Below are 56,304 nucleotides of genomic sequence, written 5' to 3' on the forward strand. Positions count from 1 at the left end.
CGAGCGGCCGCATCCCGCGCGGCGAAGTCGTGCCGTTCCAGGCCGAGATCGTGTTCGATCACGTCGGCTTCCGCTATCCGGGCCGCGGCGCGACTTTGCACGACGTCAGCCTCGTCATCCGCAAGGGCGCGCGCATCGGCATCGTCGGCCGAACCGGCAGCGGCAAGAGCAGCTTCCTCGATTTGCTGATGGGGCTGCTCGAGCCGAGCGACGGCGAGATCAGGGTGGACGGACGGAGGCTGGAGGGCGCCGCGCGCGACCATTGGCAGGCGCAGATCGCACACGTCCCGCAGATCATCCATCTCGCTGACAGCTCGATCGCGGCCAATATCGCATTCGGCGAGGCGGCCGGAGATATCGACCTCGATCGCGTGCGCGACGCCGCGCGCCGGGCCGAGCTGGACGATTTCATCTCAGAGCTACCCGAGGGCTACGACACATTGGTCGGCGAGCGGGGCGTGCGCCTGTCGGGCGGGCAGCGCCAGCGCGTCGCGCTCGCGCGCGCGCTCTATAAGGCGGCCACGGTGCTGATCCTGGACGAGGCTACGACCGCGCTCGACCCGCAGACCGAGAAGGCCGTGATCGACGGCATCAGCGGGCTCGGGCTGGAAATGACCCTGCTGATCGTGGCGCATCGCCTGTCGGCGCTGACGGTGTGCGACGTCATCGTCCGCTTCGAGGACGGCAGGATCGCCGAGGTGACGAGCTACGACGAGGCTGCGCGCGCCGCGTCCGCGGCCTGATCCCGTCCGCTCGGCGAATTCTCGCTCAGGCGACCGGCGCGGGCTCGGGCCGGCCGCGACGGCCGCGGACGGCCATGCTGTTCAAGGTCCGCTCCCAGGCGGCGATCTCTTCCGGCGTCAGGCCGTAGCGTTCCTGCGCTTCCCCGGCCGTGATCCGGCCCTCGCGCAATGCCCGCACCGCCTCCGCTTTCTCGGCCCCGTTCCACACCGGAACGGAGACCTGGTCCCGGTCGGTCCATGCAGGTCCGCCGGAGATGGGAGCCGAAGCACCCTTGGTCGTCATCGTCATGTCTTTCACTCGCCTCGTCGGGTCCCAGTTTTGCCCCCCGCATTGGCTGTCCAAGGCTTCGGCCGGCTCTGGTTAACAAAAGGTAAAGAAGCCCCGCCAAAGCGACGAGGCGAGGGCGGGCAGCGCCAGTTGCGTTTCCGTAATGAGATGCGGAGCCCTGCGCCCGGGAGGGCGCAGGGGGGAAGCTAGCTAGAGCGGAGGTTCAGGCGGGTTCCATCATCCCGGGAGTGGGCGCGCCGGCATTCTGGCGCGTGCCGCGATCGGCAGGAGGCTGCCGGTCGGGCTGGTAGAAGACGATGATCTCGCGCAGATATTCGCCGCTGAACTCGGGCTCGTCGCTGGCCTTGAAGCGCGGCGCCGCCTCGAGCTCCTCGCGGGTCAGCGCCAGCACGTAGCCGCCGAGCGTTTCCTCATAGGTGAGGACGTCCCACGGCAGCGGGAACAGGCTGCGGCCGAAGCCCATATGGCCGCCGAACGAGAGCACGGCATAAGCGACGCGGCCGCTATATTTGTCGACCATGAAGCTCTCGATCCGGCCGAGCCGCTCGCCGGCGGGGTTCACGACCGGCGTGCCTTCGACCTTCTTCGACGAAATGAGCCGCACGGTCTCGTCGGTGTGGAGCGCGAGCGGCGCCCTGTCCCTGCCGCCGCTGCGGGCGCGGACCGCTCCCACGATCGCGGCTCCGGCGGCGACTGCGCCGAGAGCGGCGCCGGCACCGAGGGCGACCAGACGCCAATCCGGAGTCTCCTGGTCGAGGTGCCTTATCTTGGCCTGTTCATATTCTTCGCCCAGTGTTTGGGCGCGGGCCTCGTCGATCGTCGCGCGCGACAGATTCTCGAGCCCGTCATGCTGCTTGCACGTTTCCTCGAAGCGCAAGGCGAGCGCGTTGAAATCCTCGATCCAGTCGGCGGTCTTGTCGGTGCGGTCGAGCGCGCGCAGCTCCTGCCGCAGCGCCTTATGCTCGGCGGCGAGGCCGGCGACGGTCGCCGCCGTCGCGGGGTCGCGGCGAAACAGCGGGAAGATCACTTCCTCGACGACGGCGAGGTGACGCCGCACTTCATGGTCGTAATTGGCGAACTGGTTGTGGCGCCGCGGCTGGTCGCCGTGGCTCTGCATGATGTCGGCCGCGGCGGCGTGGATGACGATATGGTCTCGATCGAGACGCTCCCAGATATTCATGTGTCGCTCCTGATGCGGCCTTGATGCGGCTTCGCCTCACCAACGGTGCGCATCCCCGCGCGTTCCCGATAAGCGGCTGGGCTGCGGCGGGTTGCCGGCCGGGCAAGCTCTAACGTGGATCAGGACCAGAGTTCGGCCCGGTAGCGCTCGAAGCAGCGCTGGCCGCAGCGCAGCCGGATCAGCGCGCCCTCGGCGATCGCGGAGGCGCGGCGCGGATCCTCGGTGACGAGCGGGCGCAGCGCCTCGCGATTCCAGTCCTCGCTATGCTTGACGTCGAGCACCGCGTGCAGGTCGAAATAGCGCCGCTCGCGGTCCGAGAAGCCCAAACGGCGCAGGCCCTTGGCGGTGGCGGCCGAGCGGCCCGGGGCGGTCAGCTCGATGACGCCGAGCGCGCCGACCGAATGCCAGGCATAGCGCCGGGTGGTCGCCATCGCCGTCATGGCGTTGGCGAGCGCGAGACTTTCCCAGACCGTGTCGTCGATCTGCGGATCGAGCGCGAGCGTCTCGACGAGAACGTCAAGCATCGGGCCGTGCATGCCCTTGGGATTGCCGCGGCCCATCTCGTCCCAGTAATTGCGCGCCAGTTCGAGCTTGGCCGTCGCCGGCAGCTTGACCTGGGTGAAAGCGACGAGGTCGTCGAACCCGGCCTCCCCGGCCGCTTCCTGGCGCAGGAACCAGCGCAGCTCGTCGAGCGAGGCCTCCTCGGCCAGCCACGGGAAGAGCGGATCGCCCTGGCCCGGGCCGTTCTCCTGCAGCGCCTCGAACCAGGCGATGAAGCCTTCGACGTCGGTGGGCGCCGCCGCGGCCTCCTCGGCGATCTCGGCGCGCAGGCTTTCCATGAAGCCGCCCTCGAGGCGCAGCATGCGCGTGTCGCGGTCGAGAATCTTCTGCCAGTCGTCGCCGGGGAATTGCGGCGCCAGCCGCTCGTGGTTCCAGTGGGAGAGGCCGCGCTGGAAGCTGTCGGTGAGGAATTGCCCGGCCGGCGCATCCGCCGGTCGCCATAAAGCCTTGGTTGCCATAGAAAATTTCTCGCGATTGGTTGCCTGTTAAACAAGCGGCGGCGCGTGCGGTTCCGACGACAGCCCGAGTCAAGCTGTATTGTCGCGCTAAATCACCTATGGTAAAGGGGGCGCGGGGGAGGAGTCCGTGCCCCTTCAAGCCGAGATCTGCCGATGAACGCTGCCGGACGCGCGGTTGCCACGACATCGCCGGCATATTATGGGCCACGTCCGCCGCTCTTGGAGTCGTTGATGCTGACAGCCAATTTGCGAATGCCCGGCTTGCCCCTGCCCATATTGGGCCGGAAGCATTGGGCCCCGGCTTGCCTGTTGGCGGTGATGCTTGGCCTTTACTTGGTCGCCGGCTTGAGCGTCCTCGGCGTGCGGGCACCGGACGGCCGCGCCGTTGCGCGCGTGGCGCCGAACCTTCCCGCCGCGGTGCGCGCCGCGCCGCCGAAGCCCGAGCCGCTCGCCTTTCGCGACATCGCGCCGCAGGACGCAGTCGCGCTCAACGCCGCGGTCCCGCTCTCGACCGCGCCCAATCCCGCAGCGCGCCCGTTCAAGCTGGTCGGGATTGCCGAAGCCGACCGTGCGCGCGCGATCGAATGCCTGACCGCCGCCGTCTATTACGAAGCGGCGATCGAGCCGCTCGACGGCCAGCGCGCGGTCGCGCAGGTGGTGCTGAACCGCGTGCGCCACCCGGCCTATCCCAACAGCGTCTGCGGCGTCGTGTATGAAGGCGCGCAGCGGACCACCGGCTGCCAGTTCACCTTCACCTGCGACGGCTCGCTGGCGCGCACGCCGGTGCCCTCTTTGTGGCAGCGCGCCCGCGCGATCGCCGAGGCGGCGCTGGCCGGCCGGGTCTATGCGCCGGTCGGATGGGCGACTCACTACCACACCAATTGGGTCGTTCCCTATTGGAGCTCGAGCCTGGTCAAGGCCGCCAATGTCGGCACCCACATCTTCTACCGCTGGACCGGCGGCTGGGGCACCGGCCCGGCCTTCCGCACCCGCCACGCCGGCATCGAACCCGACGTCAGGCGCCTCGGCCGCCTGGATGCGCAGGCGGCGACGCTGGCCGCCGGGACGGTGACCGAGGAGGACCTCGCCGCCGCGACCGCGAACGGCGCTTCGGCCGCGAGCATCGACAGCTTCCAGCGCGCCGTTCTGCGCCGCTATGAGCCGGCGAACAGGGAAGGCGTCGCCAAGGTGCTGGCGGCCCAGACCCGAACCGGCGACGCGGTCCCGGCCGTGCACCGCTGGGCGCTGACCGGCGACGGCACCGACGATAAGCAGAAGCCGCTCGGCAAGGCGGCCGAGGCGGCGCCCGCGCCGCCGGCCTGCCTCCAGGGCGTGACCCGCAAGACCGAGAGCGGCGCGGCGACGGTGACCTGCTGACCTGCTGACCTGCTGACTCCGGGGCCACTCGGCCGGCGCCGGTGGGGCTTTTACGGGATCGACGGGGCGCGGCGCGGAAAATAGGGATTCCGCTACCCCCCATTATCTCCGAGAACGCCCGTGTCCGCTCCGTTGGTTCATATTGTCGATGACGACGCCCAGGTGCGGGCCTCGACCAGCTTCCTGCTGCGGGGCCGCGGCTATGCGACCGAAATCTATGCGAGCGGCGAGGAGTTTCTCGACCAGGCGGATCTCAATCGCGGCTGCGTCCTGCTCGACCTGCGCATGCCGGGGATGAACGGCTTCGAGGTCCAGCGCGCGCTCGTCCAGCGCGGGGCCGAGCTTCCCGTGATCATGCTGAGCGGCCATGGCGACATCAAGATCGCGGTCGAGGCGATGAAGCTCGGCGCCAGCGATTTCCTGGAAAAGCCCTATGGCGAGAACGAATTGATCGACGCGCTGGCGCGGGGCTGGGAAACGTCCGCCTACAAGGCGGACCACCGGGCCGGCCGCGCCGCCGCAATCGCGCGGATCGAGACCTTGTCGGCACGCGAGCGCGAAGTGCTGCAGGGACTCGTCGCCGGCCATCCCAACAAGGGCATCGCTCGCCTGCTCGGGCTGAGCGTCCGCACGGTCGAGATGCACCGCGCGCGGATGCTTGCCTCGCTCGGCGCCGGCAGCCTTGCCGAGGCGGTGCGCATCGCGATTGCCGCCGATCTCCCGCCGCTCGAATAGCGAGCGGGAGCGACCCCTCTGGGTCAGGCGGCGGGCGTGCTGCTTTCCAGCGCGCCGCCGCCGAGCGCGACGTACAGCGCCACCAGATTCTGGAGCTCGTTGCGGCGCAGCTGGATCAACGCCTGCTCGGCGGTGAACAGGTTGCGCTCGGCGTCCAGCACTTCGAGATAATTGGCGACGCCCTCGCGGTAACGGATGCGGGCAAGGCGCGCGATCTGGCGCTGCGCTTCGGTCGCGCGCATCTGCGCAGCAACTTGGTCGGCCAGCCAGCGCCGCCCGGCGAGCGCGTCGGCAACCTCGCGGAAAGCCTGCTGCACGGTCGATTCATAGGACGCGACGGCGATATCCTCGCGCGCCACGGCCACGCTCAGATTGCCCTTGCGGCGGCCCCAATCGAAGATCGGCAGGCTGATGCTCGGGCCGAAGCTCCAGCTGAAGCCGTCGCTGCCGACCAGATTGCCGAGGTCGGTCGAGGCGAAGCCGAGATTCCCGGTGAGCGAGATCGACGGGAAGAAGGCGGCGCGCGCGGCGCCGATATTGGCGCGGGCGGCGCGCAGCCTCTCCTCGGCGGCGAGGATGTCGGGGCGGACCACCAGCAAATCGGACGGGAGGCCGGCCGCGATCGTGATGCCGCTCTTCTGCTCGGCGAGCGGCAGCGGGGCGGGGAGGTCGGTCGGAACCGGGCCGCCGGTCAGCACGGCGAGGAAATTGTCGCTCTGCGCCCTGGCGAGGCGGAGCCCGGCCAGTTCGGTCTCGGCCTGGGTCAGCAACGACTCGGCCTGGCGGGAATCGAGCGCGGACGTGACGCCGGCGTCGAGCCGCAACCGGGCGATGCGCAGGCCCTCGAGGCGGCTGCGCACGGTCGCCTCGGCAAGCGCGATCCGCTCGTCGGCCTCGCGTGAGGCGAAATAGGCCGAGGCGACGTCGCGGATCAGGGCGAGGCGAAAGGCGCGCTGCGCCTCGACTGTCGCCAGATATTGCGAGCGCGCGGCCTCGGAGAGGTTGCGCACGCGACCCCAGAAATCGAGCTCGAAGCCGGTGACTCCGACGCCGACCGAATAGCGATCGTCGGTCGACGAGGAGGCGCCGGGAATGCCGGTGACGGCGCCGGGGGTGCGCGCGACGCTGGCGTCGCCGCTCGCGCCGAGCGTCGGCAGGCGGTCGGCGGCCTGGATGCGGTAGAGGCCGCGCGCTTCCTCGATCTGCGCGACGGCGATGGCGAGGTCGCGGTTGCGGACCAGGGCCGTCGCCACGAGCTGCTCGAGCCGCCGGTCGGCGAAGAAATCGCGCCAGCCGATCTCGACTGCGCGCTGGCCGAGGGCGACGTCGCCGGCATAGCCGGGGAAGTCGCTCGCGGTCGGCAGGTCCGGCCGCTGGTGCGGCGGCGCGAGCTGGCAGCCGCCGAGCAGAGCGGCGAGGGTGAGGGCGAAGACCTTACGCATGGGTGGGCTCCGGGCCGTCGGGGGTCCGCGCCTCACCGGGGGCGGGCGGGCGCCTCCGGGTCAGCCAGCGGCGCACCGACAGGTAGAAAACGGGGATGAAGAAGATGCCGAGCAGGGTCGCGGCGAGCATGCCGCCGACGACGCCGGTGCCGACCGCGATGCGGCTGGCGGCGCCGGCCCCGTTGGCGGTGAACAAGGGAATCATGCCGCCGATGAAGGCCAGCGACGTCATGATGATCGGACGAAGCCTGAGCTTCACCGCCTCCAGCGTCGCCGCCAGCGGAGTCTTGCCCTCGGCTTCCTGCTCGATCGCGAACTCGACGATCAGGATCGCGTTCTTGGCGGCGAGGCCGATGATCGTGATCAGGCCGACGTTGAAATAGACGTCCGCCGAAAGGCCGCGCATCATCGTGAACAGGATCGATCCGAGCACGCCGAGCGGCACCACGAGCAGCACCGCGACCGGGATCGCCCAGCTCTCGTACAGAGCGGCGAGCAGCAGGAAGACGACCAGGAAGGACAGGCCGAGCAGGAGGCCGATCTGGCCGCCCGACTGCTTCTCCTCGAAGGAGATGCCGGTCCATTCATAGGCGAAGCCCTCGGGCAGCTGGGTCGCGAGCCGTTCCATCTCCGCCATCGCCTCGCCGGTCGAATGGCCGGGCGCGGCCATGCCGGAGATGGTGGTGGCGGGATAGCCGTTGTAGCGCTGGAGCTGCTGCGGGCCCGACGTCCACTCGACCTGCGTGAAGGAGCCGAACGGCACCATCTCGCCCGCCGCATTGCGGACCTTGAGCGCGAGCACGTCCTCCGGCGTCATGCGATAAGGGGCATCGGCCTGGAGCAGGACGCGCAGGACGCGGCCGTCGCGGGTGAAGTCGTTGGCGTAGGCGCTGCCGAAGGTGATCGCGAGCGTGCCGTTGACGTCGCCGATCGACAGGCCGAGCGCACGCGCCTTGATCCGGTCGATCACCACCTTGAGCTGCGGCGCATCCTCCTGCGCCTCGGGGCGGACCCCGACGAGCAGGGGACTCTGGCTGGCCGCGCCGAGCATCTGGTTGCGGGCGGCGAGCAAGGCCGCCGTGCCGTTGCCGCCGACATCCTCCAGCTTGAAGGTGAAGCCGCTGGCGGTGCCGAGCTCCTGAATGGCGGGCGGATTGAGCGCGAAGACCATGGCGCTCTTGATCTGGCTGAAGGCGCCCATCGCCTTGCCGACCAAAGTCATCGAGCTGTTCTCCTCGCCCGGGCGCTCGTCCCAGGGCTTCAGCGTGCTGAAGGCAATGGCGTTGGCCTGGCCCTGGCCGAAGAAGCTGAATCCGCGCACGACGACGAGATTCTCGACGATGTCCTGCTCGCGGTAGAAGGCCTTGACCGCGGTGATGGCTTCTTCGGTGCGCTCGCGGGTCGCGCCCGGCGGGGCCTGGATCGCGGTGATGACCGTGCCCTGGTCCTCGGCCGGCAGGAAGCCGCCCGGGAGACGCGAGAAGAGGAACAACGTCACCACCAGCATCGCGGCGAAAACGCCGAGCCAGCGCAAAGGCGCGCCGAGCATCCGGCCGACGCCGCTCTGGTAGCGCAGGGTCGTGCGCTCGAACCAGCTGTTGAAGCCGGCGAAGAAGCGGCCGGTGCGGCGCGTGAACCAATTTTCCTTGCGCTGGTCCGCGGGGACGTGCGGCTTCAGGAAGGTGGCGCACAGGGCCGGCGTCAGCGTCAGCGCGAGCAGAGCAGAGAAGCCGATCGAGACGATCAGCGTCACCGAGAATTGCTGGTAGATGGCGCCGGTCGAACCCGGGAAGAAGGCCATCGGCACGAACACCGCCATCAGCACCAGGGTGATGCCGACGATCGCCGAAGTGATCTGGCCCATCGCCTTCACGGTCGCCTGATAGGGAGGCAAACCCTCCTCGGCCATGATGCGCTCGACATTCTCGATGACGACGATGGCGTCGTCGACGAGGATGCCGATCGCCAGCACCATCGCGAACAGCGACAGCACGTTGATCGAGAAACCGAACAGCCACAGGCCGAGGCAGGCACCGGCGAGCGCGATCGGCACGACGATGGTGGGAATGAGGGTGGCGCGCCAGTTCTGCAGGAACAGGAACATGACGAGGAAGACGAGCGCCATCGCCTCGAGCAGGGTCTTCACGACCTCGGTGATCGAAGCTTCGATGAACGGCGTGGTGTCGTAGGGGACGGTCCAGGCGATGTCTTCGGGGAAGGACTGGGCGAGCTCGGCCATCCGCGTGCGGACGCCTTCGGCAGTGGCGAGCGCGTTGGCGCCGGTCACCATCTGGATGGCGACGCCGGCCACCGGCTTCCCGTTCAATTCGGAATCGAACAGATAGGTCTGCGCGCCGAGCTCGACGCGCGCGACGTCGCCCAGCGTGACGGCCGAACCGTCGGGATTGGCGCGCAGGATGATGTCAGCGAACTGCTCGGGCGTGGTGAAGCGGCTCTGCGTCAACACCGTGGCGTTGAGCTCGGTGCCGCCGGCCATCGGCAGGTCGCCGATCTGGCCGCCGGGGCTCTGGCTGTTCTGTTCGCGCACGGCGGCCAAGGCTTCGGCCGCGGACAGGCGGTAATTGGCGAGCTTTTGCGGATCGAGCCAGATGCGCATCGCATAAGGCGAGGCGAAGACCTGGACGTTGCCGACGCCCTCGACGCGCCGCAGCTCATCGACGATGCGGGCATTGGCGAAGTTGCCGAGTTCGAGCGCGCCGGTCTGGCCGGACTTGGAGCCCATCGCGACCAGCATCAGGAAGCCCGCATTGGCCTCCCGCACCGGGATGCCCTGGCGCCGCACTTCCTCTGGCAGGCGCTGCTCGACCAGCGTCAGCCGGTTCTGCACGTCCATCTGCGCCTTGTCGATGTCGGTTCCGGTCTTGAAGGTGACCGTGATGCTCGCCGAGCCGTTCGAGTTGCTCGTCGAGGACATGTAGAGCAGGCCCTCGACGCCGTTCAGCTCCTGCTCGATCACCTGGGTGACGTTCTGCTCGAGCGTCGCCGCGTCGGCGCCGGGATAGGTGGCGTTGATGGTGAGCGAGGGCGGCGCGACCGACGGATATTGCTCGATCGGCAGCGCGCGCAAAGTCAGCACGCCCGCGAGGGTGATGCACAAGGCGACCACCCAGGCGAAGATCGGCCGGTCGATGAAGAAACGGGGGCTCATGGACTGTCCTTAGCGCTTGGCGGCGGGCTGCGGCTTGGCCGCGGCGGCCCCGGCGATGCGCACCGGCTGGCCCGGCTGGACCTTCTGCAGGCCGCTGACGATCACCTTGTCGCCGGGCTTGAGCCCGCCGAGCACGACCCAGTTGCTGCCCTCGAGCGAACCGAGGCGGACGGGACGGGCCTCGACGATATTCTTGGCGCCGACGACCATGACGGTGCCGCCCTGCGGCGCGACCTGGACTGCGCGCTGCGGGACCATGATGCCTTCCTTGACGCCGGCGAGGACGCGGGCGCGGACGAACTGGCCGGGCAGGAGCAGACGGCCGGGATTGGGGAATTCGGCGCGCAGGGCGGCGGTGCCGGTGGCCTCGTCGATCGAGAGGTCGAGGAAGTCGATATGGCCGGCGATGCCGTAGCTGCTGCCGTCTTCGAGCTGGAGCTGGACCGCGATCCGCTCGAGCGACGGCGCGTTGAGGCGGCCGGCGGTGAGGTCGCGGCGCAACGCGAGCAGGTCGGAGCTCGACTGCGAGAAATTGACATAGATCGGATTGATCTGCTCGATCGTCGTCAGCAGCGTGCCGGCGGCGGCGCTGACGAGCGCGCCCTCGGTCACCTGGGCGCGGCCGGCGCGGCCCGAAATGGGGGCGCGGACCGTGGTGTAGCCGAGGCTGAGCTGCGCGCTTTCGACCTGGGCCTGGGCCTGGGCGACATCGGCCTGGGCCGAGCGCAGCCGCGCCACGGCGGCGTCATATTCCTGCTTGCTGATCGCCTGGTCGGCGAGCAGCGGGCGATAGCGGTTGACGTCCTGCTGGGCGTTTGCGGCGTTGGCGCGGGCACGGGCGAGGCTCGCCTGGACCGCGCCGAGGCTGGCGCGCAACTCGCGCGGGTCGATCGCGAACAGGCCCTGGCCGGCGCCGACATCGGTGCCTTCCTCGTAGAGCCGGCGCTGGACGATGCCGTCGACGCGGGCGCGGACCTCGGCGGTGCGGACCGCCTGGACGCGGCCGGGCAGCTCGACGACGTTGGGCACCTGCTGCGAGCGTACCGTGATCACCTCGACCTCGGGCGGGGGCGGCGCGGGCGGCGCCTCCTGGGAACAACCGGCGAGGGCGAGCACCATGGCGGCGGCAAGCGAGGCGGCGCGGGAGAAACCCGGCTTGGACATAGATCGATCCTGCATATGATTCGCGACGGTGGGATACATCCCCAGCTTGCCGTGGCCGGTAGTGTAAGCTAGATTACACGTCAACCGGGGATTGGCTGTGAAAGTGAGTGAATGAGTAAAATTCCTGCGTGCCCCCGTCCCTCGCGCGCCGTGCTTGGTCGAGAAGATCGCTGCCAGGCCATGCTCGATGCGGCCGAGGAGCTTTTCCTCGAGCAAGGGTTCGAACGTACCACTTTGAGCGCGGTGGTGGCGCGGTCCGGCGGTTCGCTGGCGACGCTCTACGCGGAGTTCGGGAACAAGCAGCAATTGCTGCGGGCGGTCGTCGCGCGCGGGCGAGAGGAAGGAATCGGCGACCTGCTCGACTTCGGCGATGGCGGCGAGTCGCCGCGCGAGCAACTCCGGATCGCCGCCCAGCGATTCCACGCCTTCCTGATGACGCCCAAGACCCTGGCGTTCGCCCGGATGGTGATCGCGCACAGCCTCGCGCATCCCGGCTTCGGCCTCGCCTTCCATAACGACGTCCGCGTCCGGCTGGTCGAACGTCTCGCCGCCGTCTTCACGCGCTGGACCGAGGAGGGGCGCGCGCGCATCCCCGATCCGGTTCCTGCCGCCGAACTCTATTTCTCCAGCGTGCTGTGCGACGCGCCCGTGAAGGCGATGATGGGCGTGCCGCCCGAACCCACCGACCCCGCCGTGCTCAACCGCCGCCTGCAGCCCTTTTTCGAGCATTTCCAGATCCAGGATTAACGCGCCGCGCCGGAATTTCCGGTCCGATCTTGGGCGGTTAGAACGCTGACCAGTTCTTTAGTCCAATTGGGTCGGACTGGTTGACAAGCCCGGCGCGCCTGCTAGCTGATAGGCCAGCTCAGCGGGCCGCAGAAGTCCGTAAGCGGATTTCAGGAGAGGCGTGTGCGCACCAGCGTAATCTTATTATCATTTCTCGCGGTGACGCAGGCAGCGCCCGCGATCAGCGCCGAATATCTCGTGCGCGACCAGGCCGCCTATCGCGCCGCCGCCAAGGCCGCGAAGCCCGGCGACGAGATCGTCCTTGCCGATGGCGAGTGGCGCGATTTCCAGATCCTGTTCGAGGGAATCGGCGAGCCGCTGAAGCCGATCGTGCTGCGCGCCCAGACCAAGGGCGGCGTCGTCCTCTCGGGCAATTCGAACTTGCGCCTGTCCGGCCGGCACCTGCTGGTCAGCGGGCTCGTTTTCCGCGACGGCCACGCCCTCTCGGACGAAGTGATCACCTTCCGCCGCGACAGCCGCCGCGTCGCGAGCAACTCGCGCATCACCGAAGTGGTGGTCGACCGCTTCAACAAGCCGGATCGGCGCGCCGAGGATATCTGGGTCGCCATCTACGGCGAGGACAATAGGGTCGATCACTCGCATTTCGAGGGCAAGACCAATGCCGGCGTGACGCTGGCGGTGATCCGCCCCAAGGGGCAGCCGCAGGCCAACCGCCACCGCATCGACCACAATTATTTCGGCCCGCGCCCCAATCTCGGCTCGAACGGCGGCGAGACGATCCGCATCGGCACCAGCGAGGAATCGCTGACCGATTCCAGTACGATCGTCGAGAACAACTATTTCGAGCATACCGACGGCGAGGTGGAGATCGTCTCCAGCAAGTCCGGCGGCAACATCTTCCGCGGCAACGTCTTCTACGAGTCGCAGGGCGCCTTGGTCCTGCGCCACGGCAGCGGCAATCTGGTCGAGGGCAATTTCTTCTTCGGCAATTCCAAGCCGCACACCGGCGGCGTCCGCGTCGTCAACCCGCGCCAGACGGTGCGCGACAATTATCTGGAACGCCTGTCCGGCACCGGCTTCACCAGCGCGATCACCGTCATGAACGGCGTGCCCAATTCGGTGATCAACCGCTACCATCAGGTGGTCGGCGCGGTCATCGAGAACAACACGATCATCGAGCCGGCGCGGATCACGCTGGCGGCGGGCGCGGACGCCGAGCGGTCGGCGCCGCCGAAGGATACGGTGTTCCGGCGCAACCTCATCGTCGCCTCGTCGGGCTCCGATCCCTTCCGTGCCGAAGGCGACATTGCCGGCATCAGCTTCTCGGGCAACGTGCAGACGCCGGTGGCCAAGCCGCTCCTCGCCAACGGCTTCCAGCGGCGTGCCGTCACTTTGTCGCGCAACGCCGACGGCCTGCTCGTTCCCGAGGGCGGCGTCGCTGCCGGCATGACCGGCCGGCGCGTCCCGGTGAAGCGCGAAGCGACGGGCGCGGCCTGGTATCCCAAGCGGGCGCAGACCGTCACCGCATTCGGCAGCGGTTCGATCGAGACCATCGGGCCGGACGCCGCTCTTGCCGCAGCGGTCGCGCGTGCGCCCGACGGCGGCGTGGTGCGGCTCGCGGGCGGCACCTATCGCGTCGATGCCCCGATCATCGTGGAGCGCACGCTGACGATCGCCGGGGCCTCGGCCGCCGACAAGCCGGTCATCACCTTCTCGGCACCGACGCTCTTCCAGATCGAGGATGGCGGCCGGATCGAGCTCGCCAATCTCATCCTCTCCGGCGCCGCCGCCCCGGCCGCGCCGGGCAATGCCGTGCTCCGCACCAGCGCGCGATCGATGCCCACCAATTATGCGGTGCTGATCGACGGCACCGAGGTGCGCGATCTTTCCGCCCCTGCCTTCGACGTGATCGCAACGACCCCCGACACGCTCGCCGACCGGATTGCGATCTTCGCGAGCACGTTCGATGGCGTCTCGGGAAGCGTGGTTGCGGCGCGCTCCGAAACGAAGGGGAAGGGCCACTACAACGCGGAATATCTGGATATCTCCAACTCCGAATTCCGCAACGTGGGCAAAGTGGCCGAGGTGTTGCGCGGCGGGACCGACGAGAGCACGTTCGGGCCCCACGTCACGCTCGCCAATTCGCTGGTCGAGAATTCGGGCCGCGGGACGCAGGCGTCGCTGCACCTTTCGGGGGTGCAGCATGCCGCGATCGTCGGCAACCGCTTCGTCGGCAGCGGCCCCGTCCGCGTCGTGCACAGCGTCGGCGCGCCCGAGACCGCGATCGTCGACAACCGCTTCGACGGCACGGCAATGCCGGTCGTCGAGGAGCTTCATTACAAAGGCCCTGAGCGCGCGATGCTGAGCGGCAACATCGCGGGAGCCGTGCAGTGATCCAGAAACCGCGCCGCCCAGCGCTCGCAATCGCTTTCCTTCTCGCCGCGACGGCACCCGCCGCTTACGCGGCCGTGCCCGTATCGGCCCCGGTGCTGACGAGCCCGTCCGGTTTCGCGCTGATGCAGGCCGAGAAGGATCGCCATCCCCTGTTCGCACAGGAGGTCGAGCGCGTCCGCAAGGCGGTCGATGCGGCGATGCGCGCAGGCATCAACGTGCCGGTTCCCAAGGATCCCGGCGGTGGGCTCACCCACGAGCAGCACAAGCGCAACTACAAGGCGATCAACGGCGCCGGTATGCTCTACCGGATCACCGGCGAGGCGGCCTATCGCGATTATGCGCGCGACATGCTGCTCGCTTATGCCGCTTTGTACCCCAAGCTCGGCAGGCATCCGGCGGCCGCCAACCAGGTGCCCGGTCGCCTGTTCTGGCAGAGCCTCAACGACAGCGTGTGGCTGGTGAACGCGGTGCAGGGCTACGACGCCATCCGCGGCGACCTCGACGCGCGCGACCGCAAGGCGATCGACGACAAGGTCTTCCGGCGCATGGCGCACTTCCTCTCGGCGGAATCGCCGGAGGTGTTCAACCGCATCCACAATCACGCGACCTGGGCCAATGCCGGCGTCGGCATGACCGGCTACGTGATCGGCGACCGCGACCTGGTCGAGAAAGCGCTGCTCGGCCTCGACAAGAGCGGCAAGGGCGGCTTCCTCCGCCAGCTCGACCTGCTCTTCTCCCCGGACGGCTATTATGCCGAAGGGCCTTATTACCAGCGCTACGCGCTGATGCCGTTCGTGATCTTCGCGCAGGCGGTCCAGGCCAACGAGCCGGAGCGCAAGATATTCGACTATCGCGACGGCATCGTGCTGAAGGCGGTGCGGGCGGCGATCCAGCTCACCTATGACGGCTACTTCTTCCCGCTGAACGACGCGATGCCGGACAAGAGCCTTCGCACCGAAGAGCTCTACCAGGCCGTCGCCATCGCTTACGGGCAGACCCGCGACCCGAGCTTCCTGTCGATCGCGGCGGGGCAGGGCCAGACGATCCTCTCGCCCGAGGGCCTCGCCGTCGCGCGCGACCTCGAAGCGGGGCTGGTCAAGCCGTTCCCGTTCGCTTCGGCCCTGTTCCGCGACGGGCCGAACGGCGACGATGGCGCGGTCGCCGTGCTGCGCTCGGGCGGCGGCGCGACCGACCAGGCTCTGGTAGCGAAGAACAGCGCCCAGGGCATGGGCCACGGCCATTTCGATAAATTGTCGTGGCTGTTCTACGACAACGGCAATCCGATCGTCACCGATTACGGCGCGGCGCGCTTCCTCAACATCGAGGCCAAGGACGGCGGCCGCTACCTGCCCGAGAACGAGAGCTGGGCGAAGCAGACGATCGCCCACAACACGGTGGTGGTCGACGAGACTAGCCATTTCGGCGGCAAGCTCAAGGAAGCCGAGAAGCTCGCGCCCAAGCAGCTCTATTTCGGTGAAGTCGAAGGCCTGCAGGCCAGCACCGCAGAAATCGATGGTGCCTATCCCGGTGTGAAGCTCCGCCGCACGCTCGCCCAGGTGCGGCTCGCGGACGGCGGCGCGCCGGTCGTGCTCGACCTGGTCCGCGCCGAAGGCAAGGGTCCGGCCCAGTTCGACCTTCCCCTCCATTTCTCCGGCCACGTCATCGAGGTCGGCTTCCCGCTGAAGTCGAATACGGCGGAGCGCCCGGTGCTCGGCAAGAAGGCCGGATACCAGCATCTCTGGGTGGACGCGGTCGGCACGCCCGACGCGTCTAACGGCTTCGTCACCTGGATCAACGACGGTCGCTTTTACACCTACCGGATGCTGCCGTCGGCGGGCAGCGAGGTGATCATCGCCGAGAGCGGCGCCAACGATCCCCGCTTCAACCTGCGCCGCGAGCCCGTGCTCATCCAGCGCGCGAAGGGCGCCGACGCGACCTTCGTCAGCCTGCTCGAGCCGCACGGCGCCTATGACGCCTCGGCCGAGACCACGGTCGGCAGCCGCACCGGCATCGCCACGCTTCGTCGGCATCGCATCGGCGCGGCCGAACTGATCGAGATCGCGCTCAAGAGCGGGCGCACGGTCGTGGTCGCGATCGCGGACGATGTCGCGGCGGCAACGACTCACGAGGCCGTGCTGGGCGGCAAAACCTACCGCTGGACCGGCCATCTGGCGCGCTTCGAAGGCGGACGCTCATGAACAGCTTAGCGGAACGGGGATCGATGAAAATCAAGGGACTGCGCTGGGGGATCATCGCGCTGATCGCGCTCGCAACGGTCATCAATTATATCGACCGCAACGCGCTCGCCGTGATGTGGCCCGAAGTGTCGAAGGAGATCGGCGCGACCAAGGAAGATTACGCCTTGCTCGTGACCTTGTTCATGATCTCCTACGCGGTCGGCCAGTCGCTGTTCGGCAAGATCTTTGACAAGATCGGCACGAGGCTCGGCTTCTCGCTCTCGATCATCGTCTGGTCGGCGTCGATCGCCGCCCACGCTCTGGTGCGCTCCTTGCCGTTCCTCGGCGTGCTGCGCGTCACGCTCGGTGTCAGCGAGGCCGGCAACTGGCCCGGCGCGGCCAAGGCCAATGCTTTGTGGTTCCCCTCGCGCGAGCGCGCGCTGGCCCAGGGCATCTTCAATTCCGGCGCGGCGATCGGCGGGATCGTCTCGGCGCCTTTGGTCGCCCTTCTCTTCACCGCCGTGGGCTGGCGCATGACCTTCGTGCTGATCGGTGTCCTCGGCATAGTGTGGCTGCTGCCCTGGCTCTGGCTCTACAAGGCCGATCCGGCCAAGCATCCCTGGATCACCGAGGAAGAGCGCTCGCACATCCTCGACGCGCCCGAGGCGGGTGGACCGCCGGCGACGGTCGACGGCCCTCCAGTCGGCTGGGGCACGTTGCTGCGCTACCGCCAGAGCTGGGCGATCATCATCAGCCGCTTCTTCCTCGATCCGGTCTGGTGGCTCTTCGTCTCCTGGCTGCCGATCTACCTCGCCGAGACGTTCGGCTTCGACGTCAAGCAGATCGGCCTCTTCGCCTGGGTTCCGTTCGTCGGCGCCATGCTCGGCAGCCTTTCCGGCGGCTGGGCGGCGGGTGCGCTCATCAAGCGCGGCCACAGCGTCAGTACGGCGCGCAAGAGCGTGATCACCGCGGGCGGCATCATCATGCTCCCGGCGCTGCTGCTGACCATGAGCGCGGGCGATCCGCTCACCGCCGTGCTGCTCATCGCCGTGATCCTGTTCGGTTTCCAGGCGGCGATCGGCAACATCCAGACGCTGCCGAGCGACTATTTCGGCGGCGCGGCGGTCGGCTCGCTGGCCGGCATGAGCGGCACCGCCGCCGTCGCCGGCACGCTCATCACGACCTGGCTGGTGCCGGCGATGACCGTGACCTCCTACGCGCCGATCTTCGCGCTCAGCGCCGCGATCGTGCCGCTCTCTATCCTCGCGATCTGGCTGCTCGGCGGCAAGGTCGAGCGCATCCACATCCATTCCGTTAACGCATAGGGAAATTGAGAAATGAAGCTTCAAGACAAGATCGCCATCGTCACCGGCGGCGGTCGGGATATCGGCCGGGCGGTGTCGCTGCGACTGGCGCGCGAAGGCGCCAAGGTCGTCGTCAACTTCGCCAATGACGAGGCGGCGGCGACCGCCACCAAGGCCGACATCGAGGCGGCTGGCGGCACCGCGATCATCCATCGCGCCGACGTCACCAAGCCGGCCGAAGTGGCCGGCCTGATCGAGGCTTCCCGCGCCGCCTTCGGCGACCGCATCGACGTGCTCGTCAACTGCGCCGGCGGCATGGTCGCCCGCAAGACGCTCGACGAGATGGACGAGGCCTTCTTCGACCAGGTCATGACGCTCAACCTCAAGTCGGCCTTCCTCGTCACGAAGGCGGCCAAGCCGTATCTCGGCGAGGGCAGCTCGATCATCAACATCGCCTCGCTGGCCGGCCGTGACGGCGGCGGCCCGGGCGCGTCGGTCTATGCCACCGCCAAGGGGGCGCTGATGACGCTGACCCGCGGCTGGGCCAAGGAAATGGGCCCGCAGGGCATCCGCGTGAACGCGGTCTGCCCGGGCCTGATCGGCACCAGCTTCCACGACATCTTCTCGAAGCCCGAGGGCCGCAAGGCGGTCGCCGGCAACACGCCGCTCCGCCGCGAGGGCGCGTCCGAGGAAGTCGCCTCAGCGGTCGCCTATCTCGCGTCGGAGGACGCCTCGTTCCTGGCCGGCGTCAATCTCGACATCAACGGCGGGCTGTTCTTCTCGTAATCGAGAAGAAGGGGAGGGGTACGATGATCAGAAGGTTCGGATTGCTCCTCCCCCTGCTCGCCGCCGGCGCGGCCCATGCGGCCGAGCCGGCGCGCGAGCGGACCGACGCGCCGCCGCTCGAGCCGTACAAGATCATCCTGGTCGGGGATTCGACCATGGCGCCGCACAGCGGCTGGGCCTCGGCCTTCTGCGACCGGCACGTCAAATCGTCGGTCGCCTGCCTCAATCTCGGCCGTGGCGGGCGCAGCACGCGCAGCTACCGCGCCGAGGGCTCGTGGGACATCGCGCTCGGCGAAGCGCGCGTTCCGGGCTACAAGGCGACCTACGTCCTCATCCAGTTCGCCCATAACGACCAATCGAAGGTGGCGGAGCGCTGGACCGACCTCGAGACCGAGTTTCCGGCCAATTTGCGACGCTACGTTGCCGAGGTGCGGGCCGCCGGGGCGATCCCGGTGCTGCTGACGCCGCTCACCCGCCGCGAATTCGCGCAGGGGCGCCTCAAGAGCAGCCTCGAGCCGTGGTCGACCGCGATCCGCAGCGTCGCGACCGAGCTCAAAGTGCCTTTGGTCGATCTCAACGCGCGCAGCGCTGCGGCGGTGGAGGCGATGGGCGCGGCGGAGGCGACCAAGCTGGCGCAGGTGCCGCCGCTCCCCGCCGAACTGGCCGCCGCCAAGGCCGGAACCACCCTGAAGCCGCGCCCGGCGCCGCCCTCCGGGGAAGTGGCGGCAAGCGTCCAGGGCCCGCGCGGGCGCGTGACGCGCAAGTTCGACTACACCCATGTCGGGGCGGAGGGCGCCGCCCTGTTCGCGGCGATGGTGGCGCGCGATCTCGCGCTGGCCGCCCCCGCCCTGGGCAGCCAGCTCGTTCCCTGACGCCTAGCGGCGGACGTCGAGCTCCCCGGCTGCGAAGGAATCGAGATCCTTCTGGCTGAACAGAGCCGCGTCGCCCGGAAGGCTGTGCTTCAGGCAGGTGAGGGCGAGCCCAGCTTCGACCGCTTTGGAATCGTCGCCGCTGCGGATCAGCTCGTGCAGCACGCCGGCCGCGAAGGCATCGCCGCCGCCGATCCGGTCGACGATCGCGCTGACTCGCACCTCGCGGGTCTGGAAGGCTTCCCCCGGCGTGTCGAGCCGCGCCGCGATCCGGTGCGCGTCGAACTGCTCGACGTGGCGCGCGGTCGAGGCGATGCGCTTGAGATTGGGGAAGGCGGCGAAGGCGGCCAAAGCGGCCTCGCGGCGCCGGTCCTCGCCATCGCCGCTGAACGGGCGGTCGAGCAGCAAGGCGATGTCGCGATGATTGCCGAAGAAGATGTCGGCCTCGCCCACCAGCGCGGTCAGCGTCTCGCGCGGCTTGCCGTCCCAGCGGTCCCAGAGGCGGGCTCGGTAATTGCCGTCGAACGAGACGGTGATACCCGCCGCCTTTGCCGCACGCGCCGCCGCCAGCGCCGCTTGCGCGCCGTTCGGCCCGAGTGCCGGGGTGATTCCGGAGAGATGGAGCAGGGTGGCACCCTGAAGGAGGGCGGCCCAGTCGTAATCGCCAGCACGCGCCTCGGCAAAGGCGCTGCCGAGCCGGTCGTAGACGATCTCCGAGGGGCGCAGCGATCCGCCCGAGACGACGTAATAGGCGCCCAGACGGCCGTCCGCGCGCGCGATCCGACGCGTGTCGACGCCGCGGGCGCGCAGCGAATCGAGCGCCGCGTCGCCGAGCGGGCCGGTGGGGAGCACCGACAGCATCCGCGTCTCATGGCCGAGGCTCGCCAGCGCGACCGCGACATTCGCCTCGGCGCCGCCGAATCCCATTTCCAGCTTCGTCGCCTGACTCATCAGCGCATGCGCCGGCGTGCTCAGCCGCAACAGGATTTCGCCAAAGCATGCCACCGCGCCGTGCGCGCCGTCCGTTCCGATCTTCATACGACCACTCCTAGCCGCCGGATGTCATTTGGACCAGAGCGGCAGTCAACTGGTAGGCACGGTAATTTCACAGTGGCATGACAGTTCGTATTGACAGGTATGAGCAAACTGGTCAGCGTCAAACGCATAAAAAACATCCATCTGGGAGAGGTATATGCGTCCGCGGCCCGATCGCGCCCTTCGTCATTTCGATTTTCGGTCGGCGCTGCTCGCCACGGCGGCGGTGCCGCTGCTGACGCTGGGCTCGCCGGCTTTCGCGCAGGACGCGCAGGCCGACGCGGTCGCGCTCGACGCGCCGGCCAGCGACGAAGCGATGGCCGCCGCGGACGAGGACATCGTCGTAACCGGCCTTCGCCAGACGATCCAGAGCTCGATCAACACCAAGCGCCTCGAAACCGCCGTCGTCGACGCATTGTCGTCCGAGGAAATCGGCGCGCTTCCGGCGCTGTCGGTCGGCGAGGCCATCCAGACCATCACCGGCGCGACCACGCACCGCGAAAAGGGCGGCGCTTCCGAGATCGCGATCCGCGGCCTCGGCCCGTTCCTCAGCAACGCGACGTTCAACGGCCGCGACGCCTCCAACGGCAGCGGCGACCGCTCGGTGAACTTCAACCAGTTCCCGTCCGAGCTGATCAACGGCATCAAGATCTACAAGACCCAGCAGGCCGATCTCGTCGAGGGTGGCGTCGCCGGCACGATCGAGCTCGAGACGCTGAAGCCGCTCGATTACGGCAAGCGCCGCATCCAGGCCGAATTCAAGGGCAGCTACAGCCCCTATCAGGACCGCATCTACCAGGAAGACGGCCTCGGCTGGCGCGGCACCATCAGCTATGTCGACCAGTTCTCGGCCGGCGCGCTCGGCGACTTCGGCATTTCGCTCGGCGTGCAGCGCAACAGCGTCGCCAACCCGGAAGAGACCGTCGCCGGCAGCTCCACCTGGACCGCCTGCAGCCCGAACGCCGTCGTCAACGCCAATTGCACCGCGGTGACCCGCGAGCAGGCGGCCGCCGGCACGCCTTTCTTCCTCGCGCCCAACTCGATCGCCTTCCGCCAGATCAGCGAAAGCGACCGCCGCGACTCCCTCTTCGGCGCGCTCCAGTGGCAGCCCAACGATACGATCGATATCAATCTCGACGTTCAATATTCCGACCGCAAATATGCGGAACAGCGCAACGACCTCAATTTCTCGGAGATGCGCTACCGCCTGCGCAACGTCCAATTTGACGAGAATGGCGTCATCACGCGCGCCGAGGGCAGAAGCTCGATCGAAACGGTCTCGACCCTGCTGGAGCGCGGCGAGGAATATCTCGGCGGCGGCCTCGACATCTCGTTCAAGCCGGTCGACCGGCTGACGCTGAGGGCGGACCTGTCCTATTCGCGCACCAAGCGCTCGGAAATTGAGCGCTCCGTGCGTCTCCGCACCGACGCGCTTGACGTTTACGGCAATCGCACCGCAATCGGCGATCAGCGCATCCCCTATGTCTACGAAGTGCTGGACGGCAATTTCGCGCCGACCATTACCGTCGATCCGCGTTTCGATATCACCAACCACAATCTGTTCAGCGACGACACCCGCATCCGCCGCGACCAGCAGGACCGCAACAACAAGATTCTCGCCGGCCGCTTCGACGCGACCTACGAGGTCGACGGCGCGTTCCTCAGCAAGCTCGATGCCGGCGTCCGTTACTCGCGCCTGACCTACAATGATTTCGACGACCGCGTGGAAGTGAACCTCGACACTCCGGCGGCCGAGAGCGCGGCCAACCTCGCCTGCCGCACCATCTTCCAGCAGCGCGATTACCTCAGCGCCGCCGAAGGCAATACTATCAACAATTGGGCGACGTTCGATCCGCTCTGCCTGGTCCAGAGCCACATGGGCACCGACGATCCGGGCCGTAATGCGGACATCCGCGACCCGGCCAACCGCGATGTGACCGAGAACACTCTGTCCGCCTACGTGATGGCCTCGTACGATTCCGATCTCGGCAACATGCCCATCCGCGGCAATGTCGGCGTCCGCGTCGTCAACACCAAGGTCCGGTCGGACGGCCTGCGCAGCGGCATCGTCGTGGTGCACAATACCGACGGCTCGATCCGTCTGGTCTCTAATGACGATTACGCAACCGTCACCACCGAGCACGAGACCACCCGCTTCCTGCCGAGCGCCAACGCCATCTTCGAGATCCAACCCGACCTGCTGCTGCGCCTCGCCGCCTACCGGGCAATGTCGAAGCCCGCGCCGAGCGCGCTGGGCGCCGGCCGCGCGATCTCCGTCAGCGGAAGCAACGTCACCTCGATCGGGGACGCGATCAGCGAAATCAAAGCGAACGGGAGCCCGCGCCTCGAGCCGCTGATGTCGTGGAACGCGGACGCGTCGCTCGAATATTACCTCAACAAGGATTCGATGTTCTCGGGCGCGCTCTACTACAAGAAGTTCAACGGTGGCTTCATCCCGGTCCGCTACGACGAGCAGTTCGTGATCGACGGCGAGAACGTCACCGTTCCGGTCGTGCAAACCGCCAACAGCGACCGCAAGAGCCGGATCTGGGGCTATGAGCTGACGCTCACCCACCGCTTCTCGTGGTTGCCGGGCGCCCTCAGCGGTCTCGGCACCAAGCTCAGCTACAATTATGCCAACTCGAATTTCGAGAATGAGGACGTAAACCTCGGCGACATAATGGATCCCGTCACGGGCGTGATCACCGAGGGCATGATCCCGCCGGCCAATATCAGCGGCTTCTCCAAGCACGTATTGTCGGCGCAGGCTTATTACCAGCTCGGCGGCCTCTCGCTGCAGGCGATCTACAACTACCGCTCCAATTATTATCAGGACTTCGTCGGCGGCAACACGCAGCTTCGCTACGTGCGCGGCAACGACACCGTAGACTTCCGGGCGTCGTACGACCTCAACCGCAACGTCCAGCTGAAGTTCGAAGCGGTCAACATCTTCGACGAACCAAAGGTGACCGACATGCCGGTCCAGGGCAGCATCCGCCAATATCATTATTATGGCGCGCGCTACTTCATGGGCGTCCGCTTCCGGATCTGACGGGTAGGGGAGCGGGTTTCCGCTCCCCTTTTCCTTGCAAGGGTCAGGCAAAGCGGTAAGTATTCCCGGAACGCAGAGGGGAAGCGGACAAGATGGCGGACCGGCGCTTGTTTCAGGATATCGTCGAGCGGATCACGGCGCTCATCGAGGAGGGCGTGTTCCCTCCAGGGTCGCGGCTGCCCGGCGAGCGCGAGCTTGCCGAGCGCTTCGGCGTCAGCCGCGTCACGATCCGCGAAGCCGAGATCGCCCTCCAGGCGATCGGCAAGGTCAAGATCAAGACCGGGTCGGGCGTATACGTCTCCGACGGCAGCGTCTCCGGTCTGGACGAGCTTCCCCAGGTTAGCGCGTTCGAACTGACCGAGGCACGGTCGCTGTTCGAATCCGAGGCGGCGGCGCTGGCCGCGCCGATCATCTCGCAGGAAGGCCTGCAGCGGCTCGACGAACTGCTGGTGGAAATGGCCAAGGACGACGCGACCGGCGACCAGGGCCCGAACAACGCGGACCGCGAATTCCACATGATGATCGCCTCGGCCTCCGGCAACGCGGCGATCAGCTACGTCATCCAGACTTTGTGGCGGCTGCGGGACGAAGTGCCCGGCGTGCGCGCGGCTTATGATTCCGTGTGTCATCACGACGGCAATTCGCGCCATCGCGAGCATGCCGACGTCGTTGAGGCCCTGAAGAAACGGGACCCGTCCGGTGCGCGGCTGGCGATGCGCCGCCACTTCAACCGCCTGCTCGAGGCCATGCTCGACGCGAGCGAGGAACGGCAGATCGAGGAACTGCGCCAGCGCTCGGCCGAAAGCCGCGCGCGTTTCCTGATCAGCGCCAAGCTGAGCTGAACGACCGAGCGGGGGAGGGCTCCGGGCCCGCCCACCGTCGTTGATCGTTGAGAGATATATGAGCGTAGCATTCCGCCGCGAGAGCGATGAAGAGCATCTCGAGCCGCGTTTCGAGCTGCCGATCCCGGCTGGTCCCAATTTCGTCACGCCCACCGGCCTTGCCCTTATCGAGGCGCGGGTGGGGGAGTTGGAAGCCGTCGTGGCGCAGGAGAAGGAGCCGATGCGCCTGGCCGAGGCGCAGCGCGATCTGCGCTACTGGCGGACGAGGCTTGCGACCTCCTTGCCCGGGCCGACGCCGCCCGAGGGCGAGGTGGGGTTCGGCTCCCGCGTCCGCTTTCGCATGAAGGGGACGATACGCACGCTCGACATCGTCGGCGACGACGAGGCGGACCCGCCTGAAGGCCGCATCGCCTTCTCCGCGCCTTTGGCCCGTGCGCTGATCGGCGCCGAGGCCGGCGACATGGCCGACTTCGGCGGCGAGACCGACGCGATCGAGGTGATCGAGGTCGCGCCCATCGCCTGACGCTGGCTTTTTTCCGGGGAAGGAGCCAAGCCCGCGGCGGACCGTTCATCGCGGACGCAAAAGCAAAAAGGGGGGCGAATGCCGTCAGGACTGGTAGCGCTGCTGGACGACGTCGCGGCAATCACGAAGCTGGCGGCGGCGTCGCTCGACGATGTGGCGGGCGCGGCCGGAAAGGCCGGCGCCAAGGCGGCCGGCGTCGTGATCGACGACACGGCGGTGACCCCGCGCTACGTGGTCGGCCTGTCGCCGCACCGCGAACTGCCGATCATCTACAAGATCGCACGCGGATCGCTGCGCAACAAATTGCTGTTCATCTTGCCGGTCGCGGTCGCGCTCGGCGCGCTGGCGCCGTGGGCGGTGACGCCGCTGCTGATGGTGGGCGGCGCCTATCTCTGCTTCGAGGCCAGCGAGAAGATCATCGAGGTGCTGCGCGGCGAGCATCACGAAGCCGAGGTGGCGGAGATCACCGATCCCAAGGAGATGGAGGAGCGCCAGGTGGCGGGCGCGATCCGCACCGACTTCATCCTCTCGGCCGAGATCATGGCGATCGCCCTGGCCGACCTGTCCGAGCAGTCGGTGGTGATGCAGGCGGTCGTGCTGGCCGCCGTCGGGATCGCGATCACGATCGCGGTCTATGGCGTGGTCGGGCTGATCGTGAAGATGGACGATGTCGGCCTCCATCTGGCGCAGCGGCGCAGCGCCGGCACGCGCGCGGTGGGCCGCGGCCTCGTCAAGGGCATGCCGGTGCTGCTGAAGGCGCTGTCGGTGATCGGCACGGCGGCGATGGTCTGGGTCGGCGGCGGCATCATCGTCCACGGCCTGGAGACATTTGGGCTCGAGACGATCCCGCACTGGGTGCACGGCGCGGCCGAGGGCGCGGCCCATTTCGTGCCGTTCGCGCACGGGGTGGTCGAATGGGTCGTGACGGCCTTCGGCTCGGCAGTGGTCGGGTTGGTCGTCGGCTCGGTCATCACTGCGGTGGTGCACCGGCTGAAGCACTGAGGCCGCGGTTCAGGGGCGGTCGCGGGCGATCGCGACCTGGGCGAAGCCCGTTGCCAGGAAGCTGGCGGCGAGGATCAGAGCGAAGGACGCGACCAGCTCGGGGGTCGGCCCGAACAGGCTGATGACGAAGGCCGCCACCGGCAGGCCGGCGACCAGCGCGAGACCGAGCAGGATGTCTGCCGTTCCGCTCAACGCCACCCATTTCACTGCCCGGATCTCGCGCATGCGCAAGGCGGCGACGAGCATCCAGGCGCCGCGGACGAGCAGCCACGCCATGACGACGTCGGCAACGCGGAAGAAGTGCGCGAAGGGCTGGACGATGAAGAGCAGGCCGGCGGCGGCCGTGATCAGGCCCGCGCCGGTCGCGGCGTTGCCGACCGGGCCGGGCCTGTGCCTGAGGCCGAACGCCAGCTCCGCCAGGCCGGCGAGGAACAGCAGCCAGCCGACCACGCCGCCGCGTGGCGCCCAGTCGATGACGGGGAGCAGCAAAGCCGTCGCCGCCAGGATCAAAGTCAGCAGCCCGCAGCCGAGCGCCCACGCCGAATGCCGTCGCGCCGGCGCGGTTGCTGCTGCCTCACTCATATCCACCGGGACCTCTTCGACCGTGCCTTTCGGGGTGCGCCCCTACTGTCGAAGCGCGGACGGAGCCCGGAGGTTCCGGCGCCCTGCGCGGCGCCAGGGATATTGCGCCACCTTTGCACGTTGACCGATCGACGCGCCCGCCGACGCACGAAAGGAATTCAGAGCATGGATCGGACAGATGAACGACCGGAGGCCGCACCGCCATCGACCGGGGGCGCACCGAGCCAGCCATCGCCCCGCAAGCGGCATCAGGAGGACTTGCTCGACGAGGGGCTGCGCGAGACCTTCCCGGCGAGCGACCCGGTGAGCGTGTCCAAAGTCTGACGAAGGAAAAGGAGAGGACCATGGCGACGCCTGCGAAACTCAAGACTCCGACCGACCTCGAGCGCAATTCGGCGCGGTCGGTGGCCGATGCGCTGAACGCGATCCTCGCCGACAGCTATGCCCTTTTCCTCAAGACCAAGAATTTCCACTGGCACGTCTCGGGCCCGCATTTCCGCGATTATCATCTGATGTTCGACGAGCAGGCGGCGCAGATCCTCGCGATCACCGACGCCATCGCCGAGCGCGTGCGCAAGACCGGCGGCACGACCCTGCGCTCGATCGGCCATATCGCGCGCCTGCAGCGGATCGAGGACAATGACGCGGACTTCATGAGCGCCGCCGACATGCTGACCGAATTGCACCGCGACAATCTCAAACTCGTGGAGATGTTGCGAGAGGCCAAGGAGACGGTCGACGCCGCCGGCGACAACGCGACGGCGGGCATGCTCGACGACTGGACCGACCTCGCCGAGGAACGGGCCTGGTTCCTGTTCGCGACCAGCCGCGGGGCCTAGACCAGCTCAGGCGTCGGACGGCGGGCCCGCGAGCTTGTCGGGGCCATGATGTTCGATCTCGGCCCGAACCAGATTGACCTGGGTCGGGAAGGGCAGTTCGATCCCGTTGGCACGGCAGGCGTCATGGATGGCGAGCAGCACCGCGCCCTTGGCCTTGATCTGCTCGAGCACGGTCGGGCCCGCCCCGAACACCATGAACAGGTCGATCGAATAATCGTTGAGCGACTGGATCACGACCGCGGGTTCTGGCGTCTCGGAGACCCCCTCGGCCGACTTGATCGCCTCCCGGATGATTGCCATCGCGCGGCGGGGGTCGCCGCCATAGGCGATCGAAAGCGTGTAGTTTGCCGTACGATAATCGCAGTCGGTGTTGACCGTGATGGCGTTGGTGAAGATCATCGTGTTCGGGATGACTATGAGGCGCCGGTCGATCGTCCGGATATGGGTGGCGCGCATTTCCACCTCTTCGACCACGCCTTCATATTCGCCGTCGCCGACGATGATCTCGTCGCCCGTGCGATAGGGTTCGCGGATGAGCAGGATGATGCCCGCCACGAGATTCTGGAGGATGTCCCTGAACGCGAAGCCGAGCGCGATCGAGCCGAAGCCGAGCAGCGACAATATGCTGGTGGGGTTGATGCCCGGGAACAGGAGCACGAGCGCAAGCAGACCGACCGCGAGCATCGTGGTCCCGATCGCCACTGCGCCCAGCAGGCGGCCGAGGTCCGGCCGGCCGCGGCGATCGAGCCGGCGGAAGATGGTGCGGGCCAGCAATCGGCCGAGTATCCACGCGGCAACGATGGCCAGGACGAAACCGATGATTTCGGGGATCTTGAGCAGCAATTCGTTGACCGACGCCCAGAAGCCGGCCTCGACGCGCTCGCCGGTAGTGCGGATGAGCTCGCTGGCCTCGGCGGCGCCGGCCGCCGCGTTCGCCGCGGGCTCGGATGTGCTCATGGCCGGTCGGTCGGCGGGAGGGTCAGAATGCGCTCACCATTTTTCATCCTTACCCGCTCCTTCGGCCCGGCCTTCAGGGACGGACCTGCACCGCCACTTCCGATCGCTGGTCGCCGCGCTGCACGGTAAGCTGAAGGCGGCTGCCGATCGTGGTCAGGCCGACTGCGTTGCGCAGCGCGGCGGCCGTCGCGGTGGGGACACCGTTTGCGGCAACGACGATGTCGCCCCGCTGCAATCCCGCCGCCGCTGCCGCTGAATTGGGCGCCACACCGGCGATCAGCGCGCCCTCGGCCGGCGCGGCGGCGCTGCCGGGCGGCGTAAAGGTTTCGGTGATGACGACGCCGATCTGGCCGCGCCGCACTTCGCCATGCTCCAGGATCTGCTCCATCACGAATTTGGCGGTGGCCGCCGGGACGGCGAAACCGATGCCGACATTGGCGCCGGGGCCGAAGATCGCGCTGTTGATGCCCATGATGTTGCCGTCCATGCCGATCAGCGGGCCGCCCGAATTGCCCGGATTGATCGGCGCGTCGGTCTGGATGTAGCTCTCATAGCCGTCCGCGCTGAGGCCCCTGGCAAGCGCGCTGACGATGCCGGCGGTCACGGTCTGGCCGAGTCCGAACGGATTGCCGATCGCCATCGCGTAATCGCCGACCTCAACCGCGTCGGAATCGCCGAGCGCGAGCTGGGGCAGTTTGTCGCCCCTGATGCGCAGCAAGGCGATGTCGGTCGGCTGGTCGCTGCCCACCAGTTCCGCCTCGAACTTGCGGCGATCGGTCAGCGTCACCTCGATCACCCGCGCGTTGGCGACGACGTGATGGTTGGTGAGGATAAGCCCGCGGCCGGCGTCGACGATCACTCCGGAGCCGGCGGCGAGGCGCGGCGCGACCGCGGAATCCGGGACTCCGAAATAGCGGCGGAAGAAGGGATCGCGGAGCATGGGGTTCTGCTCGAGCGGCGAGCTCTGCAGCACGGCGATGTTGACGACCGCCGGGGCAGCGCGCTTGACGAGCGGGGCGAGGGTGCGCCGGTCGGGCGGGAGCGCCGGCTCCGGGCCGGCCGTCGCCTGCTCGCCCGGCTCGCGGGTTGCGTTCGCATCCTGGTTCTGGGCGTCGCACGCCGCCAGGGCGAGCACGAGGCTGACGAGAGACCCGGTGCGCATCACGATGCGAGACCTGCTTTTCCGCTGCATCACCGCTGCTCCTCGCCATGGACGATCAGACCCCAATGGATCGCGCCGTCGCGGGTTCCGCACCGGCGTTTCATTCGCGGTCCGGATATTGTTCGCCATCGTGCGGACGAGCGACGGGAAGTCCCCAGCCGCGCAGGATGGCGAGCACGCGAAACGCGAAGCAGAAAAGAGCGGCCCCGATCGCCGCCGCCACCGTCGGCCAGTCGAGCAAGTCCCCGACGACCACCATCGTCGCGCCCGCGAGCGCGGCCACGGCATAGAGGTCGCCGCGGAGCACCGAAGGGGTGCGCGTGACGAGCAGGTCGCGGGCGATGCCGCCTCCGACGCCGGTCAGCATGCCGAGCAAGGCCGCCATCGGCGGACTGAGCCCGAAGTCGAGCGCTTTCTGGGTCCCGGCGACGGCGAAGAAGGCGAGGCCCGCAGCGTCGAAGACGAGCAACGCCGTGCGCTGCCGAGAGACCGGGGAATAGCAGAAGAAGGTGATGAGGCCGGCGGCGATCGCCGACGCGCAATAGCGCCAGTCGCTGACCGCGGCCGGGGGCACCGAGCCGATCAGCAGGTCACGCGTGATCCCGCCGGCGGTCGCGGCGGCGACCGACACGACCAGCACGCCATAGACGTCGAGCCGCCGCCTTATCCCCTGCATCGCGCCGCTGATCGCGAACACGAACGTGCCGGCAAGGTCGAGCGCGATGACGAGGTCGCGCGTGACCCTTTCGTCGAGAAGCTCGGTCAGCGACGGCAGGTTCACCGGCCCCGGCGCCGCTTCGGCGCGTCACGCCCGGCCGTCATTTGGCCAGCCAGGCGAGCGCGCCGACGACCATCGCCTCGACCCCGGTCGAGAGGGTGGGGTGGACGACCGGCGCGAACAACGGACTGTGATTGACCGGGAGGTCGTTGATCCGGCCCTCGGCCTTGGCCTTGGCATAGGTTTCGGGGTCGGTGCCGCCCACGAACCAGTAGACCGAGGGCGAATCCCAGGCGCTGCCGAAGCAGCCGAAATCCTCGCTCGCCGGAGCGGGGCCGGAGTGGCGCACGTGATCGGCCGGAAAGTGGCGGCGCAGCGCCTCGGCGACGCGGTCGCTCGCTTCCTTGTCGTTGACGTTGAGCGGGTAGCGATCGAGCGGAGTGATTTCGGGCGGGCGTGGCGCCCCGGAGGCCGCGGCTTCGGCATTGGCCATCCGCTCTATCGCCTCCAGCACATGCTTGCGCACGCCTTCGTCGAAGGTGCGCACGTTCAGTTTGAGGAGGGCCTCGTCGGGGATCACATTCTCCTTGGTGCCCGCCTGCAGCACGCCGATCGTGACGACCGCGGCGTCGGTGGCGGCGGTTTCGCGCGATACGATCGTCTGCAGCCGCAGCACGAGCGCTGCCGCCATGACGATCGGATCGACGCTGGCCTGCGGCATCGAGCCGTGCGCGCCGCGGCCGAACAGGCGGATCTGCAGGCTGTCGGCGGCCGACGTGATCGGCCCGGCGCTGCCGGCAACGGTGCCCGACGGCCCGACCATGACATGCTGGCCGAGCACGACGTCGGGCCTGGGGAAGCGGTCGAGCAGGCCGTCGTCGAGCATGGCCCGCGCGCCTTCCGCCGTTTCCTCGCCGGGCTGGAAGACCGCCATCAAGGTGCCGCTCCAAGCCTCGCGCCGGCGCGAGAGCAGAGCCGTCGCGCCCATCAGCCACGCGACGTGCATGTCGTGGCCGCAGACATGCGAAACGGGCACGCACGCCTTGTCGGCGTCCTCGGCAGTGACCTTGCTGGCATAATCGAGGCCCGTCGCTTCCTGGATCGGCAACGCGTCCATGTCGGCGCGGAGCAGGACGGTGGGGCCGTCGCCGTTGCGAAGCAGCCCGACCACGCCCGTCTTGCCGACCCCGCTGGTCACCTCGAAGCCGTTCTCCTCGAGATGCTTGGCGGCAAGGGCCGCGGTGCGGTGCTCCTGCATCGACAGTTCGGGGTTGGAATGGACGTCCTTATAGGCCGCTTCGAGCTCGGGGAGGAGAGCGGGCAGGTCGGCCAGGACCGGGGCTGCGGGATCGGTTGCGGTCGAGTCCATGGGCCTGCTCCTGCAAATGTCGCCGCCCTTGGCAAAGTCCCGGGGGACTTAGCCTTTCATAAAAGCCATTCGATCGGCAGCAGCGAGAGCAATGCGACCGCGGCGCGTTGCCAACGCGTGGTGCCGGGCTCGGTTGCGTGGCGAATCTCCCGGCCGTCCCTGCGCTCGATCCAGTAGATCTCGCCTTCCGGCGAGAGCCGGACTTCGTAGGTTCTGGCCGGGGCGGAGCGTTCGAAGGCGGCCTGCATGCGTTCGGCAAGTGCCGGGCTCTCGATCACGAAACCGAGCTCGGTGTTGAGATGGGCCGAGCGCGGATCGAAGTTGAACGAGCCGACGAAGACGCGGCGGCCGTCGACGGCGAAGGTCTTGGCATGGAGCGCCGATCCCGCGCCGCTCAGTTTCGAGCCGCTGCCGCCGACTCCGCTCGCGTGGCGCCTCGGCCTCGATCCTGGCGCCGACCCGCGCATTTCGTAAAGACGCACGCCCGCCGCCAGCAGCTTCTTGCGCCATTTGACGTAGCCGGCATGGACGATCGGCACGTCGGTCGCTTCCAGCGCGTTGGTGAGGATGGTGACCTGCACGCCGCGCCCGGCCATGGCCGCGAAAGCCGCGGTGCCCGCCTTGGCCGGCACGAAATAGCCCGAGACCAGGCCCAGCGTACGGCGCGGTTCGCCCAGCGCGTCCTTCAGCTTGGCGACGAGAAGCTGCTCGGGCGCGGCCCGGCCCAGGCCCTTGGCGGGATCGTCGCTAATCATCCGCGTCGGCGCCCATTCCATCACGATCGCGCGCTCGACCAGCTGGCGGACGAACGGGGAATCCCGAACGGCCTCGAGATAGGGCCGTGCCCCCGGATCGCGCGCCGCATCGGCCGCGCGCGCCGCAATCTCCGTTGGTCCGCCCGACGCCGGCACGATCCGGTCGGCGGGGTAGGAGGAGAGGCTCGCCCAATAGGAATCGAAGTCGGCGGAGACGTCGGCGACCACCGGGCCGACGCCGAGCACGTCGAGGTCCGCGAACAAAGCGCCGTCGCCCGCGCCGAAATATTCGTCGCCGATATTGCGGCCGCCGACGATCGTCGCCTGATTGTCGACCGTGAACGACTTGTTGTGCATGCGGCGGTTGAGCCGCGAGAAATCGGTGAGGAAGCCGATCAGGCGCGGGGCACGGATCGTAAAGGGGTTGAACAGCCGCACTTCGATATTGGGATGCGCGTCGAGCGCGGCGAGGACCGGGTCCAGGCCAACGGTGTTGTTGTCGTCGAGGAGGAGGCGCACGCGTACGCCGCGCTCGGCCGCCGCGCGCAGCTCGTCGAACAACAGGGTGCCGGTGAGGTCGGCGTGCCAGATATAATATTGGGCATCGATGCTGCTCTCGGCGGCCCGCGCCAGCAGGATCCGCGCGGCGAAGGCGCCGGCCGGATCGGCGAGCGGATGAATGCCCGAGTGGCCGGCGGGCGCGGCAGCGACGGCGGGCGCGATCGCCCGGCCGAGCGCGGTGTCGCCGGTATCGGCATAAGCGCGCGAGGCGGTCCGGTTCTCAAGCGAGGGCAAGGGCGCCAACACCCGCACGGCAAGGCCGGCCCCGACCAGCGCCAGCACCCCCAGCAGGAGCGCGCGCAGCCATCTCATCCCGGGCTCAAGGGCGATGCCGCGCCATCCCGCGCAGCCTGGCCGGGCCGGTCGCCGCGCATGTCGCCAGGGAGCAGGAGCATCAGCACCATAATCCCATAAGCCAGCGAGGGCGCGAGCGGCAAGCCGAGCGACGCCACGAAGCCCAGCACGTCATGGTCTAAAGGCAGGAAAAGCCGCACCGGAAGAGTGGTGACCCCTGCGGGAGGGGACATCACAAAATAAAATCACGCTAATTCAAAGCGTACCGCCTCCGATTCCAACAATTCGGAGCAGTTCGTACCACCTAATCGGATTAGTTGAACCTACTGCGATCCACATCGATCGCGCACCGCTATGTCGGCATGTCGTGCGGCGGTTATGCACAACACCGTCGCCGAAGAATGTACCTACGCCCCGAAAGGCTCAACCCGATCCCCATACCGATGAGCAACGCGCCACGCAGCTAGCCGATGCTAGTTAGACAAGGGGCGGGACAGATTCGGATAGAAGGCGAGGCCGGGTGCACGCCCTCATAATTGAAGACGAAGTCTATACGGCCGAAATGCTCAGGTTCGCGCTCAGCGGTATGGGGTTCAGGTCCTTCGATGTCGCAGTTTCCGAGAAGGAAGCCAGGGCAGCAGTTGCGGCGCGGCGGCCTGACCTCATCTGTGCAGACGTAACGCTCAATCCGGGCGACGGAATAAGGGTCGTGAAAAGCATTTTGGCTGGAACCGGCATACCAGTGTTCTTTGTGACGGCGGCCCCGCAAAGGGTGGAAACCGCAATCCCGGACGCTATCGTAGTGCCGAAGCCATTCTCGTTGAAGCAGGTTTACCTCGCCAGCGAACGGGCGCTGGAGCGAGGCAAGAAGCCTTTTCCGTAATCAGATGCCGCGATTGGCGGCGCAGCGCTGACGATGAGCGACACGCTTCCCTTTCTTGCTAAAGGCATGGCCGCCCGCAGGACAGCCATGCCTTTGAACGATCTCAACGCGCGGGCTGCTCCTTGGCCTCCTTGCGGAGTTCCGCACGCGACATCGCCGAGACGAGCGCGTCGCCAGAGACGCTGAAATTGTCGGCTGGAAGCGCGGCCACCCGGTTGCCGGCCTCGACGAGCACGGCGTCCACTACTCCGTTGGCGCGCGAGCGGACGCCTTGCACCTCGCCGATCGCACGGCCGGAGGCGTCGCGAACGATCATGCCGGGGCTGACCGCGACCGCACCGGCGGAAGCCGCGGCTGCCGAGCCCGCGGCGGCAAGGGTTTGAAGCCCCGCGCCGGCCGAACCGGCGATCGAGCTGGACGCTCCACCCGGGGCACGGCCGGCGATCCCCGTCACAGGCGAAACCGTGCTCCGGGCGACGCCGGCGACTGCATCCGTGCCGACCGCTTCGATGCCCGCCGAGGCGCCACCCGAGCCGCTACCGGACGCACCACCGGAAAGGAGGCCGCCACCTGATGCGGAGCCTGCAGCGCTGCCGCGCGCATCGGCGCGGGCGCTGCCCGAGCGGGCGTCGACATTGCGGTCGACACGGGCGGCGCCCGAAAGCGCGCCGTTGGCTGTGTTCGAAGCATTGCCGAGGCCGCCAAGGTTGCCGCCAACGCCGCCGCCCAGATTGCCGCCGAGGGCTCCGCCAAGTCCGCCGCCGCCCAGCAGTTGAGCCGAAACCGGGGACGCGATCAGCGCAAGGCCGGCGCACATCGTAGTCAAACGGATTTTCATGGGGAAAGTCTCCTAGCCGTGTTGGTATTCCATCTGGCTAACGAGACCTGTGCCGCGTTTAATCCCGCACCCGCGCTATTTTTTCGGGAGCGGGGTCCGGCACTCGCCGCAGACGAGGCCGCGGCCGAAAATATTGTCTGGGCCCTTGCGCCCGAGATCCTTCGCTTCAGCGTCGAGCGTCGCGAGCGAGGAACGGGCGAGCCGCCCGGCGACCAGCGGGACTGCGAACGAGGTGCCACGCACAGGCTTCAGCCCGCCGCCAGGGGCGGCGGCAGCCATGTCGCTTCCAGGGGCGGCATAATCGAGGTGGAGGCTTGGGCCAGCCTCGATCAGCGGCCGGTTCCGGCCGTCCACTCCCGTCACCGCGATCACTCCCGGATAGGAGGCGGGATAAGCGGGGGGGGCGGCCGGCCCGTCATTGCCGACCGGGGCTACGACGTACATGCCGCGGGCGCGCGCCTGCGCTACCGCTTTGGCGACCAAAGGGTTGGGCGGACCGGTAAGGCTCATGGCAACCACGCGCACATCGTTCTGCGCCATCCAGCCGAGCGCGCGGGCTATGGCAAGCGCGTTGCCACCCTTGGGGTCGCGGCCATAGATGTCGGCAACGAGCAGCGCGGCCCCTGGCGCGGACCCTCGCACCGTTCCTGTGCCCACGACCAGCGACGCCACGGCCGTGCCATGGCCGCTTGGCAGCGGCGCGCCGGTGGCGAAGCCCCTCTGATCTACCGCCCCAAGCGACGAATGCTGGCCCACGCCGCCATCTATCATACCGATTTTCGGACCTCCCGGGGCCGCTGCGCCGGTCGCGAGCGCGCCGGCGGCCGCGACCGCGCCGGCGCTGCCGCTCTGCAAGTGGACGTAGTTGGGCGAAAATTCCGCGTCGGGCGCGATCTGCCGAAGTCGCGCCATCGCCTCCTCCAGCGACTGCCCCGCAGGCGGGCGGAAAGTCACCGAACGAATTTCCAGCCCCTCAACCAGTTCGTCCGCCGTCACGGCGAACCCGGCGGCACGGGCTTTCGCGAGAACCGTCGGCGACGGATCGACGACAACGATCTCCCCCCGGACGGCGGGCCCGAGCGGCGCCATTTCCAGCGCGTCGCGATTGGCGCGAACAAGTTCAAGGAGGCGGGATCGACGGGCTTCGGAGAGGCGCTCGATGTGGCGCGGTACGTCGCGGACCACCTCCTGAACCTCGCCGAGTGCACCGGCGCCGAGGCCTCCAAGGTCGTTCAATATGCCACCGACCGGCGCACCGCGGAGCAGTTGGGCGTGCGATATGCCGCCCGCGGCGAGAGCCGCAACAAACGCCATTGCCCGAACTGCTCCGCCGATCCACATGGAGCGCCTTTGCCACATTTTTTCTTTCACGGGGATGAAACGGACCTGGGCATCCGTTTCCTCCCTGAAACCATGGAGACCGCGGTTTGAATGCTTTTGAGCGCGAGTTGCTGACGCTGCTTCCGCGGCTGCGTCGCTTCGCCCGGTCATTGGCGCGGGACGCGGCTGACGCGGACGATCTGTGCCAGTTCGCGCTTGAGCGGGCGCTCAAGGCACGCGAGCAATGGCAGGCGGGAACGCGAATGGATTCGTGGATGTACCGGATCGTGCGCAATTGCTGGATCGACGAAGTCCGTGCCCGCACGCGGCGGGCCCGGACGTTTGCACCCGAGGAGGCAGGAAGCCAGGTGGGCGATGAAGGGCATGAGGCGATCGAGCGCACGCTGGAGATGCAGGATGTCGGAAAGGCGATGGCGGAGCTGCCGCTCGAGCAGCGCGAGGTGATCGCGCTCGTGCTGGTCGAGGGGCTCGCTTATCGCGAGGCTGCGGACATCCTCGACATCCCGATGGGAACGCTGACGTCGCGCCTCACACGGGGGCGGCAGGCGCTGGTGAGAAGGCTGGAGGCCGCATGATGGTCGATGACGATAAATTGATGGCGTTCGCAGACGGCGAGCTCGCAGGCGCCGAGCGCGAGGAAGTAGAGCGCGCGCTCGCCGCTCGTCCCGAACTTCGCGCGCGAGTGGATGAGCAACGGCGCCTGCGCGAGGGCCTGCGCGGCTATTACGGCCCGGTCGCCTCCGAGGACGTGCCCGATCGACTGCTTGCCATGCTAGGCGCCGGCGGGGGCGATGCGGGGGATGATGAGACGATCGCCTCGCTGTCGGCCGCTCGGGAACGGCTACGGCCGCGCCCGGCCGCGTGGATCCGCAACGCGGCCGCACTGGCGGCAACCTTCGCCATCGGCATCGTCGCCGGGCACTTCGTGCTCGATGAAGGACAAGCGCCGATCGCCATGCAGGGGGGGATGCTGGTAGCGCAGGGAAATCTTGCGCATTCGCTCGAGACCCAAATGGCCTCCAGCCAGCACGCGGACGCGCCGCTCCGGATCGGCGTCACCTTCACCGACCATCAGGGCGATTATTGCCGCACGTTCGAGGGGACGGATTTGTCAGGCCTTGCCTGCCGGCAAGGCGGCGACTGGTCCGTGATCATGACCGAGGCCGTGAAGGCCACGCCTGCCGCGCCTGAATATCGACAGGCAGGTTCGTCCAGCATCATGGCGGCGGCGCAGGAGCGCATGACCGGCGCGCCCCTGGACGCTCAGGCCGAACGCACCCTGATCGGGTCGGAATGGAAGAAATGAACGCCGGCGCGGATTAAAGGCTGCCCGAGACCCGTTGCCTCCCAGGAACATCTTTTGGGAGGCAGTGCATGATCACCTTAATGGCCTTGGCTATCAGTGGGGCGGCAGCCCAATTTGTACCGGGGGACAGTCCGGCGGCATCCGTAGCCCGAAGCGGCGTCGATGCGGGCGTCTCGGTCGGGCTGGAATATCAGGAAGGCGACTTTGGGTCCGGCCAGCAAATCGAGACCATTTCGAGTCCCGTTAGCGCATATGCGAACAGGGGCCGCCTTCAGCTCAGCGCAACGCTTCCCTATCTTCGCGTCGATGCGCCGGGCAACGTGATCGGGGGCGGCGCGGGCATTCTGGGCTTGCCGATCATCGTCGATCCGACCAAGCCCGCGGCCCGCGAGCGGCGCGAAGGGCTCGGCGACCTCCGCCTCAACGCCTCCTACACAGTTCCGGTCGGCCCCACCGCCCTTGCCTTATGGAGCCAGATGAAAGTGCCGACCGCGTCCGCTGCAAAGGGGCTGGGCACAGGCCAGCCCGATTACACATTCGGCGCGGAAGTGGCGGCGCCGATCGGGCGCGTCACCCCATTCGTCAGCATCGGCTATACGTTGGCGGGCGATCCGGAGAATTACGATCTGCGCAACAGCCTGTCCGCGCGGGCCGGTGCGAACCTACGACTCGCGAGAAGCCTCGCCGGACGGTTGAGCTACGCCTATGCGCAAAGCCCCAGCGCGGGACTGGCGGCCGAGCAAAGCATGTCGACCGCGCTCCACACGAATCTGAGCCGGTCTCTGTCGCTTGGCCTTTATGGCAGCGCGGGCCTTTCCAAGGCTGCCGCAGATTTCGGGGCCGGAGTGCAGCTCGGGGTAAGGCTGCGATGACATGCGGGCGATACATCGGGCGCGTCAGCGGCGGTGACGGGAACCTCCACGCTGGCGCCCAGCCCGGTCTCCTGAGGACATCGCGCGTGGTGTCTTTGAGCCGGCGTTCGAAGTCAGGGTCGGTAAGTTTCAAATAAACGCCATAGCCAATTGGCGCGAGGACCAGCGAGGCGACAATTGCAAACAGCCAGATTGGGAGTCGCCCGAACGAAATGATCCGGGCGTCGTCGTGGCCGAGAATTCGTTGTTTTTCGACATCGAACTCTTCCTCAGAGAGGCTTCCGCTCTCGCGAAGCCGGCCGAGCCGGTCAAGCTTGTCGATGCGATTGCCGGGCATTGGGCACGCCTTCGGGCTAGTTAGCGATATTGATTACTAGACTTCCTGCCAGCCCCCGTTCGTTAGCCTCGCGACGCTCGCGTCGCCGAGCCAGTCAACAGGGCTTCCTCGTCGAATGTTTGAGGCACATCCCGTTACTGATCCGCCAATCCCTTGGGGGGCTTTCAATTCGAGTGCACGCCGCGTCTGGCGCAACGTCCGAAGAGCTTGTTGCGGCCTTCCGCGAGGCCCTTGCCTACATGCATGAAGCGTAACGTCTCGCGTTTCCCCGGCGAAACGGCATGCCGGCGCCACAGAGCTCGACCTCGGGCACAGCTCCTACTCCGTTCGATTGAGCAGGCGTCCTATGAGGGTTTAGGCAGGCCGCCGCTCAGGCAGTTGAGGAGCGTGAGCGCGTCGAGCTTCTCAAGTCACTGACCTGGGACCGTGGCAAGGAGATGGCCGAGCACAAGAGGTTCACGCTGGCGACGGACGCTGCGGTCTACTTCTGGGATCCGCAGAGTCCCTGGCAGCGAGGCTCGAACGAGAAACCAATCGCCTGTTGCGCCAGTACTTCCCCAAGGGCACGAACCTCGCCGTGCACTCACAAGAGCGGTTGGACGAGATCGCCAGGCAGCTTAATCAGCGACCGCGAAAAACGCTCGGTTACAAAACACCAGCAGAGCGTTTTGAAGCGTGTGTTGCGATGATCGACTGAATCGACAACCCATTGCGGACATAGAGACGCCTGGGGCCGGGAAGGTCCGCTTTCCACCCTCGCACCCAGAAGCAGACGTCCGCTAACGGCCAGGTCCAGTCGTCCGCTAAGCGCCACTTGTGGCTATTCAGCCGCGCGGGCGATAAGTACCAAAGCAGACGTTCACCAGCATGAGCGAGAATATCCTGTGTGGATGGCTCTCGCGTTGCAAGTGGCGACTTGATGTCGCGACTGGGCGCGAACAAAGCTTGCTCGGCGACTGGGCACGAAGTAGGCTCGACATCTTCCCGGGGGGAGAGATTCGATGCGTCTTTTCGTCACAGCTTGCGCCATTCTGCTTACTGGAGCAGCAACGTCATTCGCGCAGGCGGTCGCCACCGCTCCGGGTGGGAAGAGCCCCGCTGCCGTCACTATCGATGCCCATGCGACTCCATCGGGCGCGACATTCACTGCACCAGCGGGGTGGACCCTCACGACCGAGTCGAAGTTTGTTCAACTTGCGGCTCCCGAAAGAGACTTCCGGATGGCTCTCGTCGATGTAGGCGCGGCACAAGACGCCGGCGCGGCGGCAGCGGCCGCTTGGAAAATCTGGAGGCCGGCGCAAGCTCGACCAGCCAAGCTCGTGACTGCACGCGCGGCGCGCAACGGCTGGGACGAACGCCAGGTAGTAGACTACGAAACATCTCCGAACGAGAAGCGCGTCCTATATGCCGTCGCCTTCCGGGGCCGGACGAAGTGGACCGTGGTACTGGTCGACGGGGCCGAGGCCACCGCAGAGAAGCGGCTGGCGGCTATAGGCTTGGTCCAGCAGAGCCTCCGTCCAGCCGGGTACAAACGAGAGACCTTCGCTGGCCGCGCCGCCCATCCGATGGACGCTAGCCGCATCGCAGCGCTTCGCACGTTTGTAGAACAATCGATGAAGGAGCTTGGGATACCTGGTGCAGCAATCGCGCTGACTACGCAGCAGGGGACCATTTACTCCGCTGGGCTCGGCGTGCGGCAGCTCGGTGATCCCACACCCGTAGACGCCGATACCACCTTCGCGATCGCGTCTAATACCAAGGGAATGGCAACCCTGTTGCTGGCCAAGTTGGTGGACGAAGAGAAGCTCGCTTGGGACCAGCCGGTTACTCAGGTCTATCCATCTTTCAAGCTTGGCAGTCCGCAGACCACCAGCAAGGTCCTGGTTCGGCACCTCGTTTGCGCCTGCACTGGCTTGCCGCGCAAAGACATGCAGGTCGTCCTTAACTCCAATCCCGATGCCGCCGCGGCCGATACCTTCGTGCAGCTCGCAGCGACGGAGCCGACCAGCGGCTTCGGCGAGGTGTTCCAGTATAACAACCTGATGGCCTCGGCCGCCGGTTATCTGGCAGGTTATCTCCTCCACCCCAATTTGGACCTCGATCGGGCTTTTGACCGCGCCGTTACCGAGCACGTCTGGGCGCCTCTTGGAATGGCTCGAACCACTCTCGACTTTAACAAGGCGAGCAGCGGCAATTGGGCGCGGCCGCACGGCGAAAACATCAAAGCCGAACCTGAACTGGTCCTGGATGCGGGCATGAAGCTCAATTACGCATTCACCCGCTACGGCGCCGCCGGTGGCGCATGGTCGACGGCGAACGACCTGATCAGATATGTTCGTTTTGAGCTGAATGAAGGAAAGCTCGATAACGGCCGGCAGCATGTCTCCGCGAAAAACCTGCTAGAGCGGCGGGTTGCCACCGTGCCGGTAGGCGAAGACCGCCACTATGGAATGGGTATGCAGGTCGACCGGGACTACGGAGTGGACGTGGTCCACCACGGCGGCAGCCTCGCCGGATACAAGAGCGACATCGTCATCATACCTAATGCGAATGTCGGGGCGGTGATCCTAACGAACTCGGACAACGGGCAGTCGCTGCTACGCCCTTTCATGCGTCGCCTCCTCGAATTGCTGTATGACGGGAAACCCGAAGCCGCGGGCGACGTCTCGGCGGCTGCGCAGCGGCTTCGCGCCGAGATCGCCAAGGAACGTGAGCTCGTATCTGTTGTCCCCGACAGTCAAGCCGCTGCGGCACTGGCTTCCTCCTATGTCAGCCCGGATCTGGGAAGGATTCTCGTCAAGCGCGATGGCGCCGGCGTCCGCTTCGACTTCCGCACCTTGGGCTCCCCAATGGGCACAAAGCGCAACGAGGACGGCACGATTAGCTTCGTCGGGCTTGACCCCACGCTTCTGTTCTTCCCGCTTGTCGCTGGCACCAAGGACGGCAAGAAAACCCTGACCGCGAGGGATAGTCAGCACGAGTTTGTCTTCGTCGAAGAGTAAATGTCGCGTTAGCGAAGCCAATCCTGGATAGACCTCTCTGGAGGTCAGCTATGTCTGCCTTTCCGTAGTGACTCACCGAAGCAAGGCCGTCCGACAACGGCTAGTTCCGGTCACCTCGGCAATGCGCCAATGTCGTCGCTCGGAGGATCAGTTCGCGACGCCAGTAGCCGACATCGCTCCGGAGGGTGCGGCGCTTTGCTGGGGATTAGCGGGAGTCTTCGCTTCGCAGCATCTCTTGGGCGGCACATTCCAGATGTTGCAAGACGCGCACCGCCGCCACGCCATCTGCGGTCGTGACCGAAGCGAGAGCGTGCTTCCGAATATCGTCGGCAACCAAGTCTAGCCTTTTTGCCAGTGAGCGCCCTTGTTCGGTGAGGTGAAGCTTGCGTCCGCGCCGGTCGTCGGGGTCCGTACGGCGTTCCACCAGTCCCAATGACTCGAGTTGATCGACCGACCGGACCATGGCTGCCCTGTCGACCCCGATCGCCTCCGCTACGACGTTCTGGCGTGAGCCATCGCCCAGTTTCGCTATCGCGAGGATCGGTGCAGCGGTCGAGAAGGACATCCCGAAATCCTCGAACGCCTTGCTTGCCGCGCGATACCACGTGCGCCCGACCGGCAGGATCATCCAGGTTAGGGCCAATTTCCAGTCTTCTTCGTCTCGCATCGGTAAACCCCAGCCCTTGAAATTAGTTGACACGTCAGCATATCAGATAGGAGCAGCTTGGTCGAAATGCCGCTTGGCCGCTCGACGATATTTATGAACGAAGGACTGAACCCTTGTTGCCCGTCTGGCGAGATATTGCCGTATTCCTCGATGCCACGACCGTCGGCGAGCACGTAGGGCGACATGCGGCCGCGCTCGCGCGCCGGCACGGCGCGCATCTCGTCGGCGTCTACGGCCTGGCCCAGGACAGCGCGCGTCCCAGCGATACGTTTGCGAGAGGCACGGAGGCCATCCGAGAGGTAATCGCGCGACAGCGCCTGGCCGACGAACAGAAGGTGATGGCCGCCGCCCGACATTTTGCCGAGCTCACCCGCGAGTACGAAATTGGCGCCGAGTTCCGAATTGTTTGGCGCGACGATATGCACGACGAAGCCATTTTGCGCGCGCTGCACTGCGATCTCATCGTCGCGGCGCATCCGAAACCGGAAGATCTCCCGGCGGGCTGGTCGGCAGAGCGCCTGTTGCTGACGACTGGCATTCCGGTGTTGCTGATCCCGAGGGCGTGGGACGGAGAGACTATCGGCGAGAATGTGGTGATCGCATGGAATCGCAGCCGCGAAGCGCGCCGGGCGGTCAACGACGCGGTCCCGTTCTTCAAGGCCGCGTCGCGCGTCACGATCATGACCGTTGACGACATACGGAGTGCCGACGAAACCGAGGCCCAGCCGGGCGCGAACCTTCTCGAACACCTGTCCCGGCACGGCGCGCGCGCCGAGATCGTCAATATCCATTCCGAGGGCGCCTCGGTTGCGGACGTAATCCTCGAGCAGGTGGCAGAGCATGACGCCGACCTGCTGGTTATCGGTGCCTACAGCCATCCGCGCACCGCCCAGATTTTGTTCGGCGGCGTCACCCGGTCGCTGTTGTCCAGCGCCCGGCTGCCGCTGCTAATATCTCGATGAAAGAGCTGAAACACCCATGACTGACAAGCGCATTCGAGTCGGATTCATCGGCCTCAATCCCGGCATCCACTGGGCCGCCACAGCCCATGTTCCGGCATTGCGAGCATTGCCGGACCAGTATGAGGTGGTGGGTGTCGCGAACACCAGCCATGCCAGCGCGAAGAATGCCGCCGAAGCGTTCGGCCTGCCTTATGCGTTCGAGAACGCGGCGGCGCTGGTCAATTCACCCGAAGTCGATCTGGTCGTCGTAACGGTCAAGGTGCCGCACCACTGCGATCTCGTGACGGCGGCCCTGAATGCCGGCAAGCACGTCTATTGCGAATGGCCGCTCGGCAACGGTCTCGCCGAAGCCCTGCAAATGGCAGCTCTCGCCGAGGCGAAAGGCGTGGTCGCGGCGATCGGCACGCAGATGCGGGTTGCTCCCGAGCTCGAGTTCCTTCGTCAGCTCATCGCCGGCGGCTATGTCGGCGAAGTCCTTTCGACGACTCTCGTGGGCAGTGGCGGCCAATGGGGCAGCGAGACTGATGCCGCCCACGCCTATCTCTACGACAAGAGCAATGGTGCAACCCTTCTCAGCATCCCGCTGGGACACACGCTGGCCGGCATGCGCGAGGTGCTCGGCGACTTCGGTGACCTGTCGGCGCGCATGATCAGCCGTCGCGATACCGTGCGTGTGGCCGATACGGCTGAGACGATCGGCACAACCTCCCACGACCAGATCCTTGTGCATGGTGCGCTCGCCAGTGGAGCGGCCTTTTCGATCCATTATCGCGGAGGCATGTCTCGCGGGACCAACCTCCTTTGGGAGATCAACGGGACGCATGGGGACATTCAGGTCACAGGCGCGACCGGCCATGGCCAGATCGTGCAGCTATCCATCAAGGGCGCCAACGGCGAGACGAGCGAACTGGTGCCGCTAACGCCGCCAGCGCTGGCTTATGAAGGCTGGCCGGACAATTCGGTCGCTCGCAATGTCGCCCGTCTCTATGCCCTGATCGCGCAGGATATCCGCTCGGGCACACGCTCCGCGCCCACCTTTCGGGACGCGGTTGCGCTCCATGAGACGATCGACGCGATCGAGACTTCCGCTGCCCGGAGTGAACCGAAATGACGACGCTTTCGATACTGGAACTGGTGCGCGTCACGCAGGACACCGACGCCACATCGGCCCTCAACAATGCGCGAGACCTTGCCTCCCATGCGGAGAAATGGGGCTACGAGCGTGTCTGGGTGGCCGAGCACCACAACATGGAGGGGATTGCCAGCGCCGCCACGTCGATCGTCATGGCTCATATCGCCGGCGGCACCAAAACGATCCGGGTCGGCGCGGGCGGCATCATGTTGCCGAACCACGCGCCCTACATCATAGCCGAGCAGTTCGGTACGCTGGAGCGGCTCTATCCCGGACGGATCGATCTTGGACTAGGCCGCGCGCCCGGCACCGACCAGATCGCGGTCCGGGCGATGCGGCGCGCTCCCAATGCATCGGACCAGTTTGGGCAGGATGTCCTGGAGCTCCAGGCGTTTCTGGCGCCTGCCGGCCCCGACCAGCGTATCGTTGCCGTACCGGCGGCAGGGACCAACGTGCCTCTGTGGATACTGGGCTCGAGCAACTTCGGAGCGACGCTGGCAGCCGAACTCGGACTACCTTACGCCTTCGCTTCGCATTTTGCGCCCGCAATGCTGATGCAGGCGCTCGAGATATATCGCAGTCGATTCAAGCCGTCCGAGCAACTCGACCGGCCTTATGCGATGGCCGGCATCAACGTCATCGCCGCCGATACCGACGCGGGAGCGAAGCGGCTCTGGACCACGCAGCAGATGTCCTTCGCTGACCTCTTCAGCGGGCGGCGCGGCCTGAGCAAGCCGCCTATCGACGATATCGAAGCCTATTGGTCGCCGCATGAAAAGGCGCAGGCCATGAACATGTTGGCGCGCTCGGTTGTCGGTTCCGCAGATACGGTGCGCGCAGGACTGCAGGCGTTCGTTGCTGAAACGGGAGTCGACGAGCTGATGATCGTGTCCGATGTCTACGACCATCAGGCACGGCTGCGTTCGGTTGAACTAATCGCCGAGGCAATGTCCAGGAACGTCATCAGTTCGAGCAGGCGGGTGCGCTAGCAGCTCAACGAGGCCGTGCAATGGATCGCCTCACGCTTGTTCAGGTCTTCAGCCTCGCTGAGCACCTTGACCGTTATCAGCGGCCTGTCACCGCGTCAACATTGGGATATTTCATGAAGCTCTTCTACACATCAGGCTCCTGCTCGCTGTCTCCCCACATCGTTCTACGTGAACTCGCGCTGCAGTTTGCGCTTGAGGCCGTCGATCAGGGTACGAAGATGACCGCGTCCGGCGCGGACTTCATGGCCGTCAATCCCAAGGGTTACGTGCCGGCGCTTCAACTGGACGATGGCGAGGTGCTGACCGAGGGTGCGGCCATTGTCCAGTATTTGGTCGACAAGTATGCCCCCGGCACGTTGGCGCCACTTTCCGGCACGGTCGAGCGCGCCCGCGTCAATGGTCACCTGAACTTCATCGCAACCGAACTGCACAAAGGCTGCGTCCCGCTCTTCAACCCTGCGATGGCACCCGAAGCGCGAGAAACGGTCACAAAAGGGCTCGAACGCAAGCTCGAGGTCATGGAACAGATCCTCGCCGATGGACGACCTTATCTGACTGGCCCGGACTTTACGGTGGCGGACGCTTACCTGTTCACAATGCTGAGCTGGTCGCCCAGGATTCAGATCGACCTCGAACGCTGGCCAAACCTCGCCGCGTTCAGCAAGCGCGTGCTGGCGCGCAAGGCCGTGCAAGCCGCTCTGGAGGCGGAAGGGCTACGACAGGCTGCTTGAAGCCTGCCACGGGTGGGCGACTGGCCGTGAGGCCTTGGCCCGCCACGCCGTTTTCAAGAAGGCCGCCCTGGATTAGGGTCAGGACTGGTTCTCCGTTCATAGCCAGAACATGAGGGTAGCGCCGAGAGCGACGGCGGAGAGGAAGGCCCTTGGGCATCTGTCGTAGCCGGTGGCGACCCGTCGCCAGTCCTTGAGCCTGCCGAACATGATCTTGATCCTGTTGCAGCGTTTGTAGCGGCGCTTGTCGTAATGACGGGCTCACCCTGCGGACTCTGAATCACGCCGCAGGCGCAAGATCAATGGGTCCTGACCCTAGCTTGGCCGCCGGCGGCCGGGCGCCGCCCGGGTGTCTTGGCAGGCCTCGGGCAAGGTGCCTTGTTAGTCCAGCTGGAGCATCCGCAAGTAGTTCGCGGGGAGGTGCGCGCCGGCCGGTCGGCGCAGATACCGACGGCCCAGTACGCTATCGGGCGGGTGGGTTCGAATTCGCGCGCTACATTTCCAAGGTCTCGCCTGTCGCTCGTTAAGCGGTGTCGTTCGCGACTTTGGGCCACCTGCTACACGGCGTCCGGTTTTCGCCTTTGCTACCCAAAAGCGGATTGTCCGTTAGCGGCCAGATCCGGCCGTTCCGCTGAGCGCCAATTGCGGTCGTGCTGAGTTCCACCGGCGGTGCCGGAAAGCGGACTTGATTCAGCCAAAAGCAAGTCGCGACTGCGTTGGCCACAAAAGCAGCCTTCACAGTTCGCTGTATCGATCGCAAATATCTTCGAGCAGGTGTGAAAATGGGGTCGTGTCTAAGGAGCGCATGGTGAACGAAGATTACGAGCACGGGCGCCGGGATGGTCTGCGACTGGCCGTGGCCATTCTGGCCGCCGAGGAGGCCAAGTGGGCAGCCCTCCTTGGCGAGAGTCGCTCGTGGCGGACCAATGCAACCCGGGAGGTGCGACACAAGGCGCTGCAGGTGGCGCAGAAACGCGTGCAGACAGCCTTGAACCGGCTCACGCCGAAAAGCGCTGCATCCGACAACGCAGAACTGAAGGCAGCTCTCGATCGGGCTGGGCTCTAAACTTCGCGACACGGTAGGGCTGACCCCTTCATTTCGAGCGCAGTCGAAATATATGTTGACCTGCCAAATGGCCGTCGATATTTCGATCTTCATGGAAATGAAGCCACCCGCCGCCGTCGAGGCGCTCGGCGCCCTGGCCCAGGAGCATCGCCTCGCGCTGTTCCGCTTGCTGGTGCAGGCGGGCGACGCGGGCATGCCTGCGGGCGCGATCGCGGAGAAGCTCGGCGTCCCCAACTCGTCCTTGTCGTTCCACTTGGCGCACCTCACCCGCGCCGGGCTGATCCGGCAGCGGCGGCAGGGGCGTTCGCTCATCTACACGGCCGACTATGCGGCGATGAACGCGCTGGTCGGCTACCTCATGGAGAATTGCTGCGGCGGCGCGACCTGCGCGCCGGCGGCTCAATGCGGCGAGGATGCCGCGCACCCCCAGGAAAGGAAGTCCGCATGAAGCGCCTGCATGTCCACGTCGGCGTCGCCGACCTCGATAGTTCCGTTCGCTTCTACTCGACCCTGTTCGGCGCGCAGCCGACCGTGACGAAGGCGGATTATGCCAAGTGGATGCTCGAGGATCCCCGGGTGAACTTCGCCATCTCCTCGGGCAACCACGCCGCCAGGGGGATCGAGCATCTCGGCATCCAGGTCGAAAGCGCCGAGGAGCTGACCGAAGTCTATGGCCGCCTCGAGGCAGCCGATCGGCCCGTCCTGGAGGAAGGCGCGACCACCTGCTGCTACGCCAAGTCGGAGAAGAGCTGGATTTCCGATCCGGACGGCATCGTGTGGGAAGCCTTCTTCACGAACGGCGAGGCGACGGTCTACGGCGACAGCCCCGCGCTGGCGGCTCTTTCCGCCAATGCCGCAGAGGGCGCATGCTGCGCTCCGGCCATGCCCGCGCAGACCGCGAGCTGCTGCGGATGAGCGTCACCATCTACCACAACCCGGCCTGCGGGACGTCCCGCAACACGCTGGCGCTGATCCGCGCCACCGGGGTGGAGCCGGAGGTGATCCACTATCTGGACACGCCGCCGAGCCGGAAGGAACTGGTGTCGCTCATCCAGCGCATGGGCATCGGCCCGCGCGATCTGCTGCGGGAGAAGGGGACGCCGTTTGCGGAACTCGGTCTCGGCGACCCCTCGCTCAGCGACGACCAACTCATCGACGCGATGATGGAGCACCCGATCCTGATCAACCGCCCGATCGTGGTCGGGCCGAAGGGCGCAAGGCTCTGCCGCCCGTCCGAGGAAGTGCTGTCGGTCCTCGACCGGCCTCTCGACGCCGATTTCGTGAAGGAAGACGGCGAAGTGGTGCCGGCCCATGGCTGATGCGGAAGCGGCGGCGCGGCCCGCAATGTCGACGTTCGAGCGCTATTTGTCGGTTTGGGTGCTGCTCTGCATCGCGGTGGGTATCGGGCTCGGGGCAGCGGTTCCCGGCGCCTTTGCGGCGATAGCCGCCGCCGAGCTCGCCCGCGTCAATCTGCCCGTGGCTGTCCTGATCTGGCTGATGATCATCCCGATGCTGCTCAAGATCGACTTTGGGGCGCTGGGGTCGGTTCGCCAGCATTGGAAGGGCGTCGGCGTCACCTTGTTCATCAACTGGGCGGTGAAGCCCTTTTCGATGGCGGCCCTGGGCACGTTCTTCATCGGCTGGCTGTTCGCGCCGCTGCTGCCGGCCGGCGAGATATCCTCCTACATTGCCGGGCTCATCATCCTCGCCGCTGCGCCGTGCACGGCGATGGTCTTCGTCTGGTCGAACCTCTGCGACGGCGAACCCAATTACACGCTCAGCCAGGTCGCGCTGAACGACCTCATCATGGTGTTCGCCTTCGCCCCCATCGTCGGGCTGCTGCTGGGCGTGGCCTCGATCACCGTGCCTTGGGACACGCTCCTGCTCTCGGTCGTGCTCTACATCGTGATCCCGGTCGTCATCGCGCAGCTGGTGCGCGGGCGCGTGCTCGCCAGCGGAGGACAGGCTGCGCTCGATCGACTGCTGCGCGTTCTGGGGCCGATCTCGCTCGTCTCTCTGCTGACCACGCTCGTCCTGCTGTTCGGCTTCCAGGGCGAGCAGATCCTGGCCCAGCCGCTGGTCATCGTGCTGCTGGCGGTGCCGATCCTCATCCAGGTCTATTTCAACGCCGGCCTGGCCTACTGGCTCAGCCGCAAGTTCGGAGTCGCCTGGTGCGTCGCGGCGCCCGCTGCGCTGATCGGAGCTTCGAATTTCTTCGAGCTCGCCGTCGCCGCTGCCATTTCGCTGTTCGGGATCAATTCCGGCGCGGCCCTGGCAACGGTCGTAGGCGTCCTCGTCGAGGTGCCGGTGATGCTGTCGGTCGTCGCTATCGTGAAGCGCTCGCGCGGCTGGTACGAACGGGGGGAGTCATTGGCTTCGGCCTGAACGCCGACCTGCGCCTTGCGGCCAGCTCCGGCCGTTCAGAGTGGCCTCCCGTGCTCCCGTAATTACTCTTAAAGAACAGCCCCCCGATTCCGGCCCTGCGGCTGCTCGCGCTTGAGGAGCCCCTTTCGCCGCGTCCCCAGGCGCTTCAGCACGCGAGGTCGTGAGCGCCTCTTCTAGCATTCGCTGAACGAAGGCTGTCACATTAGCCGGCTAATCCGGGCCGCGGCGCTGCCGGCCGATCACCCTGGTCGATTCCCGGCGGCTCACCGACGTCCGGACTCAATTTCCCAAGGGTGGCTGATGCGCGTGATCGACCGGGAGCGGACCTTATGGTTCCTCCGCAATATCTTGCCGCATGAGCCGGCGCTGCGAAACTGGCTCGCGCGCCGGCAGTCTGCTGGGCTCGACGTCGATGACATCATCCAGGAAGCCTATGCCATCCTTGCCGATCTCGAGTCGGTGGAGGGCATCCGCCATCCGCGCGCGTATCTGTTCCAGGTCGCGCGGTCGGTGATCACCAAGCATGTGCGGCGCGCGCGGATCGTCTCGATCCAGGCAATCGGCGACCTCGCGCAACTTCAGCTTGCCGACGACAGCCCCTCGCCCGAACAGGTCGCGATCGCGCGCAACGAGTGGGAGCGGCTCGTCCATGCGATCGGTGCGATGCCGGCCAAGACCCAGCAGGCCTTCATCCTCCGGCGCGTCGAAGGCCTATCCCAGCGCGAGATCGCCGCCCGCATGACGATTTCCGAAAATACGGTGGAGAAGCATATCTCGCGGGGCCTCCGATTTCTGATTGACTGGTTTGGTCATGGCGGAAAGGCTCGGGTAGAAGCCTCTAAGGCTCCGCCCTTGGAGATTGCTACTCTAGATGATTGCGCGCGAAACCAGTCGATACATTGACGAGAAAGCTGCCGACTGGATCGCGCGGCTCGACCGGGGGCCGCTTTCCGACGAAGAATCGCGGGCTCTGGACGCATGGCTGAAAGGCGATCCGCGCCGGCGCGGCGCCCTGCTGCGAGCCGACGCCGTGTCGTTGCTGAGCGAGTCTGCGCAAGCGCTCGGCCCGGGCTTCGAGCCGCCGCCGGCGCCTGATCGCCCCGTCCGTCTCGTGTCCCGGCGCCGCGCCCTGGGATGGGGCGCGGCGGTCGCCGTGGGCGCGTCGCTGGTCGCGCTGGGCGTGAGCGCGCCAGCCGGGGCGATCACGACCCGGCTGGGCGAGGTGCGGCTCGTCACGCTCGACGACGGCTCCACTGTCATCCTCAATACCCAGTCCAGCGTGAAGGTGCGCTACAGCGCAACCGAGCGCCGAATCGAGCTGATCGACGGCGAGGCCTATTTCGCGGTCGTCCCGGGTCGCCGCCCGTTCCTCGTCGCTGCCGGCAATGCCCGGCTGCGTGCCTCTCATGCCGCTTTCCGCGTCCGCAAGCTCGGCGCAAGGCCGATCGATATCCTGGTGGATCGCGGCGGCCTTGCGCTCGGCGGGACCGGGTTGCCGGCCCCGGTGGTAATGGGCGCCCATAGCCGGATCGTCCTGCCGCCGCCGGGCCCGGACGCGGCGACCCCGGCGCCGCAGCCGGTGGTGCCCGACATCGTCACGCGCGAGCTTGCCTGGCGGGAAGGCAAGATCGCGCTGGAGGGCGAGCGGCTGGATTGGGCGGCCGCGGAGTTCGCGCGCTATAGCCCGGTACGCATCGTGATACGCGACCGCGGGCTTGCCCGGGAGCCGGTGACCGGGCTGTTCGCGGCTGGGGATCCTGTCGGGTTCAGCCGGGCGGTGGCGGAGATATTCGGCGCACGGGTCGAGCAGGCCGAGCGGGCCGTGATCCTCAGCCGGCAGGGCGGGCGGCAATAAAATAATCGTTCGGGTGGCGGAACCGTCGGCCCGAAGACTCTCAGCCTCCGAAGAGCGGCGTCGCCGCGGGCAATCGGGGGTTTACCACTGTGATTTCGCGTCATTCGATCCTTTCCGGCACGGCAATGTTTCTCGCGGTCGCGGCTACTGCACCGGCGCAGGCGCAGGTCCGCGCCTTCGACATTCCGGCGCAGCCCGCGGTCAAGGCCATTCCCGAATTTGCCCTCCAGGCGCAGATCCAGATCGTCGCCCCGGCGCGCGACCTCGCCGGCGTGCAGACGCCCGCGATCAAGGGCGAGATGGAGGCGCGCGATGCGCTGCGGCGGCTGATCGCGGGTACGCCGCTCGAGATCGCCGGGGATGACGGCCAGGTCGTCACGCTTCGCTCGACCCGCGCAGCGGCGACAGCCGATGCGGAGCAGGCAGCCGGCAAGGGCACGGTCACCGGGCGGGTCATCGATCCCGCCACCGGCGAATATCTGCGCAATGCGATTATCGAGCTGACCGAGGCCGGCGGCGATCGCCGGACCGCGACGTCGGGCGAGAATGGCGAATATCGCCTGCTCGACGTGCCGGCGGGAACGGCCGAGATCGTCGTCCGCTACACCGGCTACGCGCTCCAGAGCGCCACCGTCCAGGTCGCCGGCGGCGAGACGGCCCGTCGCGACTTCGCTCTGGCGCACAGGGGTGCGGACGGTCCGGCTGAGGAAGAGATCGTTGTCGTCGGCTCGCTCGAGGGCGATGCCCGGGCGATCATGAGCCAGCGCCAATCGATGGACATCAAGAACAGCCTGTCGGCCGAATCCTATGGCGACATCGCCGACGGCAATCCGGGCGAGTTCATCAAGTTCATGCCCGGTGTCGACACGGATGCCGGCGGCGACGGCGACGGGACGGTGCGCAACGTCAAGCTGCGCGGCCTGCCGGCTTCCTATACCGGCGTGACCGTAAACGGGGTCAGCCTGTCAGGCGTCGACGCTTCGGGCGGCGCCGGCGGCTCGCGCACCTTCAGCTTCGAGCAATTGTCCCTCAGCGCGATCGACTCGATCGAGATCTCGAAAACGGTCAGCGCCGATGTCGACGCCAATGCGCCGGCGGGAACAATTAACATCAAGACCAAACGCGCCTTCGACCGCAGGGGCCGCCGCATCAAGGCCCAGGTCAGCGCCAGCACGCATTCGGACATGTGGGATTCGCGGGAGCAGACGGGCCCGGGCGAGGGCGGCTATGGCGACAAGCGCTTCCTGCCCAACTGGCAGCTCGAATATTCCGACGTCTTCTTCGGCCGCCTCGGCCTGGCGGCCAGCCTCAGCCAGTCGAAGCTCTACGTCGAAAAGGAGCAGACCACGCTCACCCGCAACTACGTTCCGACCGCGGCGAGCCCCGATCCGATGGCGATCGCCGGCATCGAGCTGCAGCATGAAAGGCGCCAGATCACGCGCTTCTCGGCCTCCGCCAATCTCGACTTCAAGGCGACCGACCGCCTGACCCTGTCGCTGGCGGGCATCTATAACGAGTCCGACATCTGGGCTGGCGACACAGCCTATAATTTCACGACCGGCGCGCGCGCCCGCGGCGTCATCGGCGATCCGGTGTTCGACATCACCACCCAGCAGCTGGCAACGGCGAACACGGTCTCCATGCAGAACACGCTCAACTACAAGACGAGCGGCGGCAAGACGATCATCCCGAGCTTCCAATGGGAGGGCGACCGGGTCGCGCTGGATGGCAACCTTTTCTACTCCAACTCGGTCAGCACCTACGACCCCGAGGGCGAGAAGGATTCGGCCTATGTAACGAGCGCGCTGACCGCGCGCGGCAACTTCTCGGCCCAGCGCGAGCCGGGCGATCTCACCGGCCAGAAATGGCAGATCCAGCAGCTCAGCGGTGTCGACTGGAGCGACCCGGCGAGCTTCAACTCCGCGGGCGCGCTTGTCCTCAGGACCAATAACGGGCCCTACGCCGAGCGCACCGAAAAAGGCGGCGCGCTCAACCTCACCTACCAGTTCGATGCTGGCTCAGTGCCCGTCACGTTCAAATCGGGCCTCAAGTTCCAGCGCTCGGCATGGCTCTACGAGAACCCGACCGACCTCAGCCGCTACCAATATATCGGGCCGGTGCCGATCGCCGAGATGCTCGGCCAGGTTCAGGGATCCAACCAGATCTCGTTCGCCGATTCCGGCATCGACGTCCGCACGCTGAACGGAAGCGGCAACCTCTACATGCCGAGCACGTACAAGCTGCTCGATTTCTATCGCCAGAATCCGGAATATTGGCGGCCGACGACGGCGACCTCGCCGACCGAATGGTACAATCTTCACGTCGGCAACAACCGGGATTTCAGCGAGCAGACGACAGCGCTGTACGCGATGGCGACCTCGGAGCTGACCTTGAAGCTCAAGATCCGTGCCGGCCTGCGCTGGGAGCAGACCGAGACGAGCGTCCTGGAAGCCGATCCGCTCTCGCCCGAGGAAGTGGCTGCGGCCGGCTTCGCGGTCTCGGCGTCGACCGGCCGCGCGACGACGATCGAGGGACTGGAATATCAATTCCAATCGCGCCCCCGCGCGTATCGGAAGGGCCGCTACGACAATTTCTTCCCAAGCGCGTCGCTCAAATATGAGTTCAATCGCAGCACCCAGCTGCAGCTTGGATACAGCCGCACCATCCGCCGTCCGGAAGTGGGCGACCTCACCGGCGTCTGGTCGGTCAACGAGATCGACCGGATCGTGCGGGCGCCGAATCCGGGCCTGAAGCCCGAAATGTCGGACAATTTCTCGGCCCGCCTCGCTCATTATTTCGAGCCGGTCGGGATGGTGGCGATCAATTATTACCAGAACAGGGTGAAGGGCCTCTTCCAGACGGTTGACCTCACGGCCGACGAGTTCGGCTACACCGGCGAGGATTATGCGGGCTACACGTTCCGCACGACCACGACCGTCAGCGACGAGGCGATCAACATCCGCGGCTGGGAGCTCGAGTTCAACCACGCGCTCGACTATCTGCCCTCGCCGCTCGACGGCTTCTCGGTTCGCGGCTCGTTCAGCATCAACGATCCGGACGTGCCGATTGTCCAGGTCGCGGACAAGCTTGGCACCTTTTCCTTGTCCTACCGCAAGGGCCCGGTGCGCCTTCATCTCAACACAGTGTGGACCGACGAGAAGTACCGCAGCACGACGCCGACTTGGTATGCCGCGAGCTGGGACGTGAACCTTTCGGGCAGCGTTGCCGTCCGGCGCGGGCTGGAGGCCTTCTTCTCGGTCCGCAACCTGCTCAACAATCCGCGCAACGTCATCGTGGCCGGCTCCGTCGCAACGAGCGGCGAGCTGGGCGATCACAGCGCGATCTTCCACCACACCGGCACCAGCGGGACGATCGGCCTGCGGGCGCGCTTCTAGCGCCGCGCCAGGCGCCAATCCTCGAAACATGGAAGTGACAGGATGACCAAGCTCGTGCTCGATCGTCGCAAGCTGCTCGTCGGAGCCGGTGGCCTCGCCTTATTCTCGGGGCTCGGGCGCGTCGCCTGGGCCGCTCCGAAGTTTACCGCCAACCCCTTTTCGCTCGGCGTGGCGTCGGGCGATCCCTGGCCCGACGGGTTCGTCCTCTGGACGCGGCTCGCGCCCAAGCCGCTGGAGGAGCATGGCGGCATGCCGATGGCGGCGGTGGCGGTGCGCTGGGAAGTCGCGGAAGACGATCGCTTCACCAAAATCGTCCGTACGGGCGAGGCTGTGGCCCGGCCGGAGCTGGGTCATTCGGTCCATGTCGAGGTCGGCGGGCTTCGGCCCCGCCGCCCTTATTGGTACCGCTTCCGCGTCGACGGCGCCGAGGCCAGCCCCGTCGGCACGGCCCGCACCGCTCCGGCCCCCGCTGAGAAGGTCGACCGCGTCCGGATGGCGGTGGTCGGGTGCCAGGCCTATCCACACGGCTGGTACGAAGCCTATCGCCATTTGAGCGAGGAGGCAGAGCTAGATGCGGTCTTCCATTATGGCGATTATATCTACGAAACCGGCGGGCGCCCGACCCCGGCGCGCCTCCAGGTCAGAGACGCCGCCGGCAATGTCGTGGACCGGTCCCATTTTGGCGACGAGATCTATTCGGTCGACGATTATCGGCGCCGCTACGCCCAATATAAGACCGATCCCCATCTGCAGGCCGCGCACGCATCGGCTGCGTTCGTCAGCTCGTTCGACGATCATGAGATCGACAACAATTGGGCCGACATGATCGATCAGGACGGCACCCCGCCGGAAGCATTCGCCCTGCGCCGCTTTGCCGCGATGCAGGCCTGGTACGAGAATATGCCGGTGCGGCGTGCGCAGCTTCCCCGAGCGGGCGGCCTCACCATGTATCGACGCATCGATTATGGCGGGCTTTTACGCATGCATGTGCTCGATACGCGCAGCTATCGCGACGATCAATTGTGCCAGAAGCCGGGCGAGCAAGCCTGCCGCACCGAAAACGGGCCGGACACGACGTTGCTCGGATCCGCGCAGGAAGCATGGCTCGCGGAAGGGCTGGACAATGGAGCGCGCTGGAATCTGATTGCCCAGCAGGTTCTCGTCATGCCGCTCTTCACGCCCGGGCCGAACGGTCGGCAGATGCGGCCGGGCTTCGACCCCTGGAGCGGCTATCCGCAGGCTCGCGAGCGGCTCGTGAAAACGATTACGGACCGCGACCTTACCAACGTCGTCATCGCCACCGGCGACGCGCACATGCACGGGATCGGAACTGTGCCCGTGCGCGACGACGAGCCGGATGGCCCGGCCGCAGCGACCGAGTTCCTGACGACCTCGATCACGTCAGGCGGCGACGGGCAGGCGGAGGCGTCCGACGGCTTCCAGGCGCTGCTGGACGGAAG

51 protein-coding genes and 3 pseudogenes (2 of these 54 running past the window's edge) are annotated in these 56,304 nt (G+C 66.8%); 35 read left to right on the forward strand and 19 right to left on the reverse strand.

The features are described from left to right. Positions 1–743 carry the 3' end of an ABC transporter ATP-binding protein gene (locus tag SH591_RS14890; RefSeq protein ID WP_324749762.1) on the forward strand. Its footprint begins 1,000 nt before the window's first position, so only the last 743 of its 1,743 coding nucleotides appear in the window; its start codon lies off the left edge, out of view; its stop codon occupies positions 741–743. 25 nt (positions 744–768) lie between these two features. On the opposite strand, the gene SH591_RS14895 is transcribed toward SH591_RS14890, so the two are convergent. From SH591_RS14895 to SH591_RS14905, 3 genes are all read right to left on the reverse strand, one after another. After that, positions 769–1,026 (reverse strand): DUF1153 domain-containing protein, encoded by a 258-nt coding sequence (locus tag SH591_RS14895; protein ID WP_324749763.1) that lies wholly within the window; start codon positions 1,024–1,026, stop codon positions 769–771. A gap of 208 nt (positions 1,027–1,234) precedes the next feature. Next, positions 1,235–2,212, reverse strand: a complete 978-nt coding sequence (locus SH591_RS14900; RefSeq protein ID WP_324749765.1) for a PRC-barrel domain-containing protein — start codon at positions 2,210–2,212, stop codon at positions 1,235–1,237. 119 nt (positions 2,213–2,331) lie between these two features. Continuing rightward, a complete protein-coding gene (locus SH591_RS14905; protein WP_322830014.1) occupies positions 2,332–3,231 on the reverse strand; it encodes an iron-containing redox enzyme family protein in 900 nt (299 codons plus the stop codon). 318 nt (positions 3,232–3,549) lie between these two features. On the opposite strand from SH591_RS14905, the gene SH591_RS14910 reads away from it, so the two are divergent. Continuing rightward, positions 3,550–4,608: a cell wall hydrolase gene (locus SH591_RS14910; RefSeq protein WP_324749766.1), complete on the forward strand. Its 1,059-nt coding sequence runs from the start codon at positions 3,550–3,552 to the stop codon at positions 4,606–4,608. 132 nt (positions 4,609–4,740) lie between these two features. Beyond that, positions 4,741–5,343 carry a response regulator transcription factor gene (locus tag SH591_RS14915; RefSeq protein WP_324749767.1) on the forward strand — a complete coding sequence of 201 codons (603 nt, stop codon included), beginning with the start codon at positions 4,741–4,743 and terminating at the stop codon, positions 5,341–5,343. Between the two features lie 23 nt (positions 5,344–5,366). On the opposite strand, the gene SH591_RS14920 is transcribed toward SH591_RS14915, so the two are convergent. From SH591_RS14920 to SH591_RS14930, 3 genes are read right to left on the reverse strand one after another with little or no spacing between them, the layout of a single operon-like run. Next, on the reverse strand, positions 5,367–6,785 hold the full coding sequence (locus SH591_RS14920; RefSeq protein ID WP_324749768.1) for an efflux transporter outer membrane subunit: 1,419 nt from the start codon (positions 6,783–6,785) through the stop codon (positions 5,367–5,369). After that, positions 6,778–9,954 (reverse strand): multidrug efflux RND transporter permease subunit, encoded by a 3,177-nt coding sequence (locus tag SH591_RS14925; protein ID WP_324749769.1) that lies wholly within the window; start codon positions 9,952–9,954, stop codon positions 6,778–6,780. Before SH591_RS14925 ends, SH591_RS14920 begins: the two co-directional genes overlap by 8 nt. Before the next feature lie 9 nt (positions 9,955–9,963). Next, complete coding sequence (locus tag SH591_RS14930) at positions 9,964–11,118, reverse strand: efflux RND transporter periplasmic adaptor subunit (RefSeq protein WP_324749770.1); 1,155 nt, start codon at positions 11,116–11,118, stop codon at positions 9,964–9,966. A 180-nt stretch (positions 11,119–11,298) separates the two neighbouring features. Between SH591_RS14930 and SH591_RS14935 the strand changes: the two genes are divergently transcribed. From SH591_RS14935 to SH591_RS14960, 6 genes are all read left to right on the forward strand, one after another. Further along, the gene (locus SH591_RS14935; protein WP_322830020.1) at positions 11,299–11,865 is read left to right on the forward strand and encodes a TetR/AcrR family transcriptional regulator; all 567 of its coding nucleotides are present in this window, start codon (positions 11,299–11,301) and stop codon (positions 11,863–11,865) included. A 198-nt stretch (positions 11,866–12,063) separates the two neighbouring features. Then, on the forward strand, positions 12,064–14,259 hold the full coding sequence (locus tag SH591_RS14940; RefSeq protein ID WP_324749771.1) for a polysaccharide lyase 6 family protein: 2,196 nt from the start codon (positions 12,064–12,066) through the stop codon (positions 14,257–14,259). After that, positions 14,256–16,457 (forward strand): alginate lyase family protein, encoded by a 2,202-nt coding sequence (locus SH591_RS14945; RefSeq protein WP_324749772.1) that lies wholly within the window; start codon positions 14,256–14,258, stop codon positions 16,455–16,457. Before SH591_RS14940 ends, SH591_RS14945 begins: the two co-directional genes overlap by 4 nt. Positions 16,458–16,480: 23 nt before the next feature. Further along, positions 16,481–17,761 (forward strand): MFS transporter, encoded by a 1,281-nt coding sequence (locus tag SH591_RS14950; RefSeq protein WP_324749773.1) that lies wholly within the window; start codon positions 16,481–16,483, stop codon positions 17,759–17,761. 12 nt (positions 17,762–17,773) lie between these two features. Continuing rightward, positions 17,774–18,526, forward strand: coding sequence for an SDR family NAD(P)-dependent oxidoreductase (locus SH591_RS14955; protein WP_324749774.1), 753 nt, complete (start codon positions 17,774–17,776; stop codon positions 18,524–18,526). Between the two features lie 23 nt (positions 18,527–18,549). Continuing rightward, positions 18,550–19,398, forward strand: coding sequence for a rhamnogalacturonan acetylesterase (locus tag SH591_RS14960; protein ID WP_324749775.1), 849 nt, complete (start codon positions 18,550–18,552; stop codon positions 19,396–19,398). A 3-nt stretch (positions 19,399–19,401) separates the two neighbouring features. On the opposite strand, the gene SH591_RS14965 is transcribed toward SH591_RS14960, so the two are convergent. Then, positions 19,402–20,433: a sugar kinase gene (locus SH591_RS14965; RefSeq protein WP_324749776.1), complete on the reverse strand. Its 1,032-nt coding sequence runs from the start codon at positions 20,431–20,433 to the stop codon at positions 19,402–19,404. 154 nt (positions 20,434–20,587) lie between these two features. Here SH591_RS14965 and SH591_RS14970 point away from each other — a divergent pair, with 154 nt between their 5' ends. The 4 genes from SH591_RS14970 (at position 20,588) to SH591_RS14985 (ending at position 25,849) form a co-directional block, all read left to right on the forward strand. Next, positions 20,588–23,482: a TonB-dependent receptor gene (locus SH591_RS14970; protein WP_324749777.1), complete on the forward strand. Its 2,895-nt coding sequence runs from the start codon at positions 20,588–20,590 to the stop codon at positions 23,480–23,482. Positions 23,483–23,574: 92 nt separating this feature from the next. Beyond that, positions 23,575–24,324: a FadR/GntR family transcriptional regulator gene (locus tag SH591_RS14975; RefSeq protein ID WP_324749778.1), complete on the forward strand. Its 750-nt coding sequence runs from the start codon at positions 23,575–23,577 to the stop codon at positions 24,322–24,324. A 58-nt stretch (positions 24,325–24,382) separates the two neighbouring features. Beyond that, positions 24,383–24,847 (forward strand): GreA/GreB family elongation factor, encoded by a 465-nt coding sequence (locus SH591_RS14980; protein ID WP_324749779.1) that lies wholly within the window; start codon positions 24,383–24,385, stop codon positions 24,845–24,847. 78 nt (positions 24,848–24,925) lie between these two features. Further along, positions 24,926–25,849 (forward strand): DUF808 domain-containing protein, encoded by a 924-nt coding sequence (locus tag SH591_RS14985; protein ID WP_322830030.1) that lies wholly within the window; start codon positions 24,926–24,928, stop codon positions 25,847–25,849. Positions 25,850–25,858: 9 nt separating this feature from the next. On the opposite strand, the gene SH591_RS14990 is transcribed toward SH591_RS14985, so the two are convergent. Then, positions 25,859–26,431: a DUF308 domain-containing protein gene (locus SH591_RS14990; RefSeq protein WP_324749780.1), complete on the reverse strand. Its 573-nt coding sequence runs from the start codon at positions 26,429–26,431 to the stop codon at positions 25,859–25,861. 165 nt (positions 26,432–26,596) lie between these two features. Here SH591_RS14990 and SH591_RS14995 point away from each other — a divergent pair, with 165 nt between their 5' ends. Then, positions 26,597–26,755, forward strand: coding sequence for a hypothetical protein (locus SH591_RS14995; RefSeq protein WP_324749781.1), 159 nt, complete (start codon positions 26,597–26,599; stop codon positions 26,753–26,755). Positions 26,756–26,775: 20 nt separating this feature from the next. After that, positions 26,776–27,270: a Dps family protein gene (locus SH591_RS15000; RefSeq protein ID WP_324749782.1), complete on the forward strand. Its 495-nt coding sequence runs from the start codon at positions 26,776–26,778 to the stop codon at positions 27,268–27,270. Between the two features lie 6 nt (positions 27,271–27,276). Here the strand turns inward: SH591_RS15000 and SH591_RS15005 are convergent, their stop codons facing one another. The 6 genes from SH591_RS15005 to SH591_RS15030 all read right to left on the reverse strand — a co-directional run bounded on the left by SH591_RS15005 (position 27,277) and on the right by SH591_RS15030 (position 33,319). Then, the gene (locus tag SH591_RS15005) at positions 27,277–28,227 is read right to left on the reverse strand and encodes a mechanosensitive ion channel family protein (protein ID WP_324749784.1); all 951 of its coding nucleotides are present in this window, start codon (positions 28,225–28,227) and stop codon (positions 27,277–27,279) included. A gap of 73 nt (positions 28,228–28,300) precedes the next feature. Beyond that, entirely contained in the window at positions 28,301–29,419 is a 1,119-nt protein-coding gene (locus SH591_RS15010) for a trypsin-like peptidase domain-containing protein (protein ID WP_324749785.1), read from the reverse strand. A gap of 70 nt (positions 29,420–29,489) precedes the next feature. Further along, positions 29,490–30,170, reverse strand: a complete 681-nt coding sequence (locus SH591_RS15015) for a trimeric intracellular cation channel family protein (protein WP_324749786.1) — start codon at positions 30,168–30,170, stop codon at positions 29,490–29,492. Positions 30,171–30,207: 37 nt separating this feature from the next. Then, positions 30,208–31,476 carry a M20 family metallopeptidase gene (locus tag SH591_RS15020; protein ID WP_324749787.1) on the reverse strand — a complete coding sequence of 423 codons (1,269 nt, stop codon included), beginning with the start codon at positions 31,474–31,476 and terminating at the stop codon, positions 30,208–30,210. A 56-nt stretch (positions 31,477–31,532) separates the two neighbouring features. Beyond that, entirely contained in the window at positions 31,533–33,104 is a 1,572-nt protein-coding gene (locus tag SH591_RS15025; RefSeq protein ID WP_324749788.1) for a phospholipase D family protein, read from the reverse strand. After that, positions 33,101–33,319 (reverse strand): hypothetical protein, encoded by a 219-nt coding sequence (locus SH591_RS15030; RefSeq protein WP_324749789.1) that lies wholly within the window; start codon positions 33,317–33,319, stop codon positions 33,101–33,103. Before SH591_RS15030 ends, SH591_RS15025 begins: the two co-directional genes overlap by 4 nt. A gap of 287 nt (positions 33,320–33,606) precedes the next feature. Between SH591_RS15030 and SH591_RS15035 the strand changes: the two genes are divergently transcribed. Beyond that, complete coding sequence (locus SH591_RS15035; RefSeq protein WP_324749790.1) at positions 33,607–33,969, forward strand: response regulator; 363 nt, start codon at positions 33,607–33,609, stop codon at positions 33,967–33,969. Between the two features lie 103 nt (positions 33,970–34,072). Here the strand turns inward: SH591_RS15035 and SH591_RS15040 are convergent, their stop codons facing one another. Beyond that, complete coding sequence (locus SH591_RS15040) at positions 34,073–34,807, reverse strand: hypothetical protein (RefSeq protein WP_324749791.1); 735 nt, start codon at positions 34,805–34,807, stop codon at positions 34,073–34,075. A 75-nt stretch (positions 34,808–34,882) separates the two neighbouring features. After that, positions 34,883–35,563, reverse strand: coding sequence for a S8 family serine peptidase (locus SH591_RS15045; protein ID WP_324749792.1), 681 nt, complete (start codon positions 35,561–35,563; stop codon positions 34,883–34,885). Between SH591_RS15045 and SH591_RS15050 the strand changes: the two genes are divergently transcribed. From SH591_RS15050 to SH591_RS15065, 4 genes are all read left to right on the forward strand, one after another. Then, positions 35,552–36,238, forward strand: coding sequence for a hypothetical protein (locus SH591_RS15050; protein ID WP_324749793.1), 687 nt, complete (start codon positions 35,552–35,554; stop codon positions 36,236–36,238). The genes SH591_RS15045 and SH591_RS15050 overlap by 12 nt on opposite strands. Then, positions 36,235–36,723 (forward strand): RNA polymerase sigma factor, encoded by a 489-nt coding sequence (locus SH591_RS15055; protein ID WP_324749794.1) that lies wholly within the window; start codon positions 36,235–36,237, stop codon positions 36,721–36,723. Before SH591_RS15050 ends, SH591_RS15055 begins: the two co-directional genes overlap by 4 nt. Beyond that, positions 36,720–37,454, forward strand: a complete 735-nt coding sequence (locus SH591_RS15060; RefSeq protein ID WP_324749795.1) for an anti-sigma factor family protein — start codon at positions 36,720–36,722, stop codon at positions 37,452–37,454. The genes SH591_RS15055 and SH591_RS15060 overlap by 4 nt, the downstream gene beginning before the upstream one ends. Positions 37,455–37,522: 68 nt before the next feature. Continuing rightward, positions 37,523–38,326 carry a hypothetical protein gene (locus tag SH591_RS15065; protein ID WP_324749796.1) on the forward strand — a complete coding sequence of 268 codons (804 nt, stop codon included), beginning with the start codon at positions 37,523–37,525 and terminating at the stop codon, positions 38,324–38,326. Positions 38,327–38,600: 274 nt separating this feature from the next. On the opposite strand, the pseudogene SH591_RS16315 reads toward SH591_RS15065, so the two are convergent. After that, positions 38,601–38,663 (reverse strand): annotated as a pseudogene (locus SH591_RS16315) (hypothetical protein); the annotation flags it as partial. A gap of 398 nt (positions 38,664–39,061) precedes the next feature. Here SH591_RS16315 and SH591_RS15070 point away from each other — a divergent pair. Beyond that, positions 39,062–39,360: pseudogene (locus SH591_RS15070) on the forward strand (IS30 family transposase); the annotation flags it as partial. Between the two features lie 304 nt (positions 39,361–39,664). Then, complete coding sequence (locus tag SH591_RS15075; protein ID WP_324749797.1) at positions 39,665–41,665, forward strand: serine hydrolase domain-containing protein; 2,001 nt, start codon at positions 39,665–39,667, stop codon at positions 41,663–41,665. 205 nt (positions 41,666–41,870) lie between these two features. Here SH591_RS15075 and SH591_RS15080 read toward each other — a convergent pair whose 3' ends face one another. Then, complete coding sequence (locus SH591_RS15080) at positions 41,871–42,332, reverse strand: MarR family winged helix-turn-helix transcriptional regulator (protein WP_324749798.1); 462 nt, start codon at positions 42,330–42,332, stop codon at positions 41,871–41,873. 113 nt (positions 42,333–42,445) lie between these two features. On the opposite strand from SH591_RS15080, the gene SH591_RS15085 reads away from it, so the two are divergent. The 4 genes from SH591_RS15085 to gstA are packed head-to-tail and all read left to right on the forward strand — an operon-like array spanning position 42,446 to position 46,146. Then, the gene (locus SH591_RS15085; RefSeq protein WP_324749799.1) at positions 42,446–43,294 is read left to right on the forward strand and encodes a universal stress protein; all 849 of its coding nucleotides are present in this window, start codon (positions 42,446–42,448) and stop codon (positions 43,292–43,294) included. A 16-nt stretch (positions 43,295–43,310) separates the two neighbouring features. After that, positions 43,311–44,405: a Gfo/Idh/MocA family protein gene (locus tag SH591_RS15090; RefSeq protein ID WP_324749800.1), complete on the forward strand. Its 1,095-nt coding sequence runs from the start codon at positions 43,311–43,313 to the stop codon at positions 44,403–44,405. Continuing rightward, complete coding sequence (locus SH591_RS15095) at positions 44,402–45,415, forward strand: LLM class flavin-dependent oxidoreductase (RefSeq protein ID WP_324749801.1); 1,014 nt, start codon at positions 44,402–44,404, stop codon at positions 45,413–45,415. The genes SH591_RS15090 and SH591_RS15095 overlap by 4 nt, the downstream gene beginning before the upstream one ends. Positions 45,416–45,435: 20 nt before the next feature. Then, complete coding sequence (gstA, locus tag SH591_RS15100; RefSeq protein WP_324749802.1) at positions 45,436–46,146, forward strand: glutathione transferase GstA; 711 nt, start codon at positions 45,436–45,438, stop codon at positions 46,144–46,146. Between the two features lie 96 nt (positions 46,147–46,242). Here gstA and SH591_RS15105 read toward each other — a convergent pair. Further along, positions 46,243–46,395, reverse strand: a pseudogene (locus SH591_RS15105) (IS5/IS1182 family transposase); the annotation flags it as partial. 553 nt (positions 46,396–46,948) lie between these two features. On the opposite strand from SH591_RS15105, the gene SH591_RS15110 reads away from it, so the two are divergent. The 9 genes from SH591_RS15110 to SH591_RS15150 form a co-directional block, all read left to right on the forward strand. Next, positions 46,949–47,209 carry a hypothetical protein gene (locus SH591_RS15110; RefSeq protein ID WP_324749803.1) on the forward strand — a complete coding sequence of 87 codons (261 nt, stop codon included), beginning with the start codon at positions 46,949–46,951 and terminating at the stop codon, positions 47,207–47,209. 97 nt (positions 47,210–47,306) lie between these two features. Then, positions 47,307–47,657, forward strand: a complete 351-nt coding sequence (locus SH591_RS15115; RefSeq protein WP_324751401.1) for an ArsR/SmtB family transcription factor — start codon at positions 47,307–47,309, stop codon at positions 47,655–47,657. Continuing rightward, positions 47,654–48,124 (forward strand): ArsI/CadI family heavy metal resistance metalloenzyme, encoded by a 471-nt coding sequence (locus SH591_RS15120; protein ID WP_324749804.1) that lies wholly within the window; start codon positions 47,654–47,656, stop codon positions 48,122–48,124. Before SH591_RS15115 ends, SH591_RS15120 begins: the two co-directional genes overlap by 4 nt. Further along, on the forward strand, positions 48,121–48,528 hold the full coding sequence (gene arsC / locus SH591_RS15125) for an arsenate reductase (glutaredoxin) (protein ID WP_324749805.1): 408 nt from the start codon (positions 48,121–48,123) through the stop codon (positions 48,526–48,528). The genes SH591_RS15120 and arsC overlap by 4 nt, the downstream gene beginning before the upstream one ends. Next, positions 48,521–49,594: an ACR3 family arsenite efflux transporter gene (arsB, locus tag SH591_RS15130; RefSeq protein ID WP_324749806.1), complete on the forward strand. Its 1,074-nt coding sequence runs from the start codon at positions 48,521–48,523 to the stop codon at positions 49,592–49,594. Before arsC ends, arsB begins: the two co-directional genes overlap by 8 nt. A gap of 300 nt (positions 49,595–49,894) precedes the next feature. Then, positions 49,895–50,497, forward strand: coding sequence for an RNA polymerase sigma factor (locus tag SH591_RS15135; protein WP_324749807.1), 603 nt, complete (start codon positions 49,895–49,897; stop codon positions 50,495–50,497). Continuing rightward, positions 50,466–51,449, forward strand: a complete 984-nt coding sequence (locus SH591_RS15140) for a FecR family protein (RefSeq protein WP_324749808.1) — start codon at positions 50,466–50,468, stop codon at positions 51,447–51,449. Before SH591_RS15135 ends, SH591_RS15140 begins: the two co-directional genes overlap by 32 nt. A gap of 125 nt (positions 51,450–51,574) precedes the next feature. Next, positions 51,575–54,844, forward strand: a complete 3,270-nt coding sequence (locus tag SH591_RS15145; protein WP_324749809.1) for a TonB-dependent receptor domain-containing protein — start codon at positions 51,575–51,577, stop codon at positions 54,842–54,844. Between the two features lie 42 nt (positions 54,845–54,886). Then, positions 54,887–56,304: the 5' portion of an alkaline phosphatase D family protein gene (locus SH591_RS15150; protein ID WP_324749810.1), read on the forward strand. 175 nt of this gene lie beyond the right edge of the window; only the first 1,418 of its 1,593 coding nucleotides appear in the window; its start codon is at positions 54,887–54,889; its stop codon lies beyond the right edge, outside the window.

Source organism: Sphingomonas sp. LY54, assembly GCF_035594035.1.
In the GTDB taxonomy this organism is placed as follows: domain Bacteria; phylum Pseudomonadota; class Alphaproteobacteria; order Sphingomonadales; family Sphingomonadaceae; genus Allosphingosinicella.

What these genes read in the sequence shown, in the direction of transcription:
- SH591_RS14895 (WP_324749763.1), bottom strand. Translation starts at nt 1,026, where the DNA reads ATGACGACCAAGGGTGCTTCGGCTCCCATCTCCGGCGGACCTGCATGG.
- SH591_RS14900 (WP_324749765.1), bottom strand. Translation starts at nt 2,212, where the DNA reads ATGAATATCTGGGAGCGTCTCGATCGAGACCATATCGTCATCCACGCC.
- SH591_RS14905 (WP_322830014.1), bottom strand. Translation starts at nt 3,231, where the DNA reads ATGGCAACCAAGGCTTTATGGCGACCGGCGGATGCGCCGGCCGGGCAA.
- SH591_RS14910 (WP_324749766.1), top strand. Translation starts at nt 3,550, where the DNA reads ATGCTTGGCCTTTACTTGGTCGCCGGCTTGAGCGTCCTCGGCGTGCGG.
- SH591_RS14920 (WP_324749768.1), bottom strand. Translation starts at nt 6,785, where the DNA reads ATGCGTAAGGTCTTCGCCCTCACCCTCGCCGCTCTGCTCGGCGGCTGC.
- SH591_RS14925 (WP_324749769.1), bottom strand. Translation starts at nt 9,954, where the DNA reads ATGAGCCCCCGTTTCTTCATCGACCGGCCGATCTTCGCCTGGGTGGTC.
- SH591_RS14930 (WP_324749770.1), bottom strand. Translation starts at nt 11,118, where the DNA reads ATGTCCAAGCCGGGTTTCTCCCGCGCCGCCTCGCTTGCCGCCGCCATG.
- SH591_RS14935 (WP_322830020.1), top strand. Translation starts at nt 11,299, where the DNA reads ATGCTCGATGCGGCCGAGGAGCTTTTCCTCGAGCAAGGGTTCGAACGT.
- SH591_RS14950 (WP_324749773.1), top strand. Translation starts at nt 16,481, where the DNA reads ATGAAAATCAAGGGACTGCGCTGGGGGATCATCGCGCTGATCGCGCTC.
- SH591_RS14955 (WP_324749774.1), top strand. Translation starts at nt 17,774, where the DNA reads ATGAAGCTTCAAGACAAGATCGCCATCGTCACCGGCGGCGGTCGGGAT.
- SH591_RS14960 (WP_324749775.1), top strand. Translation starts at nt 18,550, where the DNA reads ATGATCAGAAGGTTCGGATTGCTCCTCCCCCTGCTCGCCGCCGGCGCG.
- SH591_RS14965 (WP_324749776.1), bottom strand. Translation starts at nt 20,433, where the DNA reads ATGAAGATCGGAACGGACGGCGCGCACGGCGCGGTGGCATGCTTTGGC.
- SH591_RS14970 (WP_324749777.1), top strand. Translation starts at nt 20,588, where the DNA reads ATGCGTCCGCGGCCCGATCGCGCCCTTCGTCATTTCGATTTTCGGTCG.
- SH591_RS14975 (WP_324749778.1), top strand. Translation starts at nt 23,575, where the DNA reads ATGGCGGACCGGCGCTTGTTTCAGGATATCGTCGAGCGGATCACGGCG.
- SH591_RS14980 (WP_324749779.1), top strand. Translation starts at nt 24,383, where the DNA reads ATGAGCGTAGCATTCCGCCGCGAGAGCGATGAAGAGCATCTCGAGCCG.
- SH591_RS14985 (WP_322830030.1), top strand. Translation starts at nt 24,926, where the DNA reads ATGCCGTCAGGACTGGTAGCGCTGCTGGACGACGTCGCGGCAATCACG.
- SH591_RS14990 (WP_324749780.1), bottom strand. Translation starts at nt 26,431, where the DNA reads ATGAGTGAGGCAGCAGCAACCGCGCCGGCGCGACGGCATTCGGCGTGG.
- SH591_RS14995 (WP_324749781.1), top strand. Translation starts at nt 26,597, where the DNA reads ATGGATCGGACAGATGAACGACCGGAGGCCGCACCGCCATCGACCGGG.
- SH591_RS15000 (WP_324749782.1), top strand. Translation starts at nt 26,776, where the DNA reads ATGGCGACGCCTGCGAAACTCAAGACTCCGACCGACCTCGAGCGCAAT.
- SH591_RS15005 (WP_324749784.1), bottom strand. Translation starts at nt 28,227, where the DNA reads ATGAGCACATCCGAGCCCGCGGCGAACGCGGCGGCCGGCGCCGCCGAG.
- SH591_RS15010 (WP_324749785.1), bottom strand. Translation starts at nt 29,419, where the DNA reads ATGCAGCGGAAAAGCAGGTCTCGCATCGTGATGCGCACCGGGTCTCTC.
- SH591_RS15020 (WP_324749787.1), bottom strand. Translation starts at nt 31,476, where the DNA reads ATGGACTCGACCGCAACCGATCCCGCAGCCCCGGTCCTGGCCGACCTG.
- SH591_RS15025 (WP_324749788.1), bottom strand. Translation starts at nt 33,104, where the DNA reads ATGAGATGGCTGCGCGCGCTCCTGCTGGGGGTGCTGGCGCTGGTCGGG.
- SH591_RS15030 (WP_324749789.1), bottom strand. Translation starts at nt 33,319, where the DNA reads ATGTCCCCTCCCGCAGGGGTCACCACTCTTCCGGTGCGGCTTTTCCTG.
- SH591_RS15040 (WP_324749791.1), bottom strand. Translation starts at nt 34,807, where the DNA reads ATGAAAATCCGTTTGACTACGATGTGCGCCGGCCTTGCGCTGATCGCG.
- SH591_RS15050 (WP_324749793.1), top strand. Translation starts at nt 35,552, where the DNA reads ATGCTGGCCCACGCCGCCATCTATCATACCGATTTTCGGACCTCCCGG.
- SH591_RS15060 (WP_324749795.1), top strand. Translation starts at nt 36,720, where the DNA reads ATGATGGTCGATGACGATAAATTGATGGCGTTCGCAGACGGCGAGCTC.
- SH591_RS15065 (WP_324749796.1), top strand. Translation starts at nt 37,523, where the DNA reads ATGATCACCTTAATGGCCTTGGCTATCAGTGGGGCGGCAGCCCAATTT.
- SH591_RS15075 (WP_324749797.1), top strand. Translation starts at nt 39,665, where the DNA reads ATGCGTCTTTTCGTCACAGCTTGCGCCATTCTGCTTACTGGAGCAGCA.
- SH591_RS15080 (WP_324749798.1), bottom strand. Translation starts at nt 42,332, where the DNA reads ATGCGAGACGAAGAAGACTGGAAATTGGCCCTAACCTGGATGATCCTG.
- SH591_RS15090 (WP_324749800.1), top strand. Translation starts at nt 43,311, where the DNA reads ATGACTGACAAGCGCATTCGAGTCGGATTCATCGGCCTCAATCCCGGC.
- SH591_RS15095 (WP_324749801.1), top strand. Translation starts at nt 44,402, where the DNA reads ATGACGACGCTTTCGATACTGGAACTGGTGCGCGTCACGCAGGACACC.
- gstA (WP_324749802.1), top strand. Translation starts at nt 45,436, where the DNA reads ATGGATCGCCTCACGCTTGTTCAGGTCTTCAGCCTCGCTGAGCACCTT.
- SH591_RS15110 (WP_324749803.1), top strand. Translation starts at nt 46,949, where the DNA reads ATGGTGAACGAAGATTACGAGCACGGGCGCCGGGATGGTCTGCGACTG.
- SH591_RS15115 (WP_324751401.1), top strand. Translation starts at nt 47,307, where the DNA reads ATGAAGCCACCCGCCGCCGTCGAGGCGCTCGGCGCCCTGGCCCAGGAG.
- SH591_RS15120 (WP_324749804.1), top strand. Translation starts at nt 47,654, where the DNA reads ATGAAGCGCCTGCATGTCCACGTCGGCGTCGCCGACCTCGATAGTTCC.
- arsC (WP_324749805.1), top strand. Translation starts at nt 48,121, where the DNA reads ATGAGCGTCACCATCTACCACAACCCGGCCTGCGGGACGTCCCGCAAC.
- arsB (WP_324749806.1), top strand. Translation starts at nt 48,521, where the DNA reads ATGGCTGATGCGGAAGCGGCGGCGCGGCCCGCAATGTCGACGTTCGAG.
- SH591_RS15135 (WP_324749807.1), top strand. Translation starts at nt 49,895, where the DNA reads ATGCGCGTGATCGACCGGGAGCGGACCTTATGGTTCCTCCGCAATATC.
- SH591_RS15140 (WP_324749808.1), top strand. Translation starts at nt 50,466, where the DNA reads ATGATTGCGCGCGAAACCAGTCGATACATTGACGAGAAAGCTGCCGAC.
- SH591_RS15145 (WP_324749809.1), top strand. Translation starts at nt 51,575, where the DNA reads ATGTTTCTCGCGGTCGCGGCTACTGCACCGGCGCAGGCGCAGGTCCGC.